Annotated in this window: 53 protein-coding genes, 2 pseudogenes and 1 riboswitch (2 of these 56 running past the window's edge); of the genes and pseudogenes, 30 read left to right on the top strand and 25 right to left on the bottom strand. The window is 56.4% G+C overall.

Annotated elements, in window-relative coordinates:
• The 6 genes from uca to ACTJJI_RS06370 all read right to left on the bottom strand — a co-directional run.
• Positions 1-630: the 5' portion of an urea carboxylase gene (uca, locus tag ACTJJI_RS06395; RefSeq protein ID WP_440653477.1), read on the bottom strand. The gene continues 2,973 nt to the left of window position 1, outside the view; the window shows 630 of its 3,603 coding nt (coding positions 1-630); it begins with the start codon at positions 628-630; its stop codon lies beyond the left edge, outside the window.
• A 151-nt stretch (positions 631-781) separates the two neighbouring features.
• Positions 782-1,414, bottom strand: coding sequence for an urea amidolyase associated protein UAAP2 (locus ACTJJI_RS06390; RefSeq protein ID WP_125366021.1), 633 nt, complete (start codon positions 1,412-1,414; stop codon positions 782-784).
• Positions 1,415-1,424: 10 nt separating this feature from the next.
• On the bottom strand, positions 1,425-2,132 hold the full coding sequence (locus tag ACTJJI_RS06385) for an urea amidolyase associated protein UAAP1 (protein WP_182381893.1): 708 nt from the start codon (positions 2,130-2,132) through the stop codon (positions 1,425-1,427).
• An 11-nt stretch (positions 2,133-2,143) separates the two neighbouring features.
• Positions 2,144-2,920: an ABC transporter ATP-binding protein gene (locus ACTJJI_RS06380; protein WP_014831721.1), complete on the bottom strand. Its 777-nt coding sequence runs from the start codon at positions 2,918-2,920 to the stop codon at positions 2,144-2,146.
• The gene (locus ACTJJI_RS06375) at positions 2,917-3,732 is read right to left on the bottom strand and encodes an ABC transporter permease (RefSeq protein ID WP_020688223.1); all 816 of its coding nucleotides are present in this window, start codon (positions 3,730-3,732) and stop codon (positions 2,917-2,919) included. Before ACTJJI_RS06375 ends, ACTJJI_RS06380 begins: the two co-directional genes overlap by 4 nt.
• Positions 3,733-3,749: 17 nt before the next feature.
• A complete protein-coding gene (locus ACTJJI_RS06370; RefSeq protein ID WP_368278832.1) occupies positions 3,750-4,808 on the bottom strand; it encodes a putative urea ABC transporter substrate-binding protein in 1,059 nt (352 codons plus the stop codon).
• 57 nt (positions 4,809-4,865) lie between these two features.
• Positions 4,866-4,964, bottom strand: a riboswitch (guanidine-I (ykkC/yxkD leader).
• 295 nt (positions 4,965-5,259) lie between these two features.
• On the opposite strand from ACTJJI_RS06370, the gene ACTJJI_RS06365 reads away from it, so the two are divergent.
• The 3 genes from ACTJJI_RS06365 (at position 5,260) to ACTJJI_RS06355 (ending at position 8,421) form a co-directional block, all read left to right on the top strand.
• Positions 5,260-5,619, top strand: a complete 360-nt coding sequence (locus tag ACTJJI_RS06365; protein WP_440653473.1) for a nuclear transport factor 2 family protein — start codon at positions 5,260-5,262, stop codon at positions 5,617-5,619.
• 152 nt (positions 5,620-5,771) lie between these two features.
• Positions 5,772-7,730 carry an SIR2 family protein gene (locus ACTJJI_RS06360; protein ID WP_440653471.1) on the top strand — a complete coding sequence of 653 codons (1,959 nt, stop codon included), beginning with the start codon at positions 5,772-5,774 and terminating at the stop codon, positions 7,728-7,730.
• 376 nt (positions 7,731-8,106) lie between these two features.
• The gene (locus ACTJJI_RS06355) at positions 8,107-8,421 is read left to right on the top strand and encodes a hypothetical protein (RefSeq protein WP_440653469.1); all 315 of its coding nucleotides are present in this window, start codon (positions 8,107-8,109) and stop codon (positions 8,419-8,421) included.
• A gap of 105 nt (positions 8,422-8,526) precedes the next feature.
• Here ACTJJI_RS06355 and ACTJJI_RS06350 read toward each other — a convergent pair.
• From ACTJJI_RS06350 to ACTJJI_RS06340, 3 genes and pseudogenes are all read right to left on the bottom strand, one after another.
• Positions 8,527-8,700, bottom strand: a pseudogene (locus ACTJJI_RS06350) (DUF4225 domain-containing protein); the annotation flags it as partial.
• 331 nt (positions 8,701-9,031) lie between these two features.
• The gene (locus tag ACTJJI_RS06345) at positions 9,032-10,177 is read right to left on the bottom strand and encodes a hypothetical protein (RefSeq protein ID WP_122117142.1); all 1,146 of its coding nucleotides are present in this window, start codon (positions 10,175-10,177) and stop codon (positions 9,032-9,034) included.
• Positions 10,178-10,444: 267 nt separating this feature from the next.
• The gene (locus tag ACTJJI_RS06340) at positions 10,445-10,900 is read right to left on the bottom strand and encodes a hypothetical protein (protein ID WP_045902916.1); all 456 of its coding nucleotides are present in this window, start codon (positions 10,898-10,900) and stop codon (positions 10,445-10,447) included.
• 430 nt (positions 10,901-11,330) lie between these two features.
• On the opposite strand from ACTJJI_RS06340, the gene ACTJJI_RS06335 reads away from it, so the two are divergent.
• The 7 genes from ACTJJI_RS06335 (at position 11,331) to clcB (ending at position 17,969) form a co-directional block, all read left to right on the top strand.
• Positions 11,331-11,954, top strand: a complete 624-nt coding sequence (locus tag ACTJJI_RS06335) for a glutathione S-transferase family protein (RefSeq protein ID WP_096928313.1) — start codon at positions 11,331-11,333, stop codon at positions 11,952-11,954.
• 155 nt (positions 11,955-12,109) lie between these two features.
• The gene (locus tag ACTJJI_RS06330) at positions 12,110-12,853 is read left to right on the top strand and encodes a YoaK family protein (protein WP_440653465.1); all 744 of its coding nucleotides are present in this window, start codon (positions 12,110-12,112) and stop codon (positions 12,851-12,853) included.
• A 269-nt stretch (positions 12,854-13,122) separates the two neighbouring features.
• Positions 13,123-13,833, top strand: a complete 711-nt coding sequence (osmY, locus tag ACTJJI_RS06325) for an osmoprotectant ABC transporter permease OsmY (RefSeq protein ID WP_013096821.1) — start codon at positions 13,123-13,125, stop codon at positions 13,831-13,833.
• A gap of 18 nt (positions 13,834-13,851) precedes the next feature.
• Positions 13,852-14,751, top strand: coding sequence for an osmoprotectant ABC transporter substrate-binding protein OsmX (gene osmX, locus ACTJJI_RS06320; RefSeq protein WP_096928312.1), 900 nt, complete (start codon positions 13,852-13,854; stop codon positions 14,749-14,751).
• 8 nt (positions 14,752-14,759) lie between these two features.
• Complete coding sequence (gene osmW / locus ACTJJI_RS06315) at positions 14,760-15,407, top strand: osmoprotectant ABC transporter permease OsmW (protein WP_006808875.1); 648 nt, start codon at positions 14,760-14,762, stop codon at positions 15,405-15,407.
• Positions 15,407-16,555, top strand: coding sequence for an osmoprotectant ABC transporter ATP-binding protein OsmV (gene osmV / locus ACTJJI_RS06310; protein WP_046887947.1), 1,149 nt, complete (start codon positions 15,407-15,409; stop codon positions 16,553-16,555). The genes osmW and osmV overlap by 1 nt, the downstream gene beginning before the upstream one ends.
• A gap of 103 nt (positions 16,556-16,658) precedes the next feature.
• Positions 16,659-17,969 carry a voltage-gated ClC-type chloride channel ClcB gene (gene clcB, locus ACTJJI_RS06305; RefSeq protein ID WP_440653461.1) on the top strand — a complete coding sequence of 437 codons (1,311 nt, stop codon included), beginning with the start codon at positions 16,659-16,661 and terminating at the stop codon, positions 17,967-17,969.
• Here the strand turns inward: clcB and bioD are convergent.
• The 3 genes from bioD to ACTJJI_RS06290 all read right to left on the bottom strand — a co-directional run bounded on the left by bioD (position 17,904) and on the right by ACTJJI_RS06290 (position 20,977).
• On the bottom strand, positions 17,904-18,599 hold the full coding sequence (gene bioD / locus ACTJJI_RS06300; RefSeq protein ID WP_013096826.1) for a dethiobiotin synthase: 696 nt from the start codon (positions 18,597-18,599) through the stop codon (positions 17,904-17,906). The two genes, clcB and bioD, sit on opposite strands and share 66 nt — an antisense overlap.
• 130 nt (positions 18,600-18,729) lie before the next feature.
• Complete coding sequence (gene mlc, locus ACTJJI_RS06295) at positions 18,730-19,950, bottom strand: sugar metabolism global transcriptional regulator Mlc (protein ID WP_014831704.1); 1,221 nt, start codon at positions 19,948-19,950, stop codon at positions 18,730-18,732.
• A gap of 121 nt (positions 19,951-20,071) precedes the next feature.
• Positions 20,072-20,977, bottom strand: a complete 906-nt coding sequence (locus ACTJJI_RS06290; protein WP_063412226.1) for a LysR family transcriptional regulator — start codon at positions 20,975-20,977, stop codon at positions 20,072-20,074.
• A gap of 121 nt (positions 20,978-21,098) precedes the next feature.
• On the opposite strand from ACTJJI_RS06290, the gene ACTJJI_RS06285 reads away from it, so the two are divergent.
• Positions 21,099-22,352: an MFS transporter gene (locus ACTJJI_RS06285; protein ID WP_013096829.1), complete on the top strand. Its 1,254-nt coding sequence runs from the start codon at positions 21,099-21,101 to the stop codon at positions 22,350-22,352.
• Positions 22,353-22,428: 76 nt separating this feature from the next.
• On the opposite strand, the gene ACTJJI_RS06280 is transcribed toward ACTJJI_RS06285, so the two are convergent.
• From ACTJJI_RS06280 to ACTJJI_RS06270, 3 genes are all read right to left on the bottom strand, one after another.
• On the bottom strand, positions 22,429-23,820 hold the full coding sequence (locus ACTJJI_RS06280) for an APC family permease (RefSeq protein ID WP_013096830.1): 1,392 nt from the start codon (positions 23,818-23,820) through the stop codon (positions 22,429-22,431).
• Entirely contained in the window at positions 23,810-23,995 is a 186-nt protein-coding gene (locus tag ACTJJI_RS06275; RefSeq protein ID WP_431629732.1) for a hypothetical protein, read from the bottom strand. The genes ACTJJI_RS06280 and ACTJJI_RS06275 overlap by 11 nt, the downstream gene beginning before the upstream one ends.
• A 181-nt stretch (positions 23,996-24,176) precedes the next feature.
• Entirely contained in the window at positions 24,177-25,595 is a 1,419-nt protein-coding gene (locus tag ACTJJI_RS06270; protein ID WP_014831701.1) for a glutamine synthetase family protein, read from the bottom strand.
• Positions 25,596-25,809: 214 nt separating this feature from the next.
• Here ACTJJI_RS06270 and puuD point away from each other — a divergent pair, with 214 nt between their 5' ends.
• The 8 genes from puuD (at position 25,810) to ACTJJI_RS06230 (ending at position 34,660) form a co-directional block, all read left to right on the top strand.
• A complete protein-coding gene (gene puuD, locus ACTJJI_RS06265; RefSeq protein WP_014831700.1) occupies positions 25,810-26,574 on the top strand; it encodes a gamma-glutamyl-gamma-aminobutyrate hydrolase in 765 nt (254 codons plus the stop codon).
• A 25-nt stretch (positions 26,575-26,599) separates the two neighbouring features.
• On the top strand, positions 26,600-27,157 hold the full coding sequence (puuR, locus tag ACTJJI_RS06260) for an HTH-type transcriptional regulator PuuR (protein WP_013096835.1): 558 nt from the start codon (positions 26,600-26,602) through the stop codon (positions 27,155-27,157).
• Between the two features lie 157 nt (positions 27,158-27,314).
• Entirely contained in the window at positions 27,315-28,808 is a 1,494-nt protein-coding gene (puuC, locus tag ACTJJI_RS06255; RefSeq protein WP_440653455.1) for an aldehyde dehydrogenase PuuC, read from the top strand.
• The gene (locus ACTJJI_RS06250) at positions 28,805-30,085 is read left to right on the top strand and encodes an NAD(P)/FAD-dependent oxidoreductase (protein ID WP_013096837.1); all 1,281 of its coding nucleotides are present in this window, start codon (positions 28,805-28,807) and stop codon (positions 30,083-30,085) included. Before puuC ends, ACTJJI_RS06250 begins: the two co-directional genes overlap by 4 nt.
• A 25-nt stretch (positions 30,086-30,110) precedes the next feature.
• Complete coding sequence (puuE, locus tag ACTJJI_RS06245; protein WP_440653453.1) at positions 30,111-31,382, top strand: 4-aminobutyrate transaminase; 1,272 nt, start codon at positions 30,111-30,113, stop codon at positions 31,380-31,382.
• A 150-nt stretch (positions 31,383-31,532) separates the two neighbouring features.
• The gene (locus ACTJJI_RS06240; protein ID WP_440653451.1) at positions 31,533-33,020 is read left to right on the top strand and encodes a carboxypeptidase M32; all 1,488 of its coding nucleotides are present in this window, start codon (positions 31,533-31,535) and stop codon (positions 33,018-33,020) included.
• Between the two features lie 149 nt (positions 33,021-33,169).
• Positions 33,170-33,562 carry an acid resistance repetitive basic protein Asr gene (gene asr / locus ACTJJI_RS06235; protein WP_047362088.1) on the top strand — a complete coding sequence of 131 codons (393 nt, stop codon included), beginning with the start codon at positions 33,170-33,172 and terminating at the stop codon, positions 33,560-33,562.
• Positions 33,563-33,838: 276 nt separating this feature from the next.
• A complete protein-coding gene (locus ACTJJI_RS06230; protein WP_047362089.1) occupies positions 33,839-34,660 on the top strand; it encodes a trypsin-like serine peptidase in 822 nt (273 codons plus the stop codon).
• 1 nt (position 34,661) lies between these two features.
• Here the strand turns inward: ACTJJI_RS06230 and ACTJJI_RS06225 are convergent, their stop codons facing one another.
• From ACTJJI_RS06225 to ACTJJI_RS06210, 4 genes and pseudogenes are all read right to left on the bottom strand, one after another.
• Positions 34,662-36,824, bottom strand: a complete 2,163-nt coding sequence (locus ACTJJI_RS06225) for a bifunctional diguanylate cyclase/phosphodiesterase (protein WP_014831694.1) — start codon at positions 36,822-36,824, stop codon at positions 34,662-34,664.
• Between the two features lie 83 nt (positions 36,825-36,907).
• The gene (gene mdtI, locus ACTJJI_RS06220; RefSeq protein ID WP_014831693.1) at positions 36,908-37,237 is read right to left on the bottom strand and encodes a multidrug/spermidine efflux SMR transporter subunit MdtI; all 330 of its coding nucleotides are present in this window, start codon (positions 37,235-37,237) and stop codon (positions 36,908-36,910) included.
• Positions 37,224-37,586: a multidrug/spermidine efflux SMR transporter subunit MdtJ gene (gene mdtJ / locus ACTJJI_RS06215; RefSeq protein ID WP_014831692.1), complete on the bottom strand. Its 363-nt coding sequence runs from the start codon at positions 37,584-37,586 to the stop codon at positions 37,224-37,226. Before mdtJ ends, mdtI begins: the two co-directional genes overlap by 14 nt.
• Positions 37,587-37,703: 117 nt before the next feature.
• Positions 37,704-37,874 (bottom strand): annotated as a pseudogene (locus tag ACTJJI_RS06210) (protein YdgV).
• Positions 37,875-38,005: 131 nt separating this feature from the next.
• Between ACTJJI_RS06210 and ACTJJI_RS06205 the strand changes: the two are divergent.
• Positions 38,006-39,043 carry an AI-2E family transporter gene (locus ACTJJI_RS06205; RefSeq protein ID WP_014831691.1) on the top strand — a complete coding sequence of 346 codons (1,038 nt, stop codon included), beginning with the start codon at positions 38,006-38,008 and terminating at the stop codon, positions 39,041-39,043.
• Between the two features lie 17 nt (positions 39,044-39,060).
• Here the strand turns inward: ACTJJI_RS06205 and ACTJJI_RS06200 are convergent, their stop codons facing one another.
• Entirely contained in the window at positions 39,061-40,086 is a 1,026-nt protein-coding gene (locus ACTJJI_RS06200; protein ID WP_440653446.1) for an LLM class flavin-dependent oxidoreductase, read from the bottom strand.
• Positions 40,087-40,264: 178 nt separating this feature from the next.
• Here ACTJJI_RS06200 and yajD point away from each other — a divergent pair, with 178 nt between their 5' ends.
• Positions 40,265-40,612 (top strand): HNH nuclease YajD, encoded by a 348-nt coding sequence (yajD, locus tag ACTJJI_RS06195; protein ID WP_014169845.1) that lies wholly within the window; start codon positions 40,265-40,267, stop codon positions 40,610-40,612.
• Between the two features lie 146 nt (positions 40,613-40,758).
• On the opposite strand, the gene ACTJJI_RS06190 is transcribed toward yajD, so the two are convergent.
• A complete protein-coding gene (locus tag ACTJJI_RS06190) occupies positions 40,759-41,547 on the bottom strand; it encodes a MipA/OmpV family protein (protein ID WP_440653444.1) in 789 nt (262 codons plus the stop codon).
• Positions 41,548-41,637: 90 nt separating this feature from the next.
• Between ACTJJI_RS06190 and ACTJJI_RS06185 the strand changes: the two genes are divergently transcribed.
• The 4 genes from ACTJJI_RS06185 (at position 41,638) to ACTJJI_RS06170 (ending at position 47,824) form a co-directional block, all read left to right on the top strand.
• A complete protein-coding gene (locus ACTJJI_RS06185; RefSeq protein WP_047362093.1) occupies positions 41,638-42,333 on the top strand; it encodes a response regulator in 696 nt (231 codons plus the stop codon).
• On the top strand, positions 42,330-43,526 hold the full coding sequence (locus tag ACTJJI_RS06180) for a sensor histidine kinase (protein ID WP_440653442.1): 1,197 nt from the start codon (positions 42,330-42,332) through the stop codon (positions 43,524-43,526). Before ACTJJI_RS06185 ends, ACTJJI_RS06180 begins: the two co-directional genes overlap by 4 nt.
• A 78-nt stretch (positions 43,527-43,604) precedes the next feature.
• Positions 43,605-44,753, top strand: coding sequence for an efflux RND transporter periplasmic adaptor subunit (locus ACTJJI_RS06175; protein ID WP_014831686.1), 1,149 nt, complete (start codon positions 43,605-43,607; stop codon positions 44,751-44,753).
• Entirely contained in the window at positions 44,750-47,824 is a 3,075-nt protein-coding gene (locus ACTJJI_RS06170; RefSeq protein ID WP_440653439.1) for an efflux RND transporter permease subunit, read from the top strand. The genes ACTJJI_RS06175 and ACTJJI_RS06170 overlap by 4 nt, the downstream gene beginning before the upstream one ends.
• Before the next feature lie 34 nt (positions 47,825-47,858).
• Here ACTJJI_RS06170 and ACTJJI_RS06165 read toward each other — a convergent pair whose 3' ends face one another.
• Positions 47,859-48,626, bottom strand: a complete 768-nt coding sequence (locus ACTJJI_RS06165) for an arylamine N-acetyltransferase family protein (RefSeq protein ID WP_440653437.1) — start codon at positions 48,624-48,626, stop codon at positions 47,859-47,861.
• A gap of 95 nt (positions 48,627-48,721) precedes the next feature.
• Here ACTJJI_RS06165 and ACTJJI_RS06160 point away from each other — a divergent pair, with 95 nt between their 5' ends.
• Complete coding sequence (locus ACTJJI_RS06160; protein WP_440653435.1) at positions 48,722-50,164, top strand: PLP-dependent aminotransferase family protein; 1,443 nt, start codon at positions 48,722-48,724, stop codon at positions 50,162-50,164.
• Here the strand turns inward: ACTJJI_RS06160 and ACTJJI_RS06155 are convergent.
• Positions 50,156-51,040 carry a LysR family transcriptional regulator gene (locus ACTJJI_RS06155; RefSeq protein WP_219279308.1) on the bottom strand — a complete coding sequence of 295 codons (885 nt, stop codon included), beginning with the start codon at positions 51,038-51,040 and terminating at the stop codon, positions 50,156-50,158. The genes ACTJJI_RS06160 and ACTJJI_RS06155 overlap by 9 nt on opposite strands.
• Positions 51,041-51,225: 185 nt before the next feature.
• On the opposite strand from ACTJJI_RS06155, the gene ACTJJI_RS06150 reads away from it, so the two are divergent.
• Positions 51,226-52,206 (top strand): NAD(P)H-dependent flavin oxidoreductase, encoded by a 981-nt coding sequence (locus ACTJJI_RS06150; RefSeq protein ID WP_219279307.1) that lies wholly within the window; start codon positions 51,226-51,228, stop codon positions 52,204-52,206.
• Between the two features lie 101 nt (positions 52,207-52,307).
• Here the strand turns inward: ACTJJI_RS06150 and ACTJJI_RS06145 are convergent, their stop codons facing one another.
• Positions 52,308-53,366 carry an SDR family oxidoreductase gene (locus ACTJJI_RS06145; protein WP_440653432.1) on the bottom strand — a complete coding sequence of 353 codons (1,059 nt, stop codon included), beginning with the start codon at positions 53,364-53,366 and terminating at the stop codon, positions 52,308-52,310.
• Positions 53,367-53,463: 97 nt separating this feature from the next.
• On the opposite strand from ACTJJI_RS06145, the gene ACTJJI_RS06140 reads away from it, so the two are divergent.
• From ACTJJI_RS06140 to umuC, 3 genes are all read left to right on the top strand, one after another.
• Complete coding sequence (locus ACTJJI_RS06140) at positions 53,464-54,351, top strand: LysR family transcriptional regulator (protein ID WP_063424559.1); 888 nt, start codon at positions 53,464-53,466, stop codon at positions 54,349-54,351.
• 149 nt (positions 54,352-54,500) lie between these two features.
• Positions 54,501-54,935: a translesion error-prone DNA polymerase V autoproteolytic subunit gene (gene umuD / locus ACTJJI_RS06135; protein WP_043951617.1), complete on the top strand. Its 435-nt coding sequence runs from the start codon at positions 54,501-54,503 to the stop codon at positions 54,933-54,935.
• Positions 54,919-56,181 carry a translesion error-prone DNA polymerase V subunit UmuC gene (gene umuC / locus ACTJJI_RS06130; protein ID WP_014831678.1) on the top strand — a complete coding sequence of 421 codons (1,263 nt, stop codon included), beginning with the start codon at positions 54,919-54,921 and terminating at the stop codon, positions 56,179-56,181. The genes umuD and umuC overlap by 17 nt, the downstream gene beginning before the upstream one ends.
• A 36-nt stretch (positions 56,182-56,217) precedes the next feature.
• Here the strand turns inward: umuC and ACTJJI_RS06125 are convergent, their stop codons facing one another.
• A protein-coding gene (locus tag ACTJJI_RS06125; RefSeq protein WP_440653428.1) for an aldo/keto reductase family oxidoreductase crosses the window boundary here: on the bottom strand, positions 56,218-56,679 show its 3' portion. It continues 402 nt past the right edge of the window; the window shows 462 of its 864 coding nt (coding positions 403-864); its start codon lies off the right edge, out of view; its stop codon occupies positions 56,218-56,220.

Genomic DNA, 56,679 nt, shown 5'->3' with positions numbered 1-56,679 from the left:
AACTTCCAGGTGACGCGCCCGCTCAATGTATTTCTCGATAAACACACCCGCGTCGCTAAAGTTATTCTTGCCCAGGCGCACCACGGCATCGAAGGCATCGCGCAGCTCTTCCGGGTGGTAACAAACGCGCATGCCGATCCCGCCGCCGCCCGCGGTGCTTTTCAGCATTACCGGGTAGCCCACTTCCGCCGCAGCGTGAACGGCCTCATCGACGTTAGCCAGCAGTCCGGTGCCTTCGAGCATCGGCACGCCGTGCGCTTTCGCCAGCGCGCGGGCGGTATGTTTCAGGCCAAACAGGCGCAGTTGTTCCGGCGTGGGGCCGACAAACGCAATGCCTGCGGCTTCGCAGGCTTCGGCAAATGCGGCGTTTTCCGACAGAAAACCGTAGCCAGGATGAATGGCCTGCGCACCGCTGGCTCTGGCGGCCGCGATGATCTTTTCGCTCACCAGATAGGTGTTCGCCGCCGGGCCCTCGCCCAGGCTCAACGCCTCATCCGCTTCCCGGATATGCAGGCTGCTGAGATCGGCTTCGGAATAGACTGCCACGCCGCGGATGTTCATGGCGCGCAGGGTGCGCAGAATGCGGCAGGCAATCGCCCCGCGGTTTGCAATCAGGAGTGTCGTCAACATAGGTCAGACTCAATCGTGGCGGGTCGTCCCGCCGAAAATCGGCTCACCCATGGTCGTCCATGGGGAAAAAGCGGTTACGGCAGAATGCGTCCGGCGCGGACTTCAAACAGGCGATAAATGGCCTGGCGCAGGCGCTGCCAGCGGGTGGGCGTCAGTTCCATACCAGCACCTCCGCCGGCGTCGGGTTCCAGCCGTTGCACGGGTTGTTAAGCTGCGGACAGTTGGAGATCAGCACGATGACGTTGCGCTCGGCGCGCAGCTCGACATATTTCCCCGGCGCGGAGATCCCGTCCTCAAAGGTCAGCCCGCCCTGCGGAGTCACCGGCACGTTCATGAAGAAGTTAATGTTGGCGGCGATATCGCGCTTTTGCAGGCGGCCATCGTGCAGGCAGGCGCAGAGGAAGTTATCCCGGCAGCTGTGCATATGGCGTTTATCGAGAGCATAACGCACAGTGTTGCTCTCCTGCGCGCAGGCACCGCCGAGGGTATCGTGACGCCCGCAGGTATCGGCCACGATGGTCAGCAGCGGGTTACCGAGGTTGGAGTACAGCACGCTGCCGTGGGTGAGATAAGCGTTGTTCTGGCGGCGCAGGGTGCGCTGTGCGTCGTAGCGCTCACGCGGGTTGTCCGCATTGTAAAACAGGGTGTCCACCGCCTGGTTGCCCTCCAGGTCGAGCAGGCGGAGCGTCTGGCCTTTTTTCACTTCAAACAGATACGGTTCCCCCGCCGGGATAACGTAGCGGAAGCTGGCGTGCTGGGGATGTTTTTCGCTGGCAACGGTCATACACGGCTCCTTACAGGGCGAAAAGTTGAGTGTTAGTGATGGCGCGTTCGTTTTCCGGGCGCGTCAGGAGGGCGTTAATCGCCCCCTCTTCATCCTCCGCCTGCCGCCAGCTCAGCTGTACCGGGCGCGGGGCGTACTCCCGGGAGGGATCCATCGGGTGCGGTAGCGCGGTCATGACAATCAGCGTGTCCATCGGCGCGAACAGCTCAACGTAGCTGCCCGGCTGCGAATGTCCGCTGTGGAAGCGGAACTGGCCGTTGTCCTCCACGGTGACCTTGCTGAAGAAATTGACCACCATCAGCAGATCTTCCAGGTTGAGATCCCACTTGCCCATCTCCACCAGCAGGTTGTCCGTACCGTTACGGTAGAAACCGTTGCGCAGCTCCTGATAACGCCCCTGACCGTATTTTTCCGCCACTTCGGCGGCATTCAGCACGCCGCCAAACGGATCGTGCCAGCCGCAGGTGTCGGCGGTAATGCCCGCCAGCACGCGGCCCATGTCGGAGTAAAAGCAGTGTCCGGCGGTCAGGCGCGCGGTGTGCTGGCCTTTCAGCGTGTCAGGCAGGTTCAGCCGCTCGCTTTTCTCGTGCGGGTTGAGCATCAGCAGGCTGACGTTGGCTCCGCCTTCCGTATCTGTCATGCGCAGGATCTGCCCGCGCTTGAGGACAAACGAGAGGTGTCCCCCGCCGGGAAGGGTCTCTTCACGTAAAATCGTCATGGTATTCACTGTTACCCCCTTAAGGCATAAACGTTGTCGGGCGTGGTTCCGCTCAGGGCGGAGAGCCGCGTCTCGTTGAGCGGAATGTCGTAGGTGATGCGCGCGCCGTAGGCATTCGGTGCCTGCGGGTCGAGGCGCACTTTGTCGAACACCAGCAGCCGGGTGCCGAGGTTGAAGCCTTCAGACAGATCGTGGGTGACCATAAAGACGGTCATGCGGGTTTCGCCCCACAGCTGCAGCAACAGGGCGTGCATGTCTTTTCTAATCCCCGGATCCAGCGCGCCAAACGGCTCATCGAGCAGCAGCACGCGCGGCTGCATGATGAATGCCTGAGCAATGGCCAGGCGCTGCTGCATGCCGCCGGAGAGCTGGGCGGGATATTTATCCAGCGCGTGCCCGAGGCCGACTTTTTCCAGCATCTCCGCCGACCGTTCACGCACGGCGCGCTTTTTTGCCCCAAACAGCCGCCCGAACAGCGGCGATTGCGGCAGTTCAAGACCGATGGCGACGTTATCCAGCACGCTGAGGTGCGGGAAAACGGAGTAGCGCTGAAACACCACCCCGCGGCTGCTGTCCGGCTCGGCGCGCAGCGGTTTGCCATCGAGGGTGATCTCGCCCCGGCTGGGTGCTTCCTGACCAAGCAGCAGGCGCAGGAAGGTGGATTTTCCGCAGCCGGACGCCCCCACCATCGAGCAGAACTCGCCCTCTTTCACCTGCAGGTTCAGGCGTTCCAGCACCACATGGTCGCCGTACTCCTGCCAGATATTGTTGATGGTGATAAAGCTCATGCCTTCCCTCCTTCCGCCCAGGGAAAACAGGTTTTATGCAGCTGACGCAGAGCGAGATCCATCAGCCACGCCAGCAGGGTGATCCACAGGACGTACGGGATAATCACATCCATCGCCATGTAGCGCCGTACGAGGAAAATGCGGTATCCCAGCCCGGCGGTAGAGGAGATGGCCTCCGCCGAGATAAGAAACAGCCATGCCGATCCGAGCAGCAGGCGCAGCGAGGTCAGCAGCCTGGAGAGCAGCTGCGGAAGCACCACGCGCAGCACCAGCGTCCAGCTACTGGCACCCAGCGTCTGGGCTTTGATGAGGATCTCCGGTGGGATTTCACAGGCGCGGTGCTCCAGATCGCGCGCCAGCATCGGGGTGATGCCGATGACAATCAGCATCACCTTCGACAGCTCATCCAGCCCGAAAACGATAAACAGCACCGGGAGGATCGCCAGCGGCGGGATCATCGACAGCACCGTCATCAGCGGCGAGAGCGACGCACGCCACAGCGGGAACACGCCCGAGGTAACGCCAATGCACAGGCCGATCAGCGAGGCGATCGCCAGCCCCGCCAGCAGACGCGCGAGGCTCACCAGGGTATCGACCCAGAACAGGTATTCACCGCTGCGTTTATCCGGGGTCAACGCCATCCGGGATAGCGCGTCCAGCATTTGCTGCAGGCCGGGCAGCAGCTTGTCCTGCGGGTTGGCCTCCAGCCTGACCGCCGAGCCAAAAAAGTAGGCGGCCAGCAGCAGGACAAAAGGCAGCATCACGAGCATCAGCCGCATGCCGGGAGTGGGATGGCGATTAATGTGTCGCATGGAGACTCCGTCCGTTATCACAGCGTGCCGTCAGCGGCCATTTTCACGAAGCTGTCGTCAAAGCGCAGTTTCACGTTGCTGGCATCGCCCACCGTGACATTGCCCGGGAAGCGCATACCGATAAAATCGGCGCTCTGCGCGCCCTCGCCCAGCAGCCCTTTGTCGAAGGAGAACGACGCCACGCGCTGCATGGTTTTCGCCAGCTCCGGTGACGTGACAAACGCCATGTTGTCCTGCGGGGTATAGAACAGATGGGTGGTTTTGAGCTGCGCCTGATACCCGGCGAGATCGGTCCCGGAGGCGGCGGCCATCGCATTCAGGGCGCTGGCATCCTGCGCTTTCATCAGCCCCATCATCTCGTACCATGCGCCAGTGAGTGCTTTGCCCAGCGCCGGGTTGTCTTTCAGGGTCCCGGTGTTGACCACCATCATGTCGATAAGCTCACCCGGTACCTGCGAGGAGCTGAACACTTCGGTGGTGTTTGGCGTGCCTTTGATGACGGAGAGTTGCGGGTTCCACGCCACTGCAGCCTGAACGCTGGCGGTCCCGAACGCAGAGACAATATCTGCGTCCGAGGTATTCACCACGGTGACGTCTTTCTCCGCCAGCCCGGCTTTTTCCAGACCGCGCACCAGCAGATAGTGGGACACGGAGAGCTCAGGCAGGTAGACCTTCATCCCTTTCAGATCTTTCAGGGTTTTGCCCTTACCTTTCATCACTACTCCGTCGTTGCCTTCCGAGTAGCTACCGAGGATCAGCGCTGTGGTGTCCACCCCGCCCGCGGCCGGTATGGTCAGCGCATCCATATTGGTCATGGTGCAGCCGTCAAACTGCCCTGCGGTATACTGGTTGATGGATTCGATATAGTCGTTGAGCTGCACGACATTGATTTTGATGCCGTATTTGCTGGCCCATTTATCGATGATTTTGCTACTGCTGATGGTGCCCCAGGGCATCCACCCGGCGTAGATGGTCCAGCAGACGTTGAACTCTTTTTTCACAGCAGCGAACGTGGGGAGACTGACCAGCATTGCCAGCGACAGTACAAGAGAGCGGAGTAATGGCGTTTTTTTCATGCTTGACCTCTGAGTGGCACAAAATTAGGGGGCAGCGCGACACCGTCTGGTGCTGCTGTCTCCCGGGCTTTTGTCCCGCCGTGTAACCTCTCAGAGGTCGCCAGCTCTTGGACCAGCCATTCACCGTGGTGAACCGGAACCCTAGCCAGCTATTGTTCAAATTGTGGTGTGCTGCCCTTTCACGGTTAATTAAGCAAGGGGTGTGCCAGGATGGTTTTGCTTGTTTTATTAGGGAGTTGGGGATTGTTGTGGGTTGGATTTCACTGTTTTGGGGAGCGGGTTTGGGGGATGTGCACTGCGGTGGGGCGTTTTGGGGGATAGCTAAAAATAGTGGCATGGTTTCTGGTCTTTATTTCCTTCGCAGATTGCCTAATCAGGAGCAGAAGCAGACTTTTTGCCATAACGCGGGTATTGTCATGAGTGTGAAATAAACAACGTGACGAGAGCAACGATGAAACTCCTGGAAAAGCTCAAATCGCTCGAATGTTCCCTTCATGGCACAAGGCGAAGTGATCGTGCATGGCTCGAGCATATTCTTCACCCCGACTTCAAAGAAATCACCCGTACTGGCGTGGTGATTGAACGCGCTGAAACTATTGAGTTCCTCACCAGCGAATTAAATGTCACCGTTATTTTGAGTTGCGACTTCGAGATATTCCGTCAAAGCGAGCGATTTGCACTCTTGTATTACAGGACATTTAATCCCGATGGCAGTCGAATCGCTCTTCGCTCCTCGTGCTGGGAGTGTAATGATGATGGTGAATGGAAACTGGTCTTTCATCAGGGTACTCCGGCATCAGGTACAGTATAAATTTACCAGTCAATTCTCCTTTCTAATCAGATTTAACATGAATCTCCAGGCATGCCTGCTTAGCCCGCCGGGCAGACATTGCGGACTGACGATTTGAATTGCCTGAGAAATTAATGCATTAATAATATTTCTGCGTGGACGAAGGAAAAAAGATGGAGATGGACGATTGGTGGTTTGGCTGGAAGGGTTTCACTCCCGAACGCCCCTGTCCTGGCAAAGTTGTGTTGATGGTTGGCGCGGGGATCTCCATTGATTCCCCTTCGCGACTCCCGGGAGGATACGAACTCACGGAAGCCCTGCTTGACCACTTGCTTGACAGCAACGCGGCTGACGAAATTAAAACGGTATTTGGTCAATGTGAGCAGTGGATGGGGCGAAGCCTGCCACGTCTGGAGCATGTTCTAGATAAAGCGTTTGAACCTTCAACCATTGAAGGCGTCGAGCGTAGCGGTGCCGCCCGGGAACTGCTGCGTATCTTTTCCCAACGTCCCCCAAATGCGAATCATCATCTGATTGCCGATTACCTGATTAAGCACCGTGGCTGGTGTATCACCACTAATTTTGATGACTGTATCGAGCAGGCTGGTTGTCATCAGATCCCTGTGCATGTGATTGACCCTGCAACCAAAACTCTGGACATCCTGCACCGGGAATACGGTGAAGACTGGGGTATCATCAAAGTGCACGGCACAATAGAACACGGCTGTTCAGGACTTGGCGCAACACTTGCCGACCTGGAGCACGGGCTACCCGAAGCCTTCAAAAAACTTCTCGAACAGGTAACAAATCAGGCCGATTTAATGGTTGTCGCAGGCTACAGTGGTACCGACCATTTCGACATTAATCACTGGATCCGCGATCGCTGGAATGGGAAGCGCTCGACGCGATTAGTCTGGATTGACCACCGCCCCAGCGTTGAAGAAGAGTTCTGGCGACTCAAAGAACATGAAAATCGCGAGCCGAGAGTCTACTGGCAAGGCGCTTTCGGCGGCATGAAGATTCAGCACGGACCCACGTTAGCATTACTGTCATCCCTGCTGGGGATCCCTCGTAAAACGGTTAAAGATACCGAAGAGAATGGCGACTGGTGGCGTACGGCCCTGGCAGATTATTACTCCCCTACCAAGAAAGAAAAGTACCTTACCGGCACTCGTCTGGCCAGCTCTATCGGTCTTGGCCAACTAGCCGAGGAACAGCTCCGTTATTTGAAACGCCAACTGGAAGACGACGATATGTTGGTGCCTTTCGAAGCAGAGATTTACTACTCCCGTGGGTTTATTGCCGGGGCGTTATGGTTACAAAACTATTTAAAATCATCGCACGAAAAAAACAGAAAAGTGAACGGCACCGCCCTGATCCGTGCTGAAGGAAAACCTCTAAAAGCGCTTCTGTTTTATCTTGCGCGGTGGTTAAAAAGCTCACGCAGACTCTCACTTGATGAGCAAATAGACGCGTTTGCCTGCCTGCTTGATATCCACGAGCGGAGGCAACAATGGCGACTCTGGCAAAGTAAACCGCTTCGACGTCTGGGCGAAAAGGGATGTAGCGTATTCCGTCGGTATTTCATGAAGCTTGAGAACAATAAATTGCCGCTGTATCTGCATGGAAGGATGCAAATGCAGTCCATTCGCCTGGGCACGCTGTTTTACGATGAAGAGGCTTTTTCCTTTAACCATGTCTGGAATTTACTCTACCACGAGAATAGTCCGCCGAGTTTTTTTACCCCGTACGGCCCTGCAATCCCAGGTTTTTATCTGATTGAACGCAGCACTGCGCGTGAAGAAGATCGCATTGCCGACCTGGTGCTGGCGAATATTAATTACGTCAATACCCTCCTTTCCGCTCTGCGGCGTCGTTGGCCTAAGGGCAGCGAAAGTGTATTTAAGGAAAGACAGCGAAGGGATGGATATGTTGATTCAGGAGACTATGCGGTGACGTATATCGTGCAACTGTTAAACGACAGCTCACAGATGGTTAGTGCTTTGAATGCACCGCATTTACACATCCTGATTGCCAGAGCCTGGATCAGGGCGGACAGTATTTTAGGCGGTATCGAATACTGGAAACAGCAGCGGCTTTATCTCGGCAGTCCTCGTTCGCTAACGACATAAAGAGGTCGTCTAAATCTGAGGCTGTCATTATGCCTGTTGCTTCGCCGTGATATTTGTTTTTGCGGTAAAGCATGTTGATGGTGGCCTGCCCCGTTTCCTCAACCACGATCGCGCAGTGTAACCAACAATATGCATCGGAAACGATGCTAAATCGGCGAAACATGTTTAAGTGCTTAAGGGAAATACCTTCATCCGGTAGAAAACAGTGCTGATGATCAGGGCGTTAATGATATCCACCGCAAGATTTGCAAGGCGTTTCGGAAAACGGTGGTTGGCTTCAGAATCACAGAAACCGTTCATACTTGCTGGAATGCACTTAAGTTCATCAGTATGATTGAGGGCAGCATCGCCAGTTAAGATTTGCTGAGAGGACAATATGGATGTTACTGAAGAGGCTTTGTTGAGCACTGGCTTTACGCGATCTGAATTGCAGAAGCTTAAGAACAACATTCAAAGCTATGATGGAACATTAGGGGGAGCGATTCAGGATCTGGCTAATCGATTCAGGGTTGTTTTATGGATAACATCATCTTGCCTGATGGTTTTTATCCTTCTTATGTTGTTTGCTGCGAAAGAAACCGTTGTGGGTGGTGGAATATCAATACTCATCTCTATCATCATAGTTGTATTTATTCAGCCGCCAGTCCTCTCTTACAAATCCTGGCGATTCTGGAGAAAATACAGGTGTTAATGGTTGGATGCTTCAGTGGAAAGCAGATCAAAAATAACTTTGGTCTTAAGTCCATAACCTACAATTTTCATGGTTAGTTTTGGACGGCTCATCGTATCCGTCTTGTTCTTTTTCTGCGACCTGTTTTATCTCCTCGTCAAACTTGATACGCGTCAGACCATCATGCAAATAAAATGCAGGCAACCGATTTGCTGTTTCGACCAGCTTGCGGGCTTCCAGATTCACCATCGTATCTGACCATGTTCTGTTCCAGCCCCTATTCAGCAGAGCTGAATCCATAATGCATCCCTTTCCATAAACGTCTGATTATTTTACATGTAGTATGATCAGGGGCAACGGTAAATGCCTTGTCAGAGGCTGATTTTGCCCGAGTGAACCTGGGTAGAAGGTGAAGTCGCATGCACTCAATGTCGGTTTTATCATGCTTGATAGTAAATCTCCGAACGGAGGACAGTCTATACCTCGACGAGTAGCTTGTCCGCTTTGTGCCAGTAGAGGACGTTGCTAGTGTCAGCCTATGTTAATCAACAGGGAGCAGGTCACACTGTCGTCTCAGAATACCTAGCACATAGGTCACACGAACTTCCAACTGTATTGCTTGTTTTCGTGGCTAAGCCTCTTTTTGTTGATGATACCAATGCAACATCATCCGGAGCTTCAATAGAGTTGTACTGTCATCATCCTCAGAACAAAAATTGTATCGCCCGCCTGAATATTCATTTAACTTGTCCAAGTAAAAGCCACCCATTGGGTCATATCTATCAGAGTGGAGCCAAGCAAACATTTTCTGAAGAACGTAATGCAGGGCATTTTTCGGAAGCGTTGAAATCATCACGCCATGCTTAGTTGCTAAATCCTCAATATTCATTTCCTGAAGATTATATCTAATCTCTACTGCAATTGGATGTAGTTTACTTAAAAATACGTCAACTTCATCCTTGAGATGTGCCTCTTTAACATTCCCCTCGAACAGCTTTATTAACTCTTCCACTTCCATTCGGTAATAATCATTATCACCTCGCACCGCAACTTCTGAAAGAAGCAACTTTAACTCAGCATGAATGTTATCAGTAGACGGTATAATCTGTTTGGATAGGGTGCTGTAATGTTTTATACGTATTGCTATTACGGAACCCTTTAGGCTTGTTAGATATTTATACCTATCTTCAATATATGTAATTAGCTCATCGAACTTAATGCCGAAAATAACATCATCTTTCCCTGGCGTGTTGTTGTAAAGGCTTATAGTGAAATCATTTTCATTGAAAGCATGAAAATGAGGCCAGCTTGCAAACAGTCGTTCACCATCACTATTTTTAAGATTTGTAGGGTGAGCACCAAAGATAGCACGAATACTCTTAAAGTATGCGTCATCATCCTCATGTGAAAGATAGGGCGTTTTATTCTTAAAGACATTCGCTGATTTCTTGAAAGGCCACCTCGCTAACTTATGATCACTTTCAATGATGCGGTGAAGCTGCTGCAACGCCTCCACAGCAATATCAATAGATGATATAAGGGAGTAAACCTGCATGGCCTTGACATCAATATCTTCCGACAGCTCAGGGAAGTTCATCAGATTGCGAACAGAAACGCTTATCCAATCCATGCACGAACAGATAGGGCTGAACTGGTTTTTACCATTTCTGTTTATGAAGTAGCTGTAAGCAAACTCCCCTTCATTAACCACATCGCGAAAATCAGTTATTAAAGTATCGTCAATAGTTACACCAAAATCTGCCTTGGTCATCTTCATGGAAATCACTTTCAAATCAGCACACTTAGAGGTTGATTGTGACCGTTATCATAGGCAAAAACAATTCAGTAGGTTGACCCGCCCCCCCATAACTCAAAATTGCTCGATTTAAGTATGCATTCCAACTTCCGCTCCTCGCTCATAGCAGCCATTTCCCAGCCCCTATCGCAAAAGCAATAACACCCCCCCCTCAACAACCTCAAAGGGGCTCACCATAGCCCCTTTTCCCTCACCACCCTCTAAGCAGCTAACAAAGCCTGTCCGCACTCAGTGCGCCACAATTCGCGGCTCCTTCACAAACTCCGCCAGCAGCCAAATCATATCGTGCAGCAGCCCCGTAAGCTCTTTCGCAACGTTCGCGGGCAATGTCCCCCCTTTAACGGCCTGGGTAAGTGCCAGCGCATAGTCAATCTGGGTAGCCGTGTCGTGCCAGCAGTCCGGCACGCAGGAGGTCATTTTCTCTCCCACAATCAATTGTTCAATAAGGTTCGGCGGGAGATCGGCATCGCAGAGTTCACGCAGTCGATGAAGCGCTTGCAGCAGGCGCTCGCAGAGTGCAGAGCTAATGACGCTATCATCGCTTTCGACCAGCACGGTCACCAGCGCGGCGCAGTTGTCCGCCACGTCAAAGAGGTCGGCGTCAACCGGAAGGGGTCGGGTAATAAGCTGCTGAATAATGTTTTCGTCAGATTGCGGGAAAATCAGGGTCTGGATAGTCGCCATATTAGGGCATCCTCTACATGTAATTTTATTCACTACCTTGTGAGTTCCTACGCTCGGGGGTAGCACTGACGGAGGTAGGAATACCGCCCACATAGAAAACGGCCAGCCTTACGGCTGCTCCGCCAGCGCCACCGAGATTGTAACGGGATAAACGCTGCCACGACATACTAAATATCGCTATATGGAATACGGGTTCCTACACCCGATTGCGGATGTGCCGCAACGCCGTCACTTTACGACCCCGATAACCGGAATAAAAGCATTAACCCTCATTTTCACCGGGTTACTTTTAGGTTTGCGAGGCTCCTTCCAGAAAGACGGTATCACTCCCCCAATCCAGCGCACTCACCATCCAATTTTGCTCCAACCTCTTTCACAAAACTGATGTATTGTTTTTAAACCATTCATTCCAGTGCAGGACACCTGACCCATGATCACCGTTCTCGGCAAGACCACCTCCATCAACGTGCGTAAAGTCCTCTGGACCTGCGAAGAAGCCGGAATTGCATACCAGCAGGAAGACTACGGCAGCGGATTTGCCCCGACGGAAACCGACGCCTTCCGCGCCCTGAACCCCAACGCCATGGTACCGGTGCTGATTGACGGCGATTTTGTGCTGTGGGAATCGAATTCAATCTGCCGCTATCTGGTGCGCAAAGCCGGACGCGATGACCTGCTGCCGTCGCAGCCGCAGACCTGCGCTAACGTCGAGCGCTGGATGGACTGGCAGGCAACCGAATTCAACAACGCCTGGCGCTATGTTTTCCCGGCGCTGGGGCGCAATAACCCGGACTATAACGATCCCGCGCGGATTGCCGCCGGGATAAAAGAGTGGAACCACTGCATCGGCATTATGGAGCAGCAGTTGCAACGCACCGGCGCCTTTACTGCGGGCGAAACGTTTACGCTTGCAGATGTGGTGCTGGGGCTGTCGGTGAACCGCTGGAAGATGACGCCTTTTGACAAACCCGCTGTACCTGCCATTGATGCCTGGTTTGAATGTCTTAATCAGCGTCCGGCATTTTTGCGACACGGAAATAACGGCATGGTCTGAATTCCCCACGGCCCTATATTCAGCAAGGATATTTTATTTAATTACAAAACTCTGCATATCGTCAGAGGGAATAATAATTAAGCCATATCCTGGACTGTCCGTTGTATCGCTTTGCTAGCCTGATGTTTCAGGCAAAGCTCACCCCGGAGGTATTCTTGCTGATTAAACTCAAAAAAGAACGAACGCATCAGGAGGATCGCCGGTTAGCCCTCTGGCTGGCGACATCCGCTGGCTTGCTCAACGCCATCGCCCTTGGGGCATTTGGCTTTTTCCCCTCTCACATGACCGGCAATACCTCACAATTATCCAGCGAAGTCTCTTCCACCGATCTGAACGATATTATTTTCTTTGGCTCCATTATTCTGGCGTTTGTCACGGGTGCCATTCTTGCGCGCATTATTGTTATCTGGGGCATTATCCATAATATCCGCCTGGTTTTTTGCCAGATCCTCTTTGTCGAGGGGTTATTACTGACCGGTATTTCGGTATACGAAATGTATTTCCATGCCCTCACCAGCAACCGCACAATTATTATCTTTCTCTGTGGTCTGATGGGGATCCATAATTCCACCTCCACCCAGCTCTCCAGCGGCCGGGTGAGATCGACGCACATCACCGGCACGCTGACGGACGCGGGGATATCGCTGGCCTCGGTAGTCGTGGCGATGCTGCGCCGGGACTACTCCAAAGACACGGCGGCGCAGAAAAGCCAGCTTAAAACCCACCTGACCACCCTGTTCTCGTTTATTACCGGCGGTATCGCGGGGTTACTCCTGTTCCGGTGGATTGGCTTTAATGCCATGCTGGCGCTGGGTGTAATACTGGCGCTGGTATCCGTTTGTTCCGTGATTACCATCGCGGTGCGCGTGCGCAAAGTTCGCGCAGCCCTCGGCCGATAGTCAAAACGCAGAGGGCAGAATGTCGCGACAGTTGTGACACTGTCACTTTCATGACGTCGCTTTAGGACTATTCTGCCCTCTCACAGCCAGCCCTTACCTCATAAGGCTTAATCAAGGTTGTCACTAATTTCATAGGGTTACTGATTTCCCCCCTTCGCTGGAACCCTTCCCAAACGCTTGCTATAGGTCAACTACCCCTGCCGAAACATGGCATAACAACAGGCAACCGCTGGTTGCGATAACGCATGCGCACAGGGAGACACACCGCAATGCATCCATTACTCAAACGCTCGCTGCTGTTTGTCGGCGCCATTATCGTGGTTCTGGCCCTCCTCACCTGGGGCATTGGGCTGGAGACGATCAAGGCGCGTCAGGTTGACCTGATCTACCTCGGACAACAGCATTTAATCCTCGTATTTTCCTCGATGTTCTTCGCCCTGCTGGTTGGCATTCCGGCGGGTATCCTGCTCAGCCGCCCGGCGGCGCGTGGGGTAGCCGAATACGTGATGCAAATCTTCAACGTCGGCAACACCCTGCCGCCGCTGGCCGTTCTGGCGCTGGCAATGGTGGTGATTGGCATTGGCGATACGCCAGCCATCATCGCCCTGTTTCTTGCCTCGCTGCTGCCGATTGTGCGCAATACCTACGCCGGGCTGTGCTCGGTGCCGTCGTCGTTACTGGAAGCGGCAAACGGGATTGGAATGACCAAATGGCAGCGTCTGCGCCAGGTGGAGTTACCTAACGCCTGGCCGGTGATGCTCTCGGGCATCCGCATCGCCACCGCCATTAATGTGGGTACAGCTCCGCTGGCCTTCCTGATTGGCGCCAGCAGCTACGGCGAGCTGATTTTCCCCGGCATCTACCTGAACGACTTCCCAACGCTGATCCTGGGCGCGGCGGCCACCGCGCTGTTTGCCCTGATCCTCGACACCCTGCTGGCTGCGCTGGGTCGCGTGATGAGTCCCCATCTCGCTCGATAACAATAACAAGGAGCTTTCATGAGACTGATATCCAGCCTGACGGCGCTGTGTGCCGCAGCGCTCTTCACCAGTCAGGCGATAGCCGCCCCGCTGATTCTGGCGACCAAGAGCTTTACCGAGCAGCATATTCTCTCGGCCCTGACCGTACAGTACCTGCAAAAGAAAGGGTTCCAGGTGCAGCCGCAAACCAATATTGCGACCGTTATCTCCCGTAACGCGATGATCAACAAACAGATTGATATGACCTGGGAGTACACCGGTACGTCGTTAATCATCTTTAACCACATCAACAAGCGCATGTCGCCGCAGGAATCTTACGAGACAGTTAAGCGTCTGGACGCGAAGCACGGTCTGGTCTGGCTCAAACCGGCCGATATGAACAACACCTATGCCTTCGCCATGCAGCGTAAACGCGCTGAAGCGGAACATATCAACACCATGTCTGAGATGGTGGCGAAGATTGAGCAGATCCGTAAAACCAACCCGGACAAAAACTGGCTCCTGGGACTGGATCTTGAGTTTGCCGGGCGCAGCGATGGGATGAAGCCGCTGCAGCAGGCCTACAACATGGCGCTGGACCGTCCGCAGATCCGCCAGATGGATCCCGGTCTGGTGTATAACGCGGTGCGCGACGGTTTTGTTGATGCCGGGCTGATCTACACCACCGACGGCCGCGTGAAAGGTTTCGACCTCAAAGTGCTGGAAGATGATAAAGGTTTCTTCCCGAGCTATGCCGTCACCCCGGTGGTACGTAAAGACACGCTGGAGGCGAACCCGGGGCTGGAAGAGGCGCTAAACACCCTCTCCGCCCAGCTCAACAACGACGTTATCACCGAGCTGAACAAGAAGGTGGATATCGATCATCAGTCACCGCAGCAGGTCGCCCGTGATTTCCTGCGTAGCAAAAAGCTGTTGTAGGAGGCGCTATGGAGACGATTCACTACATTCTTGATAACTGGGATTACCTGTTAACCCTGACGCTGCAGCATCTGTGGCTGGTGGCGCTGGCGGTTGGCCTGGCCATTATTATCGGCGTTCCGCTCGGCATTTTAATTGTCCGTCACAAATGGCTGGCGACACCGGTGCTGGGGATTGCGACCATCGTGCTGACCATTCCGTCCATCGCCCTGTTTGGCCTGATGATCCCGCTTTTTTCGCTGATCGGTCAGGGCATTGGCGCCCTGCCCGCCATTACCGCGGTGTTTCTCTACTCACTGCTGCCGATTGTACGCAACACCCATACCGCACTGGACAGCCTGCCGCCTGGTCTGCGTGAGGCCGGACGCGGCATCGGCATGACCTTCTGGCAGCGGCTGCGCTGGGTTGAAATCCCCATGGCGCTGCCGGTGATTTTCGGCGGCATCCGTACCGCCGTGGTGATGAACATCGGCGTGATGGCGATTGCCGCCGTGATTGGCGCGGGCGGCCTGGGCCTGCTGCTGCTCAACGGCATCGGCGGGAGTGATATCCGCATGTTGATTGCGGGGGCGCTGATGATTTGTCTTTTAGCGATTGTGCTCGACTGGCTGCTGCACCGTCTGCAGGTGGTACTGACTCCGAAGGGGATTCGATAATGATAAAACTGGAAAACCTCAGCAAACACTTTTCACAGAAGCACGGCCAGACCGTTAAGGCCGTCGACAACGTCAACCTGAACGTGCCCGAAGGGGAAATGTGCGTCCTGCTCGGCCCGTCCGGCTGCGGGAAAACCACCACCCTTAAGATGATCAATCGCCTGATTACACCGAGCAGCGGCACGATCCTGATTAACGGCGAAGATACCAGCGGGATGGATACGGTGACGCTGCGCCGCAACATCGGCTATGTGATCCAGCAGATTGGCCTGTTCCCGAACATGACCATCGAAGAGAACATTACCGTGGTGCCGCGCATGCTGGGCTGGGATAAAGCCCGGTGTAAAACCCGTGCCGAAGAGCTGATGGATATGGTGGCGCTGGATCCGCGTAAGTTTCTCAACCGCTATCCGCGCGAGATGTCCGGCGGCCAGCAGCAGCGTATCGGCGTGATCCGCGCGCTGGCGGCTGATCCGCCGGTGCTGCTGATGGATGAGCCCTTCGGCGCGGTGGACCCCATCAACCGTGAAGTGATCCAGAACCAGTTTCTGGAGATGCAGCGCAAGCTGAAGAAAACCGTGATGCTGGTCAGCCACGATATCGATGAAGCCCTGAAGCTGGGCGACCGTATCGCCGTTTTCCGTCAGGGGAAAATTGTCCAGTGCGCCAGCCCGGACGAGCTTCTGGCGAAGCCGGCGAACGAGTTTGTCGGCTCGTTTGTCGGTCAGGACCGCACCCTGAAGCGCCTGCTGCTGGTGTCGGCGGGCGACGTCACCGACCAGCAGCCTACTATCACGGTACGCGGCTCTACCCCGCTTCCAGAGGCCTTTGCCACCATGGATGATCACGATATCCGCGCCATCACCGTGGTGGACGAACATGGCAAACCACTGGGGTTTGTGAAACGCCGGGAAGCGCGCAACGCCAGCGGCACCTGTGCCGATATCCTGCATCCGTTCCGCATGACCGGCAAAGCGGAAGATAACCTGCGCGTGGTGCTCTCCCGCCTGTATGAAAGCAACACCAGCTGGATGCCGATTGTGGATGAAGAGGGTCGCTATAACGGTGAGATTTCGCAGGACTATATCGCGGAGTACCTCAGTTCCGGGCGTACGCGCCGGGCGCTGAATATTCACAGCGAAAGTTAATTCTTCCGGCCGGGCTTGCCCGGCTTTTTTTCGCACGCAGACCTTTTGCTAACCTCGTCATTTCCCGCCACACTATTGCATCGACCCCGTTTACTCGCGACCCATGCAACGTCTTCATACTTACCCCGATATCCGCGCGATGTTTCGCCGGCTTCTGATTGCCACCGTCACGGGCGTACTGGCCGCGCTGGCCGTTGCCGTGTTTCGCCACAGCATGTATCTGCTGGAGTGGCTGTTTCTCAGTAACGACAGCGGCAGCCTGGTGAACGCCGCGGCGGCGTTGTCCCCCTGGCGTCGCATGCTCACGCCTGCTCTTGGCGGCCTGGCAGCCGGATTGTTGCTGTGGGGGTGGCAGCGGCTGACGGCGCAACGCCCGCATGCGCCAACGGATTATATGGAAGCGCTGGAAACGGGTGACGGGCAGTTCGATTACGGTGCCAGCCTGGTCAAATCCCTCGCGTCTCTGCTGGTGGTTTCCAGCGGAAGCGCCATCGGGCGTGAAGGGGCGATGATCCTGCTCGCTGCCCTCGCCGCCTCCTTGTTTGCTCAGCGCTTTACACCAAAGTCCGAATGGAAATTATGGATCGCCTGCGGGGCGGCGGCGGGAATGGCCAGCGCCTACCACGCACCGTTAGCCGGAAGCCTGTTTATTGCCGAAATTCTGTTTGGCACGCTGATGCTGGCCTCGCTTGGCCCGGTGGTGATTGCGGCCGTGGTGGCGCTGCTGACGACGCGTCTGTTAAGTCCGGGTGCCACCACGCTGTATGATGTGCATCTCAGCGAAACGCTCACAGTGGGTGATTATGGGTTGATGGTCGGAATCGGTCTGCTGGCGGGCGTCTGCCGTCCGCTGCTGATGTGGCTGATGACGGTTAGCCATGCGCTGTTTCTGCGTCTCAAACTCTCACCGCCGTGGCAGCTGGCGCTCGGGGGGCTGATCGTCGGGCTGTTGTCGCTTCTGACGCCCAAAGTGTGGGGTAACGGCTATAGCGTGGTGCAGACCTTTCTGCTCTCACCGCCGCTGCTGTCCGTTATTGCGGGCGTGTTTATCTGTAAACTGCTGGCGGTCCTGGCAAGCAGCGGTTCGGGCGCGCCGGGCGGGGTCTTCACGCCGACGCTGTTTGTCGGGCTGGCGACAGGAATGCTGTTTGCGCAGCTTTTTGCGCTGTGGCTGCCGGGTTCTGAAACGGCGATTTTGCTGGGACTGGCGGGGATGGCGACGTTGCTCGCTGCCACGACGCATGCGCCTATTATGTCGGCGCTGATGGTGTGTGAAATGACCGGGCAGTATTTTCTGCTACCCGGTCTGCTGATTGCCTGCGTTGTTGCGTCCGTGCTCTCGCGAACGTTACGCCACGACTCGATCTACGGCCAGCACACTGCCGAGAGCAGAGAGATCGATGTACTGCGCTAGTTCGCGCTGCTCGGCGCGCGGCAGATAAGGCAGTTCGCCCACCAGCGGGCCGGGCAGTTTTTTGCTCAGCACGTCGATGATTTCTGCATAGTGCGCAAGGCCCGGATTGATGCGGTTTGCCACCCAGCCCACTAACGGCAGGCCGTCATTGGCGATCGCCTGCGCCGTGAGCAGCGCGTGGTTGATACACCCTTCCTGAATGCCCACCACCATCACCACCGGCAGTTGTTCCTGCACCACCCACTCGGAAAGCGGACGCAAATCGTTCATCAGGCTGCGCCAGCCGCCCGTGCCTTCAACCACAACGTGATCAACCTTCTCGCTCAGGTTCGCCAGCCCATCCGACAGCAGGGTGTAATTGATCAGCCCGCTGTGCGCCACGCTGCTCTCCTCTTCGCTCAGGGCAATAGGATTGACCGCGTCATAAGGCAGCTCCAGGGATGAGACGCTTTGTAAAACCAGGGCATCTTTATTGCGCAGCCCCTCTGGCGTCTCTTTACTGCCTTTTGCGACCGGTTTGTACCCTGCAACACGTTTACCGCTTGCTGCCAGCGCCTGCAGCAACGCGCGCGATACAACAGTCTTGCCGACAGAGGTATCTGTACCAGTAACAAAGAAACGCTTAAGCATGTCTCATTCCACCTCTTGGGTATGCTTCGAAAATATAAACCAGGTAAATAATTCAGTGGGGGAAGTCTACGGGAAGCGTGCGCTACCCGGCTTGAGATAGCGCAATTTTTCTTACATCTGTGGAAAAGAGTTAGCCCTGCAGCAGGCGGATCAGTAAGGAACCGTTATACATCGCATCTTTGACCAGCGCGGCGCCGGCCATGGTGCCCTGGTTCGAAAACTGCGTGCTTTCCACCACAATGTTTTTGCTGTAGGCGGGCAGCGCCTGCTGATTAATGCAGGCCGAGATCGCCGGAAAGAGGATATCCGCCGCCTGGCTGAGCGGCGAGCCAATCAGGATTTTTTGCGGGTTAAACAGATTCACCATAATGGCGAGAATGCGCCCGACGTTATTCCCTACGCCGGTAATGATGTCCTTAGCCAGCAGATCGCCCTGCCGCGCCGCAGCGCACAGGGAATCCACCGTCAGGGGTTGCCCGTGCAGCGAGGAGCTCATGGACTGGCTGAGCCTCACCTGCGCCAGCTCCAGCACGCTTTCCACACTGGCAATGGTCTCCAGACAGCCGTGGTTGCCACAGTAGCAGCGTTTCCCGTAGGGATCAACCTGCGTGTGGCCGATCTCCACCAGGCTACTGCTGCCCGCATGCAGCAGGCGTCCGTCGGTGATGACGCCCGCCCCGACGTTATGGTCGATCACCACCTGAATGACATCCCGCGCCCCGCGTGACGCGCCAAACAGCGCCTCCGCCATGGTCCAGGCGCTGATGTCATGCTGAATGTAGACCGGCACGCCGGTATGGTTTTCCAGGACCTCACCCAGCGGCATCTCTTTGACGTCTTCATAAAACGGCATGCGGTGCACAATGCCATTTTCGGTATCAATAATACCCGGCATGGTGATGGCAATGGCCGTTAAGCGTTCAAGCTTCTGCTGGTGACGAATAAAGAAGTGATCGATATGCGTGACAATCGCGTCGAGAAGCGGTTGTTCCGCGTTAAGCGGCAGCTCCAGGCGGTCTTCCACCACCAGCTTGCTGCTGAGATCGCGCAGCGCAAGAAAGATCTCCCCCCGGCTGATGCGCAGCGACAGGTAATGCCACGCTTCCGTCTCCACCACCAGCCCGACCGCCGGACGGCCCCGGCTACCCGGCTCCTGAATCTCCGTCTCCTGAACCAGGTGGGCTTCCAGCATTTCGCGAACAATCTTGGTAATACTGGCGGGAGCCAGTTGGGCCAGGCGCGACAAATCGATACGCGAAACCGGACCAAGCTGATCAATCAGGCGATACACGGCGCCAGCGTTGGTCTGCTTAATCTGATCGATATGCCCTGGCTGACTATCAGCAACCACCTCGTACTCCCTTATTTTCGAGCTTCGAAATAAACTTTGGGCTATGGTGAAGCACTTGCATGGCCGTCGTCAAATATTTACTTAGCCATGTGATTTACTGCACATTTTTGCCCATTTTTCCTTATAAATAGCGCCCGGCAGAGGCGGTGATCAGCTGCTTTTTAAAACGCTGTGCCGCGTGGCTCTGCTCATGATGCCGGGACCACACCAGCCACATCTCCGATACCGCGTCGTCTTCGGCGAGCGGCACCCAGCGCATTTCACGCAATTGTACCCGTTTAAAGGAGGCCGGGAGAATAGAGACCCCCAGCCCGGCGGCGACCAGACCAATGATCGTCATCGCCTCTCCCACTTCCTGGGTAATCAGCGGGGCGAGATCGTAGCGGCGCATCAGGCCAAGAATATCGTCATACAGACCGGTCCCCACCTGCGGGTCGAAAAAGACAAACGGCTCTTTCGCCAGCTCTGCCAGCGTGACGGCAGGCTGTAAGGCTAAAGGATGATCGTGGGGGATCATCGCCATCAGCGGCTCGCGCAGGATCACCTGCCACGCCAGCGAGTCCGGCAGTTGGGTGTTGCGCATTAGCCCTAAATCCAGCGCCCCTTCATTCAGCGGAGCAATTTGTTCCCGGGTATTAATTTCACGCGTCTGAATATGCACGTCCGGGAAGTCACGGCGAAACGACGACAGGGTTTGCGAGACGGCGCTGATAAACGGGGCAGACGAGGTAAACCCGATGCGCAATTCACCGGTCTCCCCCAGATAGAGCCGCTCTGCGCGGGCGGCAGCGTCGTCAACCATGCTCAGAATTTGCCGGCTGTCAGCCAGAAACTGCCTGCCTGCCGCCGTCAGGCTCACGCTACGGTTGGTGCGGGCGAGAAGACGCGCGCCAATCTGCTGCTCCAGGATCTGAATTTGCTGGCTGAGCGGCGGCTGCGAAATGTTCAGGCGCGCGGCGGCGCGGCCAAAATGCAACTCTTCTGCCACCGCGACAAAGTAGCGTAAATGACGCAGTTCGATATTCATATTTTATAAGTATCATTTGAGATTATTAATATATTAGACAGAATATTTACATTTTCCTACCCTGAAGAGGTGGTCATACCCGTCACCAGAAACCACGGGGATGTTTAAGCAAGGAACATGTGTGAGTCGTACATCTACCGTTGATATCGAACCGGCACGCGATATCGATGATTTACCCGCAGCCTCTCAGCCGGCGCAGTTTATTAAACGTGGTACCTCCCAATTTATGCGCGTCACGCTGGCGCTGTTCTCAGCCGGTCTGGCAACCTTTGCCCTGCTCTACTGCGTTCAGCCTATCCTTCCCGTACTGTCACACGAGTTTGGCGTCTCACCGGCCAGCAGCAGTATTTCACTCTCTATTTCAACCGGGATGCTGGCTGTCGGCCTGCTCTTTACCGGCCCCCTCTCCGATGCCATTGGGCGTAAACAGGTGATGGTGACCGCGCTGATGCTGGCGTCGGTTTGTACGCTGCTCTCCACCATGATGACCAGCTGGCACGGGATCCTGATGATGCGCGCGCTCATCGGGTTATCCCTGAGCGGCGTGGCGGCGGTCGGGATGACCTATCTCAGCGAAGAGATCCACCCGAGCTTTGTCGCGTTCTCCATGGGGCTGTACATCAGCGGGAACTCCATCGGCGGCATGAGCGGACGCCTGCTGAGCGGCGTGTTTACAGACTTCTTTAACTGGCGCATCGCGCTGGCGGTGATTGGCTGCTTTGCGCTGGCCTCTGCGCTGATGTTCTGGAAAATTCTGCCGGAATCACGTCATTTCCGCCCCACCTCCCTGCGTCCCAAAACGCTGTTTATCAACTTCCGCCTGCACTGGCGGGATAAAGGGCTGCCGCGACTGTTCCTGACCGGCTTCCTGCTGATGGGGTCATTCGTCACGCTGTTTAACTATATTGGCTATCGGCTGATGCTCTCGCCGTGGCATCTGAGCCAGGCGGTAGTCGGCCTGCTCTCCGTGGCGTATCTGACCGGGACCTGGAGTTCGCCAAAAGCCGGGGCGATGACCGCCCGCTATGGCCGTGGGCCGGTGATGCTGGTCTCAACCGCCGTGATGTTGCTCGGCCTGTTGCTGACGCTCTTCTCGTCCCTGTGGCTGATTTTCACCGGTATGCTGCTCTTCTCTGCCGGTTTCTTCGCCGCGCATTCCGTCGCCAGCAGCTGGATTGGCCCGCGCGCCCGTCGTGCCAAAGGCCAGGCATCCTCTTTGTATCTGTTTAGCTACTATCTTGGCTCCAGCTTCGCCGGGACACTGGGCGGCGTGTTCTGGCACAACTACGGCTGGAACGGCGTGGGCGGGTTTATCGCGCTGATGCTGTGTGGGGCGCTGCTGGTAGGAGCCAGTCTTCATAAACGTCTGAGATAACAAGCCTGCGGGCTGATGTCCGGTAAGACGAGCGATCCAGATAAACGGCACCAGCGTACTGGTGCCGTTTTTACATTCAGGAATCCCAGGCCTGCTCTATCTTAGCGGCTTCAAACTGCGGAGGCGGTTTGCGGAAACGGCGCGTCAGCCATGTCAGGTAAAGGACCCCCAGTGCCGCCCAGATGAGGCCAAGCGTCAGGGACGTCGCTTCGAGGTTTATCCACAGCACGCCGACCGTGACGGCACCAATGAGTGGCAACAGGAGATAGTGGAACCGATCTTTCCACGTTTTGTTCAGCCCCTTACGCCGCCAGAAATGGTTGTACACCGAGAGATTAACAAACGTAAACGCCACCAGCGCGCCAAAGTTGATCAGCGCCGTCGCGGTCACGAGGTCAAAGTACAGGGCCGACAGCGCCACTATCCCTACCATAATGACGTTCAGGGCCGGAGTACGCCATTTCGGATGCACGTAGCCAAACACCCGCTCCGGAAAGACGTTGTCACGCCCCATCACATACAATAAGCGTGAGACGCTGGCATGTGAGGCCAGGCCTGAAGCGAGCGTATTCACAAACGTGGTACACAGAAACACCGACTGGAAGAGCTTGCCGCCCACGTACAGCGCAATTTCCGGCAGTGCGGCGTCCGGGTTCTTGAAGCGCGCGATCGTCGGGAAGAAGAGCTGCATGAAAAACGAGGCAACAATGAATATCAGCCCGCCATACAGTGCGGTCAGGAAAATGGCTTTGGGAATCACCCGCGCCGCGTTTGGCGTCTCTTCCGACAGCGTGGTGACCGCGTCAAAGCCGAGGAAAGAGAAGCAGACGATAGTCGCGCCGGTAATAATCGGGATCAGATGTGCGTTCTCGCTGATAAACGGCTGCAGCGACCAGACGGTGCCAACGCCCTCCCCCTTGTGCAAACCATGTACCACGAGTATGACAAACACCACCATGATGGCGATCTGCACCAGCACAAACAGGGTGTTGAAGTTGGCGACCAAATTGACGCTCTTCAGGTTCGCCAGCGTCAGGATGGTCACAAACCCCACTACCCAGACCCACGGCGGGACTTCCGGGAACAACGCGGAAAGGTAGATCTTCGCCAGCAGCACGTTGATCATCGGCAGGAAGAGATAGTCCAGCAGCGATGACCAGCCGACCATAAACCCCAGATGGGGTCCGATCGATTTCTGCGTGTAGGTGTACGCAGAGCCCGCCTCCGGGAACTGTCGTACCAGTTTGCCGTAGCTGATGGCGGTAAACATGACACCCGCCAGCGCCAGGAGATACGAGGCGGGCACGTGGCCATTGCTGATACCGGACACAATGCCGAAGGTATCAAACACGGTCATGGGGGTGAGGTAAGCCAGCCCCATCATCACCACCTGCCAGAGCTTGAGGGAACTGCGCAGCCGGGTTCTTCCGGCCATGCCCGGCGAATCAAGAGACGTGTTAGTCGCCATAAACCATCCCCCCCATGCTTACCGTGGTTTGCAATCGCGTTGACCTTAACGCAAACCTGCTTAGCAAAGGGGGAAGTTGTAAAGAATATACGCGATCGTACCAGCGCAGCGTCTCTCGCTCGCACTCACAGCAGGCGCCTGACTGGCCCCCTTCGCCCTGCGGATAGTTGAACATCTGCATCATTTCCTACCTCGTCACACAGTGTCGTTAAGAAAGTCCCTGTGCCGCCTGCGCTCCATAACGCGACTCCCGGGAGATAGCTGGCATGCCAGCGAACAGTTCGGCCAGGCTCCGCGCAGGCCGTTTGGTGATACGTATGCGATGAAACAAAGCGGCCCCTAACCGGGGCACGTTATCAGGCGTTTTTCAGCATCCACTCAATTTCAGTTTCGGTAATCAGGCGTTCGAACTGCAGCAATTCATCATGTTTGCAGGCGTGATAGACGTGGCAGAAACGTTCGCCCAGTCGCTCGCGAAGGTGATCGTTTTGCATAAACTCCCACAGCGCATCGCTCTGACGAATCGGGAACGGCAGTCCGTCCTGCTCCAGACCATTGCCTTCCACTTCTTCCTGCAGGGGTAAATCGTTATCCAGCCCATGTAAAATGCCGGCAAAAATCGCCGCCATCACCAGATACGGATTCGCGTCTGCTCCCGCCACCCGGTATTCGACCCGATGGTTATGGCGATCGCCGCAGGGGATACGCAGGGCAACCGTGCGATTATTGTGTCCCCATGACGCTTGGGTCGGCACGTACATTCCCGGCTGGAAACGGCGGTAGGAGTTGACGTTCGGCGCCAGCAGCGCCATGGACGCTGGCATCAGATCGATCATCCCGGCCAGCGCACGTTTCAGCAGCGCGGAATCCTCACCGCTGGCGTCTGCGAACACGTTTTCGCCTCTGTTGTTTTGCATGCTGATGTGGATATGCATTCCACTGCCCGCATGTTCTTCATACGGCTTTGCCATAAACGTGGCGTGCATCTTGTGTTTTTCCGCCATCTGCCTGACGAGACGTTTTAGCGCCAGCGCATCATCGCAGGCATCCAGCACGTTTTCCGTATGGTGCAGGTTGATCTCAAACTGGCCCGGGGAGGCTTCAGCCACTGCCCCGTCGGCGGGGATCAACTGCAACTGCGCCAGTTCGTCAATGTCATTCAGCACGTCAGCAAAGTGGTTGAGATTATCAACCGAGTAGACCTGACTCTGCGTGTTACGCACGTCGGTGCCCGGCGCGCAGGGTGGCTGCAGATAGCCGTCGGCATCGCGTTTACGGTCAAGTAAATAGAACTCCAGCTCTACCGCTACCACGGGGAACAGGCCGCGCTGGCGCAGTTGCTGCCAGAGTCGGTTGAGTACGTTCCGCGGCTCAACGTCAAAGGGAGCGCCATCTTCATCGACCATGGTGAGCTGCACCTGACCAATGTATTCCGGGTCGGCGGCGGACGGTGTCAGGGTGCCCGGCACCGGCACGCAGATACAGTCCGGCTCGCCAAGCTCCTGGCCCAGCCCTGCCTCTTCCACAACGTTACCCAAAATATCCATGGCGAAAACCGATGCCGGGAAATAGCAGCCTTTTTCAAGTTTGCTCAGTCCGGCAACCGGGATGCGTTTGCCGCGAAAACAGCCGTTCAGGTCGGTCAGGAGGACATCAATAAACTGGGTGTCAGGATACTTTTCTAAATAGCGCTTCACTTCCTGCGTAAAGGCGCTGCCCCGCCTCTCATCCGTGTGCTGCACAAAGTTCTCAACTTCTACGATATTGGTTTCCATGATTTACCACCGTTTTTGGGATTTGTGTTCGCTGCCCTGGACTGTCAAATATAATGTCCACCCTATCGAATCTGTATGCAAACAAAATGTTTGTCAAATGTTAAATTAAGTTTGCAAAAGGCAGATCCCGTTGCTAGATTGAGAAAATATTGAACGAAAAGGCCGTTTCATAGGCGAGAATGGCCTAAATTTAGTCCACTTTGTGAGGGCGATCATGGAAAATATAATGAACAAGCCAGTTATTGGCGTGGTGATGTGCAGAAACAGGCTTAAGGGTCATGAGACCCAGACCCTGCAAGAAAAGTACCTGAATGCCATTATTAACGCGGGGGGCTTACCTGTTGCCTTACCGCATGCGCTGGCAGAGCCAGAGCTTATTACCGCTCTGCTGCCAACCCTGGACGGAATTTACCTGCCGGGCAGCCCAAGTAACGTGCAGCCGCACCTTTATGGTGAAAACGGCGATGAGCCTGACGCCGATCCCGGGCGAGATCTTCTGAGTATGGCGCTGATTGCTGCCGCGCTCGAAAGGCGCATCCCCATTTTCGCCATCTGCCGGGGGCTGCAGGAAATGGTTGTTGCCACGGGAGGGACGCTGTATCGCCGCCTGTTCGAGCAGAACGACCTGCTTGAGCACCGGGAAGATCCTGAACTGCCGGTTGAGCTACAATACGCCCCGTCTCATGAAGTTCAGGTTCAGGAGGGAGGACTGCTGTCTCAATTAATACCAGGCTGTAACACATTTTGGGTAAACTCGTTACACGGGCAAGGTGCACGAACGTTAGGACCACGGCTCCGCGTGGAGGCCCGCTCGACGGACGGGCTGGTCGAAGCGGTCAGCGTTCATGACCACCCTTTTGCCCTCGGTGTGCAATGGCACCCCGAATGGAACAGCAGCGAGTACGCCCTGTCACGCATGTTGTTTGAAGGTTTTATCACCGCCTGTCAAAGCCACATTGCCGAGAAGCAACGGCTTTGACCACTACCGTAAAGGAAATGCAACTATGAGCGATGACGGACTGGCGCCAGGGAAACGTCTGTCTGAGATCCGCCAGCAATTGGGTCTCTCGCAGCGGCGTGCCGCCGAACTGTCTGGGTTAACACACAGTGCCATCAGCACCATTGAGCAGGACAAAGTCAGTCCTGCCATCAGTACGCTGCAAAAGCTGCTGAAAGTTTATGGGCTGTCGCTCTCGGAATTCTTTTCGGAACCGGAAAAACCTGATGAACCGCAGGTGGTTATTAATCAGGAAGACCTTATCGAAATAGGCAGTCAGGGGGTTTCGATGAAGCTGGTTCATAACGGAAATCCGAACCGTACGCTGGCGATGATTTTTGAAACTTACCAGCCAGGAACCACGACCGGAGAGAGGATCAAACACCAGGGTGAGGAGATCGGTACGATACTGGAAGGTGAAATAGTGCTGACCATTAATGGCCAGCCTTATCACCTGGTTGCGGGGCAAAGCTATGCCATTAATACCGGCATACCGCACAGCTTCAGCAACACCTCGGCAGGCATCTGCCGCATTATCAGTGCCCACACCCCCACCACGTTCTAATTACCACTCAGTCCCGGCGTAAGTGCGCTTACGCCGGGATAAATAAAAACGATCAATGTCGGCATTTAACGGGTTAATTCCCGGGATGCCTCACGGCTTCGTATTGCCTGAAACGGCCATGACCTTATTTATCTGATTGCGAAAGAAAGGAGTGAATATGCATTTTCAGCACCTGACTTACTGGCAGGATAAAGCAAAAAACAGCGCCATTGAGACCCGGTTATTTATTAACGGTGCCTATTGTGACGCCGCCGATAATACCACGTTTGAAACCGTCAATCCCGCGACCCAACAGACGCTGGCGAACGTGGCCCGGGGCAAGCAGGCGGACGTGGACCGCGCGGTTCAGGCGGCGCGTGAGGTATTTGAGCGCGGTGACTGGTCGCAGGCCTCTCCGGCGCAGCGCAAGGCCGTGCTCAATAAGCTCGCCGATTTAATGGAACGCCACGGCGAAGAGCTGGCCTTACTGGAAACACTGGACACCGGTAAACCCATCCGCCACAGCCTGCGCGACGATATTCCCGGCGCGGCGCGCGCTATTCGCTGGTACGCCGAAGCGGCGGATAAAGTCTACGGCGAAGTGGCGCCTACGGGGCCGGGCGAACTGGCGATGATCGTGCGCGAGCCGATCGGGGTGGTCGCGGCCATCGTTCCCTGGAACTTCCCGCTGCTGCTGGCCTGCTGGAAGCTGGGCCCGGCACTGGTCGCGGGCAATAGCGTGGTATTAAAACCGTCGGAGAAATCGCCGCTCACCGCCCTGCGGCTGGCCGGGCTGGCGAAAGAGGCGGGCCTGCCGGACGGCGTGCTGAATGTGATAAGCGGTTACGGACACGAAGCGGGCCAGGCGCTGGCACTGCATCCTGAAGTCGAAGTGCTGACCTTTACCGGCTCTACCCGTACCGGCAAACAGCTGTTGAAGGACGCGGGGGAAAGCAACATGAAGCGCGTCTGGCTGGAGGCAGGCGGCAAGAGCGCCAACATTATCTTTGCCGACTGTCCGGACCTGGACAAAGCCGTGAGCGCGACCGCCGCCGGGATTTTTTATAACCAGGGGCAAGTCTGTATCGCCGGAACCCGCCTGCTGCTCGAAGACAGCATCGCCGATGACGTCCTGGCAAGGCTGAAAGCGCAGGCCCGTCACTGGCAGCCGGGCGATCCGCTCGACCCTGACAGCACGATGGGCATGCTCATCGACGCTGCGCATGCCGATACCGTCCACACGTTTATTCGCGAGGGAACCCGGAAAGGGACGCTGCTGCTGGACGGGCGGGAACAAGCATGGCCGTCCGCAGTCGGTCCCACCATTTTTGTCGACATCGACCCTGCCTCCCCGCTGTGCCGGGAAGAGATTTTCGGGCCGGTGCTGGTCGTCACCCGTTTTAAAACCGAAGAAGAAGCCTTAACGCTGGCCAACGACAGTGAATATGGGCTTGGCGCGGCGGTATGGACCCGCGATCTCTCCCGCGCACACCGCATGAGCCGCCGCCTGAAAGCAGGCTCGGTCTTCGTCAATAACTATAACGACGGCGATATGACCGTACCCTTTGGCGGCTATAAGCAGAGCGGCAACGGTCGCGATAAGTCCCTGCACGCGCTGGAAAAATTTACCGAACTGAAAACCATCTGGATTGCCCTGGAGTCTCAATCATGACCGAACATACCACCAGCTACTACGCGGCCAGCGCGAACGCTTACGAACCTTTCCCGACGCTTAACGAGTCGATCAGCTGTGACGTGTGCGTGGTGGGCGGCGGCTATACCGGCCTCTCCTCCGCGCTGCATCTCGCCGAAATGGGCTACGACGTGGTGCTCCTTGAAGGGGCACGCATCGGCTTTGGTGCCAGCGGACGCAACGGCGGCCAGCTGGTTAACTCCTACAGCCGCGATATCGACGTGATTGAGAAAAACTACGGACCCGATGCCGCCAGAGTTCTCGGGAGCATGATGTTTGAAGGCGGGGAAATCATCCGGGAGCGTATCCAGCGCTATCAGATCCAGTGCGACTATCGTCCCGGCGGGCTGTTTGTGGCGCTAAACCATAAGCAACTCGAGACGCTGGAGGAGCAAAAAGCCAACTGGGAACGCTACGGCAACACGCAGCTGGAGTTGCTGGACGCCAGCGCCATCCGCCGGGAAGTCGACAGCGAACGCTATACCGGCGCGCTGCTGGACCGCAGCGGGGGGCACATTCATCCGCTGAACCTGGCAATCGGCGAAGCGGACGCCATTCGCCTGAACGGCGGGCGGGTGTATGAACAGTCCCCGGTGACCGCCATTCAGCACACCAGCCCGGCCGTAGTGAGCACGCAGCATGGCCAGGTGACGGCCCGCTACGTGATCGTCGCCGGGAATGCCTATCTGGGCGATAAGATAGAACCGGAACTGGCAAAACGCAGCATGCCCTGCGGCACTCAGGTTGTGACCACCGCCCCGCTGCCGGAAGCGGTCGTCCGCACGCTGATCCCCAATAACTACTGCGTGGAAGATTGTAACTACCTGCTGGATTACTACCGTCTTACCGCCGACAACCGCCTGCTGTACGGCGGTGGCGTCGTCTATGGCGCGCGCGATCCGGACGATGTCGAGCGCCTGGTGATGCCAAAGCTGCTGAAAACCTTCCCTCAGCTGGCAGGCGTCAAAATCGACTACCGCTGGACAGGCAACTTCCTGCTGACCCTGTCCCGCATGCCGCAGTTTGGTCGTCTGGATAAAAACATCTATTACATGCAGGGCTACAGCGGCCACGGCGTGACCTGCACCCACCTGGCCGGACGGCTGATCTCGGAACTGTTGCGCGGTGACGCTGAGCGCTTTGATGCGTTTGCCAACCTCCCGCACTATCCCTTCCCGGGCGGTCGCAGCCTGCGGATTCCATTCACGGCGATGGGCGCGGCGTATTACAGCCTGCGCGATCGTCTTGGCGTATGAGCGTTTCGACAAAAGGGTATCTGACATGAGTAACCAGGAATTTCATCAGCGCAGACTTTCTGCCACCCCGCGCGGCGTAGGCGTAATGTGTAATTTCTTTGCCCGCACGGCGGAGAATGCCACGCTTACCGACGTGGAAGGCAACGACTATATTGATTTCGCCGCCGGGATCGCGGTACTGAATACCGGCCATCGTCATCCTGAACTGGTGGCTGCAGTGGAAAAACAGCTTCACCAGTTCACCCACACGGCCTACCAGATTGTGCCGTATGAAAGCTACGTTTCATTAGCCGAAAAACTTAACGAGCTGGCTCCGGTGCAGAGTCCGGCCAAAACGGCATTCTTCACAACGGGCGCGGAAGCGGTGGAAAATGCCATTAAAATCGCCCGGGCCCACACCGGCAGACCGGGCGTGATTGCCTTCGGGGGAGGCTTTCACGGCCGAACCTATATGACCATGGCGTTAACCGGCAAGGTTGCGCCTTATAAGCTGGGATTTGGCCCCTTCCCGGGGTCGGTGTATCACGTGCCGTATCCCTCGGAGCTGCACGGCATTACGACGCAGGATGCCATCACGGCGATAGAACGTCTGTTCAAAGCAGATATTGAGGCGACACAGGTGGCGGCGATTATTTTTGAACCCATCCAGGGTGAAGGCGGATTCAACGTCGCCCCGCCAGAGCTGGTGACCGCCATCCGCCGTATCTGTGATGAACACGGGATCGTGATGATTGCCGACGAAGTGCAGAGCGGCTTCGCCCGTACGGGTAAACTGTTTGCCATGGAACACTACGTGGACAAGCCCGACCTGATGACGATGGCGAAAAGCCTGGCAGGCGGGATGCCGCTGTCCGGCGTGGTGGGCCGCGCCGAAATCATGGACGCGCCGGCGCCCGGCGGTCTGGGGGGGACCTATGCAGGCAACCCGCTGGCGGTGGCCGCCGCGCACGCGGTGCTGAATATTATCGACAACGAGTCACTGTGCGCCCGCGCCCGGCATCTGGGCGATCGACTGAAAGCCACCCTGGAAGAGATTCAGGGCACCTTCCCTGCGCTCGTGGCGATAAGGGGAAGAGGATCGATGATTGCGGCGGAGTTTTTTGATCCCGAGAGCCGTCAACCGTCGGCCGCCATCGCGCAGGCGATCCAGCAAAAGGCGCTCGCCCGGGGCCTGCTGTTGTTGATCTGCGGCCAGTACGGCAACGTGATCCGCTTCCTTTATCCGCTGACCATTCCGGATGCCCAGTTCAACCAGGCGCTGGCGATCTTGCAGCAGGTTATGCGTGATAAGGCCTAAGCGCCCACCGAAAACCGTCTGCCGGCATGCCGGCGACGGTTTCAACGCAGGAGATCGGCACCGATTTCCTCCGGGTGGGAAATGTTGGGGAATTTGGTCTGTTTCATTGTATGCTCCCTGAAACACATCCCTGGCAAGAGGAAATAAGAATTGCAAAAAATATCCGCCTATCAGTCACTTGTGAAAACTTTCCAGCGTCTCTCCCGCTTCTCACACCTCTCCTCCATCGCCAGCTGGGACATGTTCACCATGATGCCGCCCGGCGGCAGCACCGCGCGCGGTGAGGCGCTGGCGGAGATGAGCGTCCTGCAACATCAGATCCTGACCGACAAAAAAGTGGGCGACCTGCTGGCTGCGGCGGCAGGTGAAGATCTGAACGATGTCGAACAGGCCAACCTGCGCGAAATGACGCGTCAATATCAACAGGCCTCGCTGCTGCCGGAATCGCTGGTGGAAGCCAAATCGCTGGCGGGCAGCAAGTGTGAACACGCCTGGCGTACCCAGCGTCCGGCCAACGACTGGCAGGGGTTTTCCGCCAACCTGAAAGAGGTGGTCAAACTGAGCCGCGAAGAGGCGCGTCTGCGCGCGGATGCCAAAGGTTGCTCACCTTACGACGCGCTGCTCGATATTTTTGAGCCGGACATGACCAGCGCGCGCCTGGACGTGCTCTTTGCTGATATGAAGTCCTGGCTGCCGGATCTGCTGGCAAACGTGGTCGAAAAGCAGGCAAAGCAGTCGTTCGTCCCGCCGCAGGGACCTTTCCCGACGGCAACGCAGCGTGAGCTGGGGCTGGAAGCCATGAAGATGCTCGGCTTCGATTTTAACGGTGGTCGTCTGGACGTGAGCGCACACCCGTTCTGCGGCGGCGTGCCGGAAGATGTGCGCATTACCACACGTTATGACGAAGATGAACTCCTCAGCGCCCTGTTTGGTGTGATCCACGAAACCGGACACGCGCGCTACGAACAGAACCTGCCGCGCGCGTGGGCCGGTCAGCCCGTTGCCCTGGCACGTTCAACGGCAATCCACGAATCCCAGAGTCTGTTCTTTGAGATGCAGCTTGGCCGCAGCGAGGCGTTCCTGAAACATCTCCTCCCTGCCGTTCATGCCCGTTTTGGTAGCCAGGCGGCGTTTAGCGAAGAGAACTTTATCGCCTGGAACCAGCGCGTGAAGCCGGGCTATATCCGCGTCGATGCAGACGAAGTGAGCTACCCGGCACACGTGGTGCTGCGCTATGAGATTGAGCGGGCGCTGATCAATGGCGATATCGAGGTGGACGACATTCCGGCCCTGTGGGATGAGAAAATGCAGGCCTGGCTCGGGTTATCCACCAAAGACAACTACCGCAACGGCTGTATGCAGGACATCCACTGGACCGACGGCGGATTCGGTTACTTCCCGTCTTATACGCTGGGGGCGATGTACGCCGCGCAACTGTTCCACGCCGCGAAAATGGCGCTGCCGGGTCTGCAGGCCTCTATCGCGGAGGGAGATCTGTCGGCCCTGTTTGACTGGCTGCGCCAGAATGTCTGGCAACACGGCAGCCGGTTTACCACGTCACAGCTGATCACCCAGGCGACGGGAGAAGATCTGAATATCCGCTACTTCCGTGAACACCTGACCTCGCGTTACCTCTAATGACCCACGCCGGGGAACGCCCCCGGCGTTGTACAAACGGTTACACGCCGATACCAATCACTCACGGAAACCCCGAATTTACAGGGATATAGTTATTTCAACGGCCCCGCAGTGGGGTTAAATGAAAAACCAAATTCGAGGGTATGAACATGAATAAAGTATTAGCTCTGGTTGTTGCCGCTGCTATGGGTCTGTCTTCTGCTGCGTTCGCTGCTGAGACTACTGCAACTGCTCCAGCTGCCGCTGCACCAGCTGCAACCACCACCGCTGCTCCGGCAAAAGCGGTACACCACAAGAAACATCACAAAGCCGCTAAACCTGCTGCAGAGCAAAAAGCGCAGGCGGCTAAAAAGCACCACAAAAAAGCCGTAAAACAAGACGCCGCTAAACCGGCTGTTGAGCAGAAAGCACAGGCCGCGAAAAAGCACCACAAAAAAGCGACTAAACCCGCTGTAGAGCAGAAAGCTCAGGCCGCTAAAAAGCATCACAAAAAAGCAGTAAAACACGAAGCTGCTAAACCAGCTGCTCAGCCAGCTGCGTAAGAGTACAAGCTAAACCGTGCCCTTCGGGGCACGTTGGTAAACCGGCGCTGAACCTTTCAATACAGCGCCGTTTTTTTATCCGGAGGGCGTATGCTGCGACGCTATCGGTTTGAGTTGATCCTTATCCTGCTTATTTTATGCGCGCTCATCGCAAGCCAGTTTTATCTTTCCTGATCGTAGCACGCTGATTTTACTCCCACTTTAGCGCTGTCCCGTCTATAGTATTTTCATAGGGTTCACTTTTAATAATCATAATTACCCCCACCAGAGTGTGATATGCGTAAATCTGTTGTGTTATTACTGGGAACGTTTGCTCTTTTTTCTGGATTCGCGCATGCGGATGATGGCGATGATGACACCATTAGCGCGAAAGAGCTTAAAACGCTGTTTTTCGGTCATGATGATCGTACGCGTGTCGCCGATCCTACCCAGGCCCCGTGGGATGCCATCGGGCAACTGGAAACCGCCAGCGGTAACTTATGCACCGCCACGTTGATTACCCCTGAGCTTGCCCTGACCGCAGGCCATTGCCTGTTGACGCCGCCGGACGGCAAACCCGACAAAGCCGTGGTACTGCGATTTGTGTCTCAGAAAGGGATGTGGCGCTATGAAATTCACGGTATTGAAGGCCGGGTTGACCCTTCGCTGGGTAAGCGCCTGAAACCGGACGGTGACGGCTGGATCGTGCCCCCTGCGGCGGCTTCCTGGGATTTCGGTCTCATCATTTTGCGCTACCCGCCTTCAGGTATTACCCCGCTCCCGCTCTTTGACGGGGATAAAGCCGCACTGACCGCCGCGCTGAAAGCCGTCGATCGCAAGGTGACGCAATCCGGTTACCCGGTTGATCATCTGGATACGCTCTACACCCATACCGACTGCATTGTGACCGGCTGGGCGCAAAACAGCGTGCTCTCGCACCAGTGTGATACGTTACCGGGCGACAGCGGCTCACCGCTGATGTTGAAAACGGAAAACGGCTGGCAGCTGATTGGCGTGCAGAGCTCGGCCCCGGCGGCCAAAGATCGATGGCGCGCAGATAACCGTGCTCTCTCGGTGACCGGTTTTCGTGACAAGCTTGATGCGCTGGCGCAACAGTAAATCAGCACTGTTTGACCTGACGTAACGCCACAATTGACTCAATCGGCATTGGCTGGCTAAACCAGAAGCCCTGCAATTGATCGCAGCCAGCCAGCCGCAGCAATTTCATCTGTTTTTCGTTTTCCACCCCTTCCGCGACCACTGCCATGCCCAGGGCATTGGCGATGCGCACTGTTCCACTCACCAGTGCGGCGGCCTGTTCATCGTCATCCACCAGCCCGGCAAGAGATTTGTCGATCTTGATGGTGTCAAAATTAAAACGCCGCAAATAGCCAATGCTCGAATAGCCTGTGCCAAAGTCATCCAGCGCCACCGCCGTTCCCAGTGCTTTCAGGTTGGCGATGGCCATGCGGGCGCGCTCCGGATTTTCCAGCACATAGGTTTCCGTGACCTCAAGCTGCAGTCGATTGGCCGGGAAACGGGTGGTCTCCAGCACCTGGGCGACCTTGTCTTCGAATTCAGGATCGCGAAACTGCGCGGGCGAGATGTTAACGGAGAGTTTTAACTCGCTGAAAGGCGCCATGTCCCGACAGGCCCGATGCAAAACAAACTGACCCAGTTTGTAAATCAGACCGCTGGTCTCGGCGATGGAGATAAAAGTGTCCGGGCCAATCTCGCCGCCCGGACGACGCGGCCAGCGCACCAGCGCTTCAACACCGCTCATTTTCTGGCTACGCGCGTCGATGATCGGCTGATACCAGACCTCAAACTCGTCCTGCTCCAGCCCGTTACGGATCTCATTTTCAATCGCCAGCTGACGTTCACGGGCGCTGTTCAGCTCCGCGTCGTAGTGGGTAATACGCCCTTTTCCGGTCACTTTGGCGTGATACATGGCGATATCCGCACGGCGAAACAGTTCAGAACTGCTGCATTCAATCAGGGTGCCGCTGGCAATACCGATGCTCGCACCAATATGAATGGTGCGATCGCCCAGCCGTATGGGGGCGTTGAGGAAGTCCAGCACGGCATTGGCAAACGCGGTGGCAAGGGTTTCCGCATGGTCGCCCCCCACGGTCATGGCAAATTCATCGCCGCCCATTCGCGCCAGCATTCCCCCTGGCGGAACGCGGGCTCTCAGCGCCTTCGCAATCGCCACGATCAAATCGTCCCCCACGTCGTGACCGTAGATATCGTTCACATCCTTAAAACCATCCAGATCGACAAACACCACGCTTTTTACATCAATATCACCGCGTAAACTCACCTGTTCCAGCGCCTCGATTAACGCGCGTCGGTTCGGCAAATGGCTTAACCAGTCCGTTCTCGCCACCAGTCGCGCCTGGCTCTCGCCCCGTGCCAGTTTGTACAGGCCGATGCTGCTCACCAGAATGAACAGCAGGATCAACCCCGACGCTAACACCACAATCTGCGTGATATCGGATGAGGCCGCCCGGGCAGCCTCCGCGCCCGGCAGGCGTGCCTGCCAGTTGATATACCCCAGTAACTCTCCTGCTGAACTGCGCAGCGGCAGGCTCAGAGCGCTGATTTTGTCAGGGCTATAGTTGAGGTTATCAATCTGAAAGGTCGTTCCCAGATCGGATAATATTTTGCCGTTAAGGTGGCGAGTAATCACCAGATAGCGGCGCGTGCCATCGTGAACCTGTAATCGCCCGACCATCGGGCGAATCAGCCCAATGCCGATAAACGCCACACCGTGGCGTGTCTGAGTGATCCCGGCGTAGATATTTTTATCGCTGGATAACGCACGCCGGTGCTGGTCAATCAGCGCTTTCAGGCCCTGGCCAAAAAAGTCGAGCGTCGTCTCGGTGAAGGGCTGGCTCTGAAACGAGCCCCAGATAACGTGGAAGTGTTCATCCAGCACGAAGGTGCCATCATAAAGGTTGTCGATCTTAAAGCCGGCGCCCCAGGTGTTATACAACCATTCGGTATTGAGCGTTGGGCGGTAGGCCTCGCGAACCGCGTCGTCCCAGACCGCGTTATCAATGACCAGCGAGGAGACGCGGTTGACTGAGGTCTGAATCGCCCCCTTTACGGAAAGTGCCGAGCGGTGTTCATCAATTTCATTGGTTTTGGTGCTGATAAGATGCAGGGAAAGGTAGAGCAGCGCGACGATGGAGATGATTAAGCCGATCCCCGCCATGAAGATCATGGCAAACAACGTTCTCGCGGTGGGAATATTGCGCCAGCTTAATGTGCGATACATCAGCCATCCTCTTCATGTTTTGCTTTTCTAAGCGTAATACAGGCGGCGAATTTCGCCGCCTGAAGATGATGGCTCTATTTTTATCAGGCGAGTTTTATCATAATCATGCCGGCCAGCAGCAGTGCCAGACCGATCCAGCCTTTATTATTTAATCGTTGGCCGAAGAGTATCCAACCTGCTGCCAGGGTCGCGGCTATACCAAAACCGCCCCATAATGCGTACGCTACTGACAGATCGATACCTTTTACCGCCTGCGACAGGGCGCTAAACGCACCCAGTACGGCAGCAATCGACATCAGGCCGTAAATTTTACGGCGGAAACCATCAGAGAATTTCAGAAAGACGTTCGCCAGAATTTCCAGAACAATGGCGAACCCCAGCCAGGCCGCGTGGATCCATTCAAACTGTTGCATGGGTCTGCTCCTTCTGCTGTTTTGTCGGTTTACGTGTACCCGATTTAATCAGCACAATCCCGACAACCAGCGTCGTCAATCCGGCAATTTTCATTGTTGATAATGTTTCGTCAAATAACAAAACGCTGAACAGCGTAATCAACAAAATACCGATACCTTCCCAGAGGGCATAGGCTACCCCCAGTGCGATTTTCTTCACCGCAAACGAGAGGAAAATATAGGAAAGTGAAATCATCACCAGCATTAAAATAAAACCGGTGTTGCCATCGCTGACGCTTGCCCATTTCATAGACAGCGTGCCGGTAATTTCAGCGAGAATAGCCAGGGCTAATAAAATCCAGTAAAACATGTTTTTCTCCTGCTTGAGAATATAATCCATCGCGGCTCGCTGCGAACAGCAAACCAGAAAAAAGAAAATTAAATCAGATAGCTAAGCGCGTAGCGCCAGCTCAGGCAGAAGACGTGACTATAGCGCGTTGCGCCAGTGTTGCTCAGCAGACAGAAGGCAGAAAGAGGTGGAAAATACAGCAGTGTGGTTTGAAGAATACGTCCTGAACAAATTGTCCATAAAATTACAATTATCCGCGGTGTTGCTTCTCGTCTTTGCGGATCAAAATTGTCCTCGGTAGTTGAACACGCTGAATTTGTACCATAAGTCAGGATTTTACTCAAAGTCTTTTCAATTCTTTACTGAGCTCGTTTGATTTTGGTTAGTTTATTTAAACGCCATTCGCATTTATCATTAATAAAAAATATTCAGGAACCGCCATGGCTAAACCCATCATTACCCTGAACGGCCTTAAGATTGTCATCATGCTTGGCATGCTGGTGATCATCCTGACGGGCGTTCGTTTTGCCGCCGATATTATCGTGCCTTTTATTCTGGCGCTATTTATTGCGGTGATCCTTAACCCGCTGGTTCAGCGCATGGTGCGGCTACGCATACCGCGCGTGCTGGCGATCACCCTGCTTATCAGCATCATCATTATCGCCATGGTGCTGCTGGTCGCTTATCTGGGCACGTCCCTCAATGAGCTGGCGCGCACGTTGCCGAAATACCGCTCGTCGCTGGTGATACCGCTGTTGCAGATTGAGCCCTGGCTGCAGCGCGCGGGCATTGAGGTCTCCGTTGAGGAGTTGCTGAAGTATATCGATCCCAACGCGGCCATGACCCTGGTCACCAGCCTGCTGGCGCAACTCTCTAACGCCATGACCTCTATTTTCCTGCTGTTTTTAACCGTGGTGTTTATGCTGCTGGAGGTGCCGCAACTGCCTGCCAAACTGCAGCAGATCATGGTTCGGCCGGTGGAAGGAATGGGAGCCATTCAGCGCGCGCTGGACAGCGTCTCCCGCTATCTGGTGCTGAAAACGGCGATCAGCCTCGTCACCGGGTTTGTTGTCTGGGGAATGCTGGTTGCGCTGGATGTACGGTTTGCCTTCGTCTGGGGGCTGCTCGCCTTTGCGCTCAACTATATTCCCAACATCGGTTCCGTGCTGGCGGCCATCCCGCCTATTCTTCAGGTGCTGGTTTTCAGTGGCTTGTATGATGCACTGGTTCTGCTGGCCGGTTATCTGGTGATTAACCTGGTCTTCGGAAATATTCTTGAGCCGCGCATGATGGGGCGCGGGCTCGGGCTTTCCACGCTGGTGGTGTTTTTATCCCTGATATTCTGGGGTTGGCTGCTCGGCCCCGTCGGCATGCTGCTCTCCGTTCCGCTGACCATCATCGTCAAGATTGCGCTTGAGCAGACGGCGGGCGGACAAAGTATCGCCGTACTGCTGAGCGATATGAGCCACAGAGGCTGAGCAACCCGTTACTTAAACTATTCGCGCCAGCCCATCGCTGGCGCTACATGTTTGAGGATCGACTCAATCACATGCGCGTTGTAGTCCACGCCAAGCTGATTCGGCACGGTCAGTAACAGGGTATCCGCTTCGGCGATCGCTTCATCCTGCTTCAGCTGTTCAACCAGCTTATCGGGCTCCGCCGCATAGCTGCGTCCGAAAATCGCCCGCGTTTTTTCATCCAGATAACCCACGCTATCGCTGTCGTTGCGGCTGGCTCCGAAATACATCCGGTCACGATCGTCCATCAGGGCGAAGATACTGCGGCTAACCGACACGCGCGGCTGACGGGTATGGCCCGCCTCTGCCCAGGCCTGACGATACGCGCGGATCTGTTTTGCCTGCTGAATATGGAACGGCTCACCGGTTTCATCGTCTTTCAGCGTTGAGCTTTGCAGGTTCATGCCCAGTTTTGCGGCCCAGACCGCCGTTGCATTTGAACCCGCCCCCCACCAGATGCGGTCGCGTAAACCTTCAGAATGTGGCTCCAGGCGCAGCAGACCCGGCGGGTTCGGGAACATCGGTTGCGGGTTTGGTTTCGCAAACCCTTCTCCGCGCAGCACCTCAAGCAGCACCTCAGTATGACGACGCGCCATATCCGCTTCGTTTTCCCCTTCCTGCGGGACATAGCCAAAGTGACGCCAGCCATCAATCACCTGCTCCGGCGAGCCGCGGCTAATGCCCAGCTGCAAACGCCCACCGGAGATCAGATCCGCCGCCCCGGCGTCCTCCGCCATGTACATCGGGTTTTCATACCGCATGTCAATCACGCCGGTACCGATTTCGATGGTTTTGGTTTTTGCGCCTATCGCCGCCAGCAAGGGGAACGGCGAGCTGAGCTGGCGGGCAAAGTGGTGCACGCGGAAATACGCGCCATCTGCGCCCAGCTCTTCAGCCGCTACGGCCAGCTCGATGGACTGCAGCAGCGTGTCCGCTGCGGTTCGGGTACCGGACTGCGGCGACGGCGTCCAGTGACCAAATGATAAAAATCCGATCTTTTTCATAACAGGTAATCCTGAGAATGTGATGCGTTTCCTCTACTTTACGCATTACCGGGCAACAATAAATGCCGTTTATTTAACGGAATGCTTCAAATAAATTGACTGAACTGCGCAGATCGCCATGACGTTCCATAATGGGATATAATTTCGTTCACTCTTTTCCTCGCAGGTAAAACCGGCAATGGCTCTGATCCCTAAAAACTACGCGCGGCTGGAAAGCGGCTATCGTGAAAAAGCGTTAAAAATTTACCCATGGGTCTGTGGGCGCTGCTCACGGGAATTTGTCTATTCCAACCTCCGTGAACTCACGGTCCACCATATCGATCACGACCATACTAACAACCCGGAAGATGGCAGTAACTGGGAGCTGTTATGCCTGTTTTGCCACGATCATGAACACTCGAAGTACACCGAAGCAGACCAGTACGGCACCACCGTTGTCGCGGGAGAAGACGCGCAAAAAGATATGGGTGTCGCCACCTTTAATCCGTTTGCTGATTTGAAAGCGATGATGAACAAGAAGAAATAATCTTCCTGGTTTTTTCTTGTCTCGCCACTTCTCCCCCTCCGGCCAGCTCTGTTCACCCGTATACATAGACGTACCAGGTAATGACATAGATGGCCGTTATCATTGCCCCGGCGACGCCGAGGAAGACCGCATCTTTCACCTCCACGCTAGAATGTCCAGGTGATGGCGGCGGTGACAGCGCCTTCCTGACGTCGCGATACGATTGGGCTGTTATTCGCATGCTCCCCAAGCCAGATGTAGTCAGCGCTCAGCAGCGTGCCCCAGTGGGCATCGAGCTGATGGCTCCATGTCAGGCTGTTGTCTATACCGTAGAATCCACCGGGCGCTGAATAACGGCTATAGCCGGCGCGCAGACTCTGCTGCTGACTGACGCCATACCAGGTATTCATGTAACGGCTGTCGCCAAACAGGGATGCCGACTGAAAAACAATCGTGTCCTGACTGTTTTGCAGAGGGATCAGCGTGACAGAGGCCTGGTAGTTTACCCCCTGACTGTCCGTTACAGGCAGGGTCGCTTTGCCTTCCACGCTGAGCCAGGAAGTGATTTGCCAGCCGACTGCCAGCCCGGTATTCAGGCTGGTATCGATCTCTCCCATCCCTTTCAGATTATTCGCTCCCTCGCGCCAGCTGGCGTTTTCGTCCGCCCTGCCCAGGTCGTAACCCAGAGTATGTTCAAGGTACACGCCGCTGTCATTTTGCAGGTCATATCCAATGCCTTTCTGCGCATCAATAAAGAATGCGCCTTTGCGCCCCTGTAAAACAGGAACCCCTTGCCATACCTGCTTGTCAGAGCCTGAATAACGAGGCGCATAGCGTCCTCCTGCCCCAATCGTCAAATAGTCGGAAGACGTTTGTGCCTCATCGGCGTGTACGCCGGATGCTGCCGTCATCAGAAACGGAACGGTCATATACAGGGCTTTTTTTCTCGCTATCATACTGGTCTCCACTTCTACGTTGTGCGCAGTATGATTTGGCTAAATCAATGAATAGTCGGGATAGTGTTAAGAAACGGTCAAGGTGAACAGATGTTGTCCAGAAGAGTGCTGATTATTGAAGATGATGCCGATGCGGCTGGCGTACTTGAAGCCTATTTACGCCGTGAAAATTACGATGTGACCGTCACAGGGGACGGGCTGGCCGGACTGGAGATGGCGCAACGCTGGAAACCCGATCTTGTCTTGCTGGATGTCATGCTTCCCGGACTCAACGGAACGGAGGTGCTGGCCAGCCTGCGTCGCAAAAGCGATGTGCCCGTTATCATGGTGACGGCTATGGGCGATACGCCCGATCGCATCGGCGCGTTGAGATACGGGGCTGATGACTATGTCGTTAAACCCTATCATCCTGGTGAAGTCGTGGCACGGGTGCAGGCGGTGCTGCGCCGGAGTAACAAAAACACGCGCGAAGAAGAGATCCTTCGCTGGCAGACGCTGGAGGTGGATGTCACGGCCATCGTGGCGAGTATCGTCAACGATGACAACACGCCACGGGTACTGGATCTGACCCCAACGGAATTCTCGCTACTGGCCACGCTGATGCGTTCACCTTCGCGTCCTTTTTCCCGTCAATATTTACTGGAGCACTGTTTGCCGGAAAGCGAGGCCCTGGAGCGGGTGGTGGATACCCATATTTATAACCTGCGTAAAAAACTCGAAGCCGCGGGTATTTCCGGCGTGCTGGTTAACGTTCGCGGCGTGGGTTACAGGTTCAGACAGCCATGATAAAGACCCGTCATTCCTCCCTCTGGCGCTGGATTTGTGCGCGCATCCTGGCGCTGGCGATTGGCAGCGTGATCGTTATTGCAGCCTGCATGTGGCTGCGTTACGCCGTGCAGAACTACTGGATAATGGGCAAAATGCCCGCAGCGGTCCGGCAGGAGTTTCTCACGCTCAGCCAGAATCCGCAGTCAAACCCGGCCCGCTTTCACGATATTGTAGACAGCTGGTGGGGGCTCAGTTACTCCACTCCGTCCATCGCCTCGGCTGACTGGGTCACCGTGGCTCTGCTGGTGCTGGTGATGATCCCCTTCATCGTGGTGATGGGGCTTAAGCACGCACGTCCTCTGGCGCTGCAGTTCAGCTGTCTTCGGGATGCGGCCAAAGATGTGGCCGATGGACAGTTTGGCCGACAGGCCGAGCTGGTGAAAGATGCGCCTGCAGAAATGATCAGCTTTGCAACTGACTTTAATACCATGACCGGACAACTGGCTCGCTATGAAAAGGAGCTGCGCGCCTCGCACGTTGCCATGGCACATGAGCTGCGCTCTCCCCTGACGGCAGCCATTGGACGTCTGCAGGGTATGATGGACGGTGTGTTTGACGCCAGCCCGGAGCAACTGGGGATGGTGATGAAACAGCTCCAGCACCTCAACCGGCTGACCGATGAATTGCACCTTCTCTCTTTGGCTGATGCGGGAAATCTTGTACTTGAAGAACGGCCATTGCGTCTGGATGAGCTGATTCAGGAGCGGGCAGACTGGATCACCCCGCAGGCCGATGCGCATAATTTTACGATAACGTTGCGTAACCCGCGCGCCTGCCCTTTCAGAGGCGATGCGTTCCGTATGGGACAGGTGTTTACGATCCTCATGGAAAATTCACTCCGCTACGGACGCGAGGGAGGCCATCTGGAGGTGTCCCTGCATTATGCCAGGGGGCAGTACACCCTCGAATTCGCCGATGACGGTCCGGGTGTATCAAAGCACTTTTTACCGGACATGTTTAAGCGATTTAGCCGCGAGGAACAGTCTCGCGCCCGCCACTCCGGCGGCAGCGGCCTCGGTTTATCTATTGCCCAGGCGATTTGCCAGGCGCATGGGGGAAGTATTCACGCGTCATTGCCGGATACCGGAGGACTTGTGGTGCGCATCCAGTTGCCCTGGCGCGCTTATGACGAGGAAAATTCCCGTTCTTGATAAACCCTTGACACAACATCGAATCTTTCTCGATGAACAGCCGATTAAATAACGCCATCCCTTTTCTGGAGCGGCGTTATGTCAGACGAATTCATTCTCTCCCTCCGCCACAGTCTGCATCATGTATACAGCGTGGCGCGCACCCTTTCCTGGCTGCACTTTATTCCCCTGGTGATACTTGCTCTGGTTATTTTCCCGCTAACCGGCTGCGGCGATAAACACGAAAACACGCCGCCCCCCGTGCGGGCGGTACGCTACAGTGTGGTGGGTTCAGCGAAAACGCTGCCGGCACTGGAAAGAACCGGTGAGATCCATGCCCATGATGAGACGACGCTGAGTTTCCGTGTCGGGGGCAGGATCCTCACGCGCGTTGTCGATATTGGCGATCGGGTTACCGCCGGGCAACTGCTGGCGACCCTCGACAATACCACCGGACAAAATCAGCTCGACGCCGCCACCGCTGACTATGAGGGTGCCAAAGCCTCAGCGCAGGTTGCCGCGCTCAACGTCAACAGAATGCAAACGCTGATGCCAACCGGCGCGATAGCCCGCACGCAACTCGACACTGCCCGTGCAGACTGGCTTGTCGCCAGCGCGCGTCTGAAAAGTAGCGAGGCGGCACTGCGCAACGCCCGGGAAAGCCTGGGCTGGACCCGCCTTCTCTCGCCGAAGGAGGGCATCATTACCGCGGTCAGCGCCTCTGCGGGCCAGATTGTCAGCGCAGGCCAGTCGGTGCTGACGCTGGCGACCGGTGAAGCCCGCGATGTGGTGTTTGATGTTGCCGCGCCCGATGAGATCCCCTCACCGGATAAAGCTGAATTCCGCATCGCCTTGCTCAGCGACCCGACGGTCAATGCTTCAGCGGTGTTACGCGATATCACGCCTCAGGCCGATCCCCTGACCCGTACCTGGCGGGTCCGCGCCACCCTGAACACCCCGCCCGCCGCCATGGCTCTGGGCGCCAGCGTCACCGTAACCCTGCCCTCCAGTGCCGCGTGCGGTTACGTCCTTCCGGCCTCGGCACTGAGTCGTTACGCAGACAGGCCCGCTGTGTTTGTGATCAACCAGCAATCTCAGGCGCAACTGCGCGTGGTTGTGCCGGCACGTTACACAGCCTCCTCCGTCATCATCGCCTCCGGTCTTGCGCCCGGTGACAGAGTGATTACGGCTGGCGTGAGCAAATTACGCTCAGGCGAACCGGTGATTGCCGGAGAGGAGCAGCCATGAACATGAGACGAACAAAAGAGACAGTTAACCTCTCCGCCTGGGCGCTTAAAAATCAGCAGATGGTCAGTATCTTTATGCTGTTAGTCATGGCGATGGGCGTGTTCTGTTACGAGCGCCTGCCGCGCAACGAAGATCCGGCGTTTACCATCAAAACGGCCGTGGTCTCCGCGCAGTGGCCGGGGGCATCGGAAGCGGACACGACCCGTCTGCTGACGGATACGCTTGAGAAAAAATTACAGGAGGTCCCCTGGCTTGATTATATCGAAAGCGAAACCCGGGCTGGACGTACCGTTATACATGTCAATCTGCGCGATGACACGCCGCCGCAAACGGTGCCGGATATCTGGTACCAGGTGCGGAAGAAAATGCAGGATATCGCCCCGTCCCTGCCCGAAGGCGTCCAGGGCCCTGCCGTCAACGATGAATTTGACGACACGTTCGGCACGATTTATGGCTTTATCCCCGAAGGCTATTCCCTGCGGGAGGTTCGGGATCGGGTGGAGACACTGCGTCGGGAGCTGATGTCCCTGCCGGATATCGGCAAAACCACCCTGCTGGGTGAACAGCAGGAACAGATGGTTCTGGCCTTTTCCCCGGCCCGTCTGGCGGGGATGGGTCTGGATATTCAGCAGGTTGCAGAGGCGCTCAGGGCGCAGAATGCCGTCGTCCCGGCGGGCATCATGCGCACGGGGCAGGAGAACATCGCACTCCGCGTCAGCGGTTCGCTCACCTCAGAGGAGAGTTTACGCGCGGTCACGCTGCATATTAACAATCGTTATCTTCCCCTGACCGACATTGCCACCCTCACCCGGGAAAACGCCGAGCCGCCCTCGCCGGCGTTCCGCGTCAACGGAAAACCGGCTATCGGGCTGGCGATTTCAATGGCGCCGACAGGCAATATGCTGCGTTTTGGCGCCGCATTGAATCAACGAGTGGCCGCCCTCAGCGCCGGGCTGCCACACGGTATCGAGATGGTGAAGGTCGCCGATCAATCCGCGGTAGTCAGCGACGCGGTGAGGGGTTTTATCAGGGTTCTTACTGAAGCGGTGGTGATCGTCCTGGCCGTTTCATTTGTCTCTCTGGGGCTACGGGCGGGGCTGGTTGTGGCTGCGGCAATCCCGCTGGTTCTGGCCATGACCTTCGCCGGAATGATGCTGGCCGGGATTGGCCTGCAGCGCATCTCGCTCGGGGCACTGATTATTGCGCTGGGTCTGCTGGTGGATGACGCCATGATCACCGTGGAAACCATGGTTTCTCGTCTGGAGGCTGGCGATTCCCGTCGGCAGGCGGCAACCCGGGCATTCACCACGACGGCATTCCCGATGCTTACCGGCACCCTGGTGATGATCGCCGGATTTATTCCGGTCGGCTTTGCGGCATCCAGCGCGGGTGAATACTGCTTTTCTCTGTTTGCGGTCGTGCTGATTGCCCTGCTGTGTTCATGGGTGGTCGCGATCCTGTTTTCACCGCTGACCGGAACATGGCTGCTGCCGGAGAACATCAGGCATCATACCTCCGGCCCGGGGCGGCTCGCACGCGGCTATCACTGGCTGCTGCGCAAGGTTTTGCGCCACCGACTCGCCACCGTGCTTTGCGCCCTTGCCGCACTGGGTTTGTCCCTGTACGGGACGACGTTTATGCAGGGCGAGTTTTTCCCCGCGTCCGACAGACCAGAGCTGCTGGTGAGCCTGACGCTTCCGGCCAACGCCTCACAGCCGGAAACGCAAAGAGAGGCCGAAAAGCTGGAAAAGGCGCTGGCAGGTAATAGCAATATCGATCATTACTCAACATACGTGGGATCGGGCGCCATCCGTTTTTATCTGCCAATGGATGTGCTGCTGGAGAATGAAAACAGTGCCCAGTTGGTGGTGGTCGCGAAAAGCCTCACCGCCCGCGACCGTCTGCACGCACAGCTGAACAAGATACTGGCGACGCAATTTAGCGACATTATCACGCGCGTATCTCCCCTGGAGCTCGGGCCCCCGGTCGGCTGGCCCATCAAATACCGGGTTAGCGGGCCGGACTATGTGAAGGTTCGGGCGCTGGCGAATCACCTGACGGACGTGATTGGCCGGTCACCGCTCACACGTGAAGTCAACCAGACCGCCGGTGAACCGGAGAGAGTAATTACCCTTACGGTGAATCAGACGGCGGCCCGGGCTGCGGGCGTGTCGTCAGAAAGTCTGGCCCGGACGCTGAATACGGTCTGGTCCGGCAGCGTCGTGACCTCGATACGGGATAATGACCGGCTGGTGGATGTGGTGCTCCGCGCCAGAGACAGTGAACGTCTTAATCTGGCCACACTGTCGTCGCTGACCGTTGAGGGGAACGATGGCAAAAAAATTCCGCTCAGTGCTGTCGCAACCCCGGTCTGGGGGGTGGACGATCCGGTTGTCTGGCGTCGTCAGCGCCTGCCGTTTATCACCGTGCAAACTGACCTTGCGCCGGGGCTCAGAGCCGAGGTCGTCTCCGCCGCGCTGCGCCCGGCGGTGGATAAACTGCGTGCCCAATTGCCTGCGGGCTACCGTATTGAGGAAGGCGGCGCGGTGGCGGAGTCCGATAAAGGAAACCGGTCTGTCTTTACCGTTCTTCCGGTGACGCTGGTCATTATGTTGTTATTGCTGATGCTTCAGCTACGACGCTATTCCCGGATGTTTCTGGCCCTGTTCATGGCCCCGTTTGGCTTACCGGGCATCGTTCTGGCGATGCTGCCGGGCGGAACACCGATGGGGTTCGTCGCCCTGCTGGGCGTGATCGCGCTGGCGGGCATGATCATTCGTAACGCGGTGATCCTGATCGGCGAAGCTGACAGCAATCTGGCTCAGGGGATGACGAACGATGCCGCCATTATTGCAGCCGCAGAGCACCGGGCCAGGCCTATCTGTCTGACCGCCTGTGCCGCCATTCTGGGCATGATCCCCATCTCGCACCAGGTATTCTGGGGACCGATGGCGTATGCCATTATCGGGGGGTTGCTGGTCGCGACGCTGGTCACACTCACGGTACTGCCCGCGTCGTTCAGTCTGTTATTACAGTGGGGGGACGCTTTACGCAACCGGCACAACGTATAGACCCGGTCTGTGCGCAAGAGATCCCCCCAGTCCGTTACGCGGTCGTCAGCGCAAAACGGGTTCTCAGGACCTCAGCAATATCCTCTTCCGCCAGTTGCTGTGTCTTTGTGCCATTTGCGGTGATGGTCTTCAGCATATTGCCCAGCAGGATTTGGCGTCCTTCGGGGTGATGCTGCACGACCACTCGCTTCTGCACAAAGATGGCGTCAGGATGGGTTGAATTCAGGTAGTTGGCCGGAATGAAATCAACCCATTCCTGAACAGAGAGATCAAAACCGTATTGATTAGCCCACGCCCCCTCTACCTTCGCCTGGAGCAGGTACTCGCCCCTTGCGTGACGGGTAAGGCGGAAGGTGTCGAAATCTTGTCCGATATCGACATCAAGCATGTCGAGGGCCATCGGCGCACGGATGCCATAGCTGCCAAACCCGAGGTCGCAGAGCCACTGACGGCCCTCCACCTCCGCCACCACCGCCATATGGGTTTTTGGGCGACGTGCCGGGTAGAACATGGGGCGCGCCGCCACAAAACGCCAGGAAATGCCTAACGCCTCCAGCGCCATGGCAAACAGCCCGTTGACCTCGTAGCAATAGCCGCCGCGCCCCTGATGCAGGATCTTATCGACAATCTCTTCGGGTACCAGCGAGACCATTTTGCCTGCCTGTACGTCCAGATTTTCAAAAGGGACCGCAAAGAGCTGATGGCGCATCAGCGCATGCAGGGTGGCGGTATCGGCCGCCGCTGGCCCGGTATAGTTTATACGTTTGAAATAGGTAGAAATATCAAAGTTGTCGCTGTGCATAGTGCCTCCTTGTCCTGAACATGCCGGACACTATAGATGGCGCTCCGCATTGGCTGTATAGTCAGTTTTATCGAAAATCAGACTGTACAGATCCCATGTCCGTCCCGTCCCCCCATTACCGCCGGATTGCAGAGATGCTGCGCCTTACCCTGGCTTCAGGTGCATTGCGACCCGGTGACCGGATGATCTCCGCGCGTAAACTGGCAGAGCGCGAGCACGTTAGCCTCCCGACGGCCCTCGAAGCCCTTCGTTGCCTCGAGGCCGAAGGCCTGATTGTTGCCCGTCCACGTTCGGGCTATTACGTCCACCAGCCCCGCGTGCCACAGAACGTGCCATCATTCCACACGCCTCCCGGCCCGGTACCGGTGACCATGTCAGCCATCGCCCGCTCGCTTTTCAGTCGCGCAGAAGCGCGCCTGGTGCCGCTGGGGGCCGCACTGCCCGACCCCACCTGGCTACCGGGAGATACGTTGCATCGCGCGCTTCATGCGGCCAGCCGTCGTCTGGAAGCACACGGTCAGAGCTACAGCCTGCCGCCGGGGCGAGTGGATCTGCGCAACAGGGTCGCCGCACGCGCGGCACAGTGGGGAGCCCATTTTGGTGCAGACGATCTGGTCATCACCGCGGGCGCAACGCAGGCGCTGCGTCTGGCTTTGCGGGCCGTGTGCCAGCCGGGTGATGTGGTGGCGATTGAGTCCCCCGCTTACTTCGGCACGCTACTGCTGCTGGAGGATTTAGGTCTGAAGGCGTTGCAGATCCCAACCGATCCCGTCGAAGGCCTGTTACTGGCACCGCTGGCTGAGGCCATTCGCTGTCACCGTCCCGCGGCTGTGCTGGCCTCGCCCACGGTGCAAAATCCGCTCGGCGCCAGCATGTCCGTCGCCGGTAAACAGGAGCTGGTTGCCCTGCTTGAAGAGGCGGGTATCCCTCTTATTGAGGACGATGTTTACGGGGACCTGGTGGGTGAAGGTCAACGGCCTCCGGCCTGCAAGGCCTTCGACCAGAGCGGGAATGTGCTCTACTGTAGCTCATTGTCCAAAACCCTTGCGCCAGGCTGGCGTATCGGGTGGATTGCCGCCGGACGTTACCACACGCAGGTCTTACAGGCCCGCATGGCCGGGGAGTGGGCAGGCGCACCGTTAATTGAAGCCGCGACGAGCGAAATACTCGCCAGTGGTGACTACGATCGCCATCTTCGACGGTTGAAAGTTCGCATCGCCGAAGGGATACAGGCCGTTACCGCGCGGGTGGAGGCGTGCTTCCCGCCGGGTACGCGTATTACCGCCCCCGCCGCCGGTTTCTTGCTGTGGGTTGAACTTCCACACCAGGTCAATGCGCTGGAGGTGCATCGTCGCGCGCTGGCGCTGGGCATTGGCGTCAGCCCTGGCCCGCTGTTTTCCCCGGGGGCGGAGCTGATGAACTTCCTGCGCTTAAATTGCGCGAATGAACCCACGCCCCAGTTGCTCAACGCTGTGGAACAGATCGGCGCGATTTGTCACGAGCTGGCGGGTGCTCACCCGCCGTTGATTTCACAATAGGCTTTCCAGCCATTCGGTGAATACCCGCACCTTGCGCGAAAGATGGCGGTGCGGATAGAGAATCGACAGCTTACGATCCGGGGAAGGACAACCTGGCAATACTTCGACCAGTTGGCCGCGGTCGAGGTAAGGCTGTATAAAGAGATTCATCCCCTGCATGACGCCCAGCCCGGCCAGCCCTGCGGCGATGTAGGCCTGAGAGTTATCCACCACCAGCTTGCCGGGCAGTGTCATTTCCGCCGTCCCTTCTGGCGTCGTAAAGGTCCACGGTTTGATTTGCCTGCTGTTGGTGTTGATCCAGTTGATGGCCCGGTGCTTCTGTAAATCATCCAGCGTTTCTGGCGTGCCGTGAACCGCCAGATAGTCAGGGCTGGCGCAGGTTTTAATCCTGATGTTTCCTATCCTGCGCGCAATATAGTCGCCGTCGTCCAGCTCCCCCACCCGTAACACGCAGTCCAGACCATCGCGCAGCATATCCCGCCGACGGTCAGAGCTACTCAGTATGATGTCGATGTCAGGATGCTGGCGATAAAACTCAGGCAAACGAGGAATAACCACCATTGACGCAAACGCGATGGGCATATCCACACGCAGTTGTCCGCGCAAGACCTGATCAGGGCCAAACGACTCAAGTAACGCATCCGCCTGGGCCAGCAACGGTTTACTGCGGCGATAAAACGCTTCCCCGTCCGGCGTCAGGTCAATCCGTCGCGTGGTGCGTTGCAGTAAACGCGTGCCGCTGTGTTGCTCCAGTAACTGCAACGCTTTGGTGACGGCGGGACGATGGATCTGCAGATTCTCTGCCGCCTGGGTAAGACTCCCTGACTCGACAATTTCAATAAAAATACGAATCGATTCAAACAGATTGATTTGCATACATGCGTTCTTTTGCCGCGAAGTTCATCGTGAATGAGGGCATAAAATAATTATTACTGATTTTATAACAGTGATGAATAATTTTGGCTATTTTTCCAAACAATCTTGCGGCCTACACTCTCTTCCACTCAAACGCGAGGCCGTCTCATCCGGCCACCTGATTTATTTGTGAGGGATATTCCGCTATGAAAAATAACCGTATCTGCCAGATCCTGGGCATAGAAAAGCCTGTTATCCAGGGCCCCTTATCATGGTTGACGGATGCCCGCCTGGTCGCCGCCGTCAGTAACGCCGGAGGGCTTGGTGTGCTGGGGCCCAATGCCGGGTTAACCGCCGGGACCGCTGTGTCCACGCCAGAAGAAACGGCCGAAAAAATGCGGGAAGAAATTCGCAAGACCAAACAGCTGACCGAAAAACCATTCGGGGTGAACCTGATCCCCACACGTGAGAACGATATCTGGACACTACCTATTCTGCGGGTAATTAAAGAAGAAGGCGTCAGGGCCGTGGTGTATACGGGCTATGGCGAAGGCTCCCTTATCCCGGCGCTGTTCAATGAGCTAAAAGAGGCGGGTATCAACATTATCTACCGCGACATTAATCCAACCCCGGAAAATACGCGCCTTGCGGAAGAGGCAGGCGCGGACATTATCGTGGCCACCGGTTTTGATGAGGGCGGAACTTTACCCGGTAAGGTGCTGGGTACCTTTTCAATCGTGCCGCTCATTGCCGATGCCGTGAAGAACATTCCGGTGATGGCAGCGGGCGGTATTACCGACCATCGTACAGCCAGAGCGGCACATGCCTTAGGTGCCGAAGGCGTATTTGCAGGCTCGGTCTTTATCAGTACGGAAGAAAGCCGGGTGCCACAGCTGGTCAAAGATAAAATCATTGCCGCCAATGGCCTTGATTTGCTGCTTTTCCGTACCGTGCCCCACTACTACCGCTCTCTGCCTGGCAAACTGGCTGAAAAACTGGCGTCGATGGATCACGCTGGCGCAAGCAATGAGGAGTTGGGCAACGCGATGGGCGGATTACGTGGCTTACGTCTCGGTATGCTGGAAGGCAACACCGATGAAGGCTATCTCTCGTTTGGTACGGGGATCGGCAGTATTCGCAGTGTGAAAAGCGTCGCCGCGGTCGTCGATGCGTTAACGGTTGACTGAGTGCTCTCTTCTGGCTGGAACGTCTCTGCATGCCGCATGGCGGCATGCAGAGCGTGAATTTACTGTCGACTTGCGCATTCGCGTTTTTTACAGCCCCCTTGTCAGGGAATAATGCGTGCCGCCCTGAGCTGTGCGAACAGGCTGAAAAACATCTCGTCGGTGGCCCGCATGGCGGTGAACCCGGCCCGACGCAGCTTGCTGCCATCGCCAAACATGTCGTAATGCCAGCCAAACACGAAGTCGGCAAACTGTCCGTCGTTCAGCTGCAAAATCTCGCTTTCCACCAGCCCGCGAGCTGCGGCAAGTTCGCGCCATACCGCACGGTAGTCCGTAAACAGCTGCTGAAATGAGAGCCGGACCGGGGGGGCAGACTCCAGTTCAAACCAGCGTGCAATGCGTGGCCACAGCTCGCTCCAGCGCCAGATATCCCCGTTATTCACGTTGAATGCCTGGTTCTCTGCTGCCGGCGACGTGGCGGCCCACATGGTCGCCTCTGCCAGCAATTCGCCGTCGGTATGATCAACAATGCTGTGCCAGGTCTGTTCAGAGCCGGGAAAACGCAGCGGTAAATTCAGCGCCTTACACAATGAGGCGTACAGCGCGATGCTCAGGGCAAGATTCATGGTGTTGCCTGGCACCGTGCTACCCACCACACCCGGTCTGATGGCGATCCAGTGCCACTGTTTTCCGCGTTGAAAATCGCTAAGCCACCTGAGCTGGGCCGCATTAAACTCTGCCCCCGGTACGCCGGGATCGCTTTCACGTGCCGGGGTTTTAAACGGGCCAAGATGCGCGCCGTAGACTTTGTAGCCCTGCATCAGGCTGACCGTCTCAAGAGGGGCCGTGTTTTCGAGATTACTGACCAGATGGCGCAGCATGGTGACGTTCGGTTCAACCATCTCTGTCCAGTTCGCGGCGTTGACCCAGGCGCTGTAAAACACATGAGTGATCCCGCTGAGCGATGACAGTGCCCGCGCGCTGTCCTGCGCATCCAGTAAATCGACATTAACCATCGCAATGCCGTCAGGGTGAGATACCGCCTGGCGGCTCAGGCCAATGACCTCCCACTGATGGCGCAAAAGCGTTTTGACCAGCTGGTTGCCAACAACCCCGCTGGCGCCAGCGACCAGTGCGACCCTGTGTTGCTGCGTCTTATTCATGGTGTTTCTCCGAAAGGGGTGACAGACACAGTGTGATCTATTATTTTTTCCTGATATATCCCCCGAATCCGATGGCATTTATAAGCAGAATCACGAAATGAATAATAAGCTCAACGCCATTTCCACCTTTCTGCGCGTCGCCGAAGCCGGCTCCTTTTCTGCTGCCGCCCGCCTGGCCGGGATCAAGCAGTCCGCCGTCAGCCAGCAGATCGCCGCCCTTGAGGAAGAGCTCGGTGTGGTATTGCTGCATCGTACAACGCGCAGGATGAAGCTCACCGCGCAGGGTGAACGTTACCGGCGGGATATGCAGCTTGTGCTGGAGGCCATGCAGGAAGCGGAGCGACGCCTGAACCCGGTTGAGCATCAATATCAGGGAGCCGTACATGTGCAGTTGCCGAGCGGCCTGGGCCAGATCGTGTTGCCGCGCCTGCTGACACTACAGCGCATGAATCCCGAATTACATCTGCAGATTTCGCTTGATGACCGCATCGCCGATCTGGTCACCGAAGGGGTGGATGTGGCGCTACGACTGAGCGCAGAGCCTCCGCAAACCCACGCGGCACGCGTACTGGCACGCATTGAAACGCTGCTCTTTGCCGCCCCGTCATTCCCGCCGGTAGAGTCCGTGTACGCGCTGGCGGCGCTTCCCCACGTGCGATTCAGCGGTATCCCGCTGGACGCACCTCTTCGCCTGGTTTCTGATGACGAAACGATTGATATTTCAGTGAATACCGTTTTCCGGGCCAATACCAGCGACGCCCTGTTACAGGCGCTGGAGGCAGGCATGGGTATTGGCGGTATGCAACTACCACTCGCGGCACGGGCGTTGCAAACCGGTACGCTGGTGCCGGTACTCCCCGCGTGGCGGTTACCCGACCGCTTTCTCTATGCGGTTTACCCGGACGCTCGCTTTATTCCACACAGGGTCAGAAGCGTTGTCGGGGTCATAGAACAGCTACTGCCTGAAATAATTAAGAAAAATTAAACATTCCTGGATGCATACCCGCCAGCGCGCCTTGTTGAACTAAAATTTTTCGACTTTCAACGAGTTCCGGAAAATTCCCCTCCCGTCTCTTGATCGTTCTGGTTAATCATGAATACTGTATATAAACACAGTGATATGAGTTAACCATTATGCAGTTGATCTCTCCTTTGGGGCCTGATGCCACGCTATTGCTTCCGTTGTTTATGGAGCGGGTGCCCTGTGGCTTCCCCAGCCCGGCTCAGGATTATGTCGAGGACAGCCTTGACCTGAACAAGCTGGTGATCAAACACCCCAGCGCGACCTATTTTGTCAGGGTGAGCGGTGATTCGATGATTGGCGCAGGGATCAGCCATGGCGACCTGCTGGTGGTTGACCGTTCGTTAACCGCCGTTCATGGCGATATTGTGATTGCGGCGGTCGCGGGCGAATTTACCGTGAAGGAGCTGCAAACGCATCCGCGTCTTCAGCTCATCCCCCATAATCCTGACTACGCGCCGGTCGTTTTTGCCGCGGAAGACGAGCTGGAGATCTTCGGCGTTGTGACGTTTACCCTGAAAGCTAACCGCCATGTTCGCGCTCGTTGATGTAAACAGTTTTTACACCTCCTGCGAGACGGCGTTTCGGCCCGACCTTAAGGGGAAACCCGTGGTGGTCGTTTCAAATAACGACGGGTGTATCATTTCCCGTTCAGCAGAAGCAAAAGCATTGGGGATCGGCATGGCCGGTCCCTACTTCAAGCTGAAGGATGAGCTGAGACGCCAGAAGGTACACGTCTTTAGCTCCAATTATGCGCTGTATGCGGATATGAGCCGCCGGGTGATGACCATCCTTGAAGAGATGGCCCCGAGAGTGGAGATCTACTCGATTGATGAAGCCTTTCTGGATCTGACGGGCATCAGCCACTGCATGAGTCTGGAGGCGTTCGGGCAGGAAATCCGCCAGCGCCTGTACAAAGAGACCGGACTGCTGGTCGGGGTGGGCATTGCGCCCACCAAAACCTTAGCCAAGCTGGCTAACCATGCCGCCAAAACCTGGAAGAAAACCAACGGCGTGGTGGATTTATCGAATATCGATCGTCAGCGTAAACTGCTGTCACTGGTACCGGTCAGCGAAGTGTGGGGCGTCGGGCGCAGGATCAGCAAAAAACTGAATCTGATGGGGATCGAGTCTGCCCTGCATCTGGCGGAATGTTCAAGCTGGGTGATCCGTAAACACTTCAATGTCGTGCTGGAAAGAACTGCCCGCGAGTTACGCGGTGAACCGTGTCTGGCGCTGGAAGAGTTTTCGCCAACAAAGCAACAAATCATCTGCAGCCGCTCCTTCGGCAGCCGTATCACCCGGTATGACGATATGCACCAGGCGATCTGCGCCTATGCGGAACGCGCCGCCGAGAAGCTGCGCGAAGAGAAACAGTTTTGCTGCTATATCAGCGTGTTTATTCGCACCAGCCCGCATGCAGAGGATGAGGTTTTTTATGGTAACCAGGCCTCCGGCAAGCTGACGATCCCCACCAACGATACGCGGGATATTATCAGGGTAGCTATCGAGTCATTGAACCGAATCTGGAAAGAGGGGCATCGCTATATGAAAGCAGGCGTCATGCTCAGTGACTTTTTCAGTCAGGGCGTGGCACAGCTTAGCCTGTTCGATGAACACCCACCGCGGCCAGACAGCACAGCCCTGATGCAGGTTATCGACCGCCTTAACCGTTCAGGCCGGGGGTCTGTGTGGTTTGCGGGCCAGGGGGCGGTGAAATCCTGGGCGATGAAGCGGGATATGCTGTCGCCCTGCTACACCACGCGCTATTCCGATTTACCAGTCGTTAAATAACAAAGCCCGGATCCCTCCGGGCTTTTTTATGCGTGATTACACCAGCGCATTCAGCGTAGCCAGTGCGTCAGGCGGTAACACCAGATCCCCTGCCGCGAGGTTTTGCCGCAGATGCGCCACGGAAGAGGTTCCCGGGATCAGCAGAATGTTTGGAGAACGTTGCAGCAGCCAGGCCAGCGCAACCTGCATCGGTGTCGCCCCCAGGTCGTCCGCCACCGCCTGCAGCCCGGAAGATTGCAGCGGCGTAAAACCGCCCAGCGGGAAGAATGGCACATAGGCAATCCCCTGCTTCGCAAGCGAATCCACCAGCGCATCGTCACTCCGGTTCACGATGTTGTACATGTTTTGCACACACACCACGGGTACCATCTTCTGCGCCTCGGCAACCTGCGTGGCCGTGACATTGCTCAGACCAATATGTCGCACCAGCCCTTGCTGCTGTAGCTCGGCCAGAGTGGACAGCGGTTCAGCGATCGAGCCTTCCGCCGGTCCGTGTGT

It is taken from the genome of Enterobacter sp. 22466 (assembly GCF_052044775.1).
GTDB classification, from domain to species: Bacteria; Pseudomonadota; Gammaproteobacteria; order Enterobacterales; family Enterobacteriaceae; genus Enterobacter; species Enterobacter dissolvens.
The sequence above is the reverse complement of the archived record's forward strand: the minus strand, read 5'-3'. Positions and strand labels throughout refer to the sequence as shown.

Bases quoted from the DNA above. Each gene is read 5' to 3' on its own strand.
- ACTJJI_RS06390 (WP_125366021.1), bottom strand. From the start codon at position 1,414: ATGACCGTTGCCAGCGAAAAACATCCCCAGCACGCCAGCTTCCGCTAC.
- ACTJJI_RS06385 (WP_182381893.1), bottom strand. From the start codon at position 2,132: ATGACGATTTTACGTGAAGAGACCCTTCCCGGCGGGGGACACCTCTCG.
- ACTJJI_RS06380 (WP_014831721.1), bottom strand. From the start codon at position 2,920: ATGAGCTTTATCACCATCAACAATATCTGGCAGGAGTACGGCGACCAT.
- ACTJJI_RS06375 (WP_020688223.1), bottom strand. From the start codon at position 3,732: ATGCGACACATTAATCGCCATCCCACTCCCGGCATGCGGCTGATGCTC.
- ACTJJI_RS06370 (WP_368278832.1), bottom strand. From the start codon at position 4,808: ATGAAAAAAACGCCATTACTCCGCTCTCTTGTACTGTCGCTGGCAATG.
- ACTJJI_RS06365 (WP_440653473.1), top strand. From the start codon at position 5,260: ATGAAACTCCTGGAAAAGCTCAAATCGCTCGAATGTTCCCTTCATGGC.
- ACTJJI_RS06360 (WP_440653471.1), top strand. From the start codon at position 5,772: ATGGAGATGGACGATTGGTGGTTTGGCTGGAAGGGTTTCACTCCCGAA.
- ACTJJI_RS06355 (WP_440653469.1), top strand. From the start codon at position 8,107: ATGGATGTTACTGAAGAGGCTTTGTTGAGCACTGGCTTTACGCGATCT.
- ACTJJI_RS06345 (WP_122117142.1), bottom strand. From the start codon at position 10,177: ATGAAGATGACCAAGGCAGATTTTGGTGTAACTATTGACGATACTTTA.
- ACTJJI_RS06340 (WP_045902916.1), bottom strand. From the start codon at position 10,900: ATGGCGACTATCCAGACCCTGATTTTCCCGCAATCTGACGAAAACATT.
- ACTJJI_RS06335 (WP_096928313.1), top strand. From the start codon at position 11,331: ATGATCACCGTTCTCGGCAAGACCACCTCCATCAACGTGCGTAAAGTC.
- osmY (WP_013096821.1), top strand. From the start codon at position 13,123: ATGCATCCATTACTCAAACGCTCGCTGCTGTTTGTCGGCGCCATTATC.
- osmX (WP_096928312.1), top strand. From the start codon at position 13,852: ATGAGACTGATATCCAGCCTGACGGCGCTGTGTGCCGCAGCGCTCTTC.
- osmW (WP_006808875.1), top strand. From the start codon at position 14,760: ATGGAGACGATTCACTACATTCTTGATAACTGGGATTACCTGTTAACC.
- osmV (WP_046887947.1), top strand. From the start codon at position 15,407: ATGATAAAACTGGAAAACCTCAGCAAACACTTTTCACAGAAGCACGGC.
- clcB (WP_440653461.1), top strand. From the start codon at position 16,659: ATGCAACGTCTTCATACTTACCCCGATATCCGCGCGATGTTTCGCCGG.
- bioD (WP_013096826.1), bottom strand. From the start codon at position 18,599: ATGCTTAAGCGTTTCTTTGTTACTGGTACAGATACCTCTGTCGGCAAG.
- ACTJJI_RS06290 (WP_063412226.1), bottom strand. From the start codon at position 20,977: ATGAATATCGAACTGCGTCATTTACGCTACTTTGTCGCGGTGGCAGAA.
- ACTJJI_RS06280 (WP_013096830.1), bottom strand. From the start codon at position 23,820: ATGGCGACTAACACGTCTCTTGATTCGCCGGGCATGGCCGGAAGAACC.
- ACTJJI_RS06275 (WP_431629732.1), bottom strand. From the start codon at position 23,995: ATGTTCAACTATCCGCAGGGCGAAGGGGGCCAGTCAGGCGCCTGCTGT.
- ACTJJI_RS06270 (WP_014831701.1), bottom strand. From the start codon at position 25,595: ATGGAAACCAATATCGTAGAAGTTGAGAACTTTGTGCAGCACACGGAT.
- puuD (WP_014831700.1), top strand. From the start codon at position 25,810: ATGGAAAATATAATGAACAAGCCAGTTATTGGCGTGGTGATGTGCAGA.
- puuR (WP_013096835.1), top strand. From the start codon at position 26,600: ATGAGCGATGACGGACTGGCGCCAGGGAAACGTCTGTCTGAGATCCGC.
- puuC (WP_440653455.1), top strand. From the start codon at position 27,315: ATGCATTTTCAGCACCTGACTTACTGGCAGGATAAAGCAAAAAACAGC.
- ACTJJI_RS06250 (WP_013096837.1), top strand. From the start codon at position 28,805: ATGACCGAACATACCACCAGCTACTACGCGGCCAGCGCGAACGCTTAC.
- puuE (WP_440653453.1), top strand. From the start codon at position 30,111: ATGAGTAACCAGGAATTTCATCAGCGCAGACTTTCTGCCACCCCGCGC.
- asr (WP_047362088.1), top strand. From the start codon at position 33,170: ATGAATAAAGTATTAGCTCTGGTTGTTGCCGCTGCTATGGGTCTGTCT.
- ACTJJI_RS06230 (WP_047362089.1), top strand. From the start codon at position 33,839: ATGCGTAAATCTGTTGTGTTATTACTGGGAACGTTTGCTCTTTTTTCT.
- ACTJJI_RS06225 (WP_014831694.1), bottom strand. From the start codon at position 36,824: ATGTATCGCACATTAAGCTGGCGCAATATTCCCACCGCGAGAACGTTG.
- mdtI (WP_014831693.1), bottom strand. From the start codon at position 37,237: ATGCAACAGTTTGAATGGATCCACGCGGCCTGGCTGGGGTTCGCCATT.
- mdtJ (WP_014831692.1), bottom strand. From the start codon at position 37,586: ATGTTTTACTGGATTTTATTAGCCCTGGCTATTCTCGCTGAAATTACC.
- ACTJJI_RS06205 (WP_014831691.1), top strand. From the start codon at position 38,006: ATGGCTAAACCCATCATTACCCTGAACGGCCTTAAGATTGTCATCATG.
- ACTJJI_RS06200 (WP_440653446.1), bottom strand. From the start codon at position 40,086: ATGAAAAAGATCGGATTTTTATCATTTGGTCACTGGACGCCGTCGCCG.
- yajD (WP_014169845.1), top strand. From the start codon at position 40,265: ATGGCTCTGATCCCTAAAAACTACGCGCGGCTGGAAAGCGGCTATCGT.
- ACTJJI_RS06190 (WP_440653444.1), bottom strand. From the start codon at position 41,547: ATGATAGCGAGAAAAAAAGCCCTGTATATGACCGTTCCGTTTCTGATG.
- ACTJJI_RS06185 (WP_047362093.1), top strand. From the start codon at position 41,638: ATGTTGTCCAGAAGAGTGCTGATTATTGAAGATGATGCCGATGCGGCT.
- ACTJJI_RS06180 (WP_440653442.1), top strand. From the start codon at position 42,330: ATGATAAAGACCCGTCATTCCTCCCTCTGGCGCTGGATTTGTGCGCGC.
- ACTJJI_RS06175 (WP_014831686.1), top strand. From the start codon at position 43,605: ATGTCAGACGAATTCATTCTCTCCCTCCGCCACAGTCTGCATCATGTA.
- ACTJJI_RS06170 (WP_440653439.1), top strand. From the start codon at position 44,750: ATGAACATGAGACGAACAAAAGAGACAGTTAACCTCTCCGCCTGGGCG.
- ACTJJI_RS06165 (WP_440653437.1), bottom strand. From the start codon at position 48,626: ATGCACAGCGACAACTTTGATATTTCTACCTATTTCAAACGTATAAAC.
- ACTJJI_RS06160 (WP_440653435.1), top strand. From the start codon at position 48,722: ATGTCCGTCCCGTCCCCCCATTACCGCCGGATTGCAGAGATGCTGCGC.
- ACTJJI_RS06155 (WP_219279308.1), bottom strand. From the start codon at position 51,040: ATGCAAATCAATCTGTTTGAATCGATTCGTATTTTTATTGAAATTGTC.
- ACTJJI_RS06150 (WP_219279307.1), top strand. From the start codon at position 51,226: ATGAAAAATAACCGTATCTGCCAGATCCTGGGCATAGAAAAGCCTGTT.
- ACTJJI_RS06145 (WP_440653432.1), bottom strand. From the start codon at position 53,366: ATGAATAAGACGCAGCAACACAGGGTCGCACTGGTCGCTGGCGCCAGC.
- ACTJJI_RS06140 (WP_063424559.1), top strand. From the start codon at position 53,464: ATGAATAATAAGCTCAACGCCATTTCCACCTTTCTGCGCGTCGCCGAA.
- umuD (WP_043951617.1), top strand. From the start codon at position 54,501: ATGCAGTTGATCTCTCCTTTGGGGCCTGATGCCACGCTATTGCTTCCG.
- umuC (WP_014831678.1), top strand. From the start codon at position 54,919: ATGTTCGCGCTCGTTGATGTAAACAGTTTTTACACCTCCTGCGAGACG.